The sequence below is a fragment of the Mannheimia sp. E30BD genome, assembly GCF_041807785.1.
In the GTDB taxonomy this organism is placed as follows: Bacteria; Pseudomonadota; Gammaproteobacteria; order Enterobacterales; family Pasteurellaceae; genus Mannheimia.
In genome coordinates, this window is the sequence record NZ_JBGTYX010000001.1 from 57,672 (window position 1) to 115,342 (window position 57,671).

Genomic DNA, 57,671 nt, shown 5'->3' on the forward strand with positions numbered 1-57,671 from the left:
GCAGAAGTATTTGGCTCAAAAGGAGCAATCCACATCACTAACGACACAGGTTCAACAGCGGTGTTCTCTGGCGAAAATGGCGTGATTGCAGAAAAACCAAAATACTTCTTCTTAGAACGCTATATGCAATCTTTCGCTGACGAAATCAGCTGCTTCGTGGATTCTGTCGTAAACGACAAACCAACACCGGTAAACGGCAATGACGGCTTACAACCGGTACTTATCGCCTTAGCTGCGAAAAAATCACTGGAAGAAAACCGACCAGTGAAATTGAGTGAAGTGGCGTAATTTATTACTAATACAAGCGGTCGGTTTTGTATAAAATTCTGCAAAATCGACCGCTTGGGTTTTTATTTATTATCACTTGAGAAATAAATATAATCGTTTTCAATTTTGATTGATTGTTCAAGCAAATAAAAAACAGGAACCATTAAAAGAATTAATACAAAATGAACAAAAGATCTAAAATCCTCTGGTTGAGTTTCTAGATATTCAAAAATAAATCTGAACATAAGAGGATAATTTTCCCACTCTTTTGCAAAGTATATATGAATAATTGTGAAAAAAATAATACCTAAAAAACGGCGAGATATTGATGTTCTCATTCTAATTTTTTCTTCTGCTTTTTCACAATAGTATCTTAGTTCTTTATTATTCTCTCTAACAGCTTGTATTTTTAAGTCTGAGATTCTCTTAAAATCTTTAGCTTCCTCTGATTTAGGTAATTCATAGGTTTTGCAGCCTATTTTATCCAATAAATTTGAAAGTAAAAAAATATGTAAGAAACGCATTAGTGTAAACAACGCCGTAAATGTTATTGAGAAGAAAGAAATTGCTGCAATATAATCAATGGCATTTGTGAGATATATTTCCCTTTGCTGTATTGCAATATAGATAGGCACTTGATGAACAAGTTGGAAGTAAGCATCCAAATAAACAACTATCAATATGAAGCCTAAAAACCATTCTGTTTGCATAAGAACATTGATAGGGCTGTTTTTTGTGCTAAAAATTTCTTTAATTGAACTCATAATTTTTCCTTAAATGTAAAAAACGTATCTCAACCAATTTGAGATAGGTTTCGATTTTAATGTAATTATTAAATCTCACTCACATCCACCCACCTTTTCTCCTCCGCCGATTTCGCAATCGCTTCCAATACACGGGAGATTTTATAGCCCTCTTCAAAATCGGGGTACATTGGGTCATCGGCGGCGATTCCGTTGATGAGATCACGGATTTCCACCGCTTTTTGGTCGTTAAAACCGATACCATGACCGGCACTCACGCAAAAAGCAGCGTAGTCAGGGTGCTCCGGGCCGACTAAAATGGTTTTAAATCCTTGGCGGGATTTGTCATCATCGTGCAGATAAAGTTTGAGTTCTGCCATTCGTTCTTGGGTGTAGCTGAGCGAGCCTTTGGTGCCGGTTACGACATAGGTCAGCCCCATTTTACGCCCGCAGGCAATGCGTGAGCTTTCGAGCGTGCCCATTACCCCATTAGCAAATCGCACAAGACTACTTGCCTGATCTTCGTTTTCTACTCTGATTTTTTCTGCCGGATTGTGCGGATTCGGGCGTTCTTCAATCACTGTTTGCATATCGCCGATAACACGCTCAATGTCTGAACCAACCAAATAGTGTGCGATACTGACAATATGTGCGGCTAAATCCCCCAACGTACCAAGCCCGGCTTTGGCTTTGTAGCAGTGCCAATCAATCGGGGTATTAGGGTTGGCGAGATAATCTTCGTTATGCGTGCCGTAGAAATGCACCACCTCGCCGATTTCGCCGTTTTGAATAATTTGGCGAGCCAGTTGGGTGGTTGGATTTTTGATATAGTTGAAACCGACCAAGGTTTTAACTCCTACTTGTTGAGCGGCAATCACCATTTCTTTGGCATCTTGGGCGGTGAGTGCAAGCGGTTTTTCTGAATAGACGTGTTTGCCGTGTTTAATCGCTTCTAAGGCAATTTCTTTGTGCAGAAAATTTGGTGTGCAAATGTCAACCACATCGACATTCGGATCAGCAACCAATTTTCGCCAATCGTCAGTAGCACGCTGAAAGCCAAATTCTTGGGCTTTTTGATCGGCTAATGCTTGGTTGATTTCGGCAAGGTATTCCAGTTGGATTTTGCCTTTAAGTGGAAAGAGGGTAGGGGCTTGAGCGTAGGCAATGGCGTGGCAGCGACCAATATAGCCGGTGCCAACTAAGCCGATTTTGATGGTTTTCATAAAGTATCCTTAATCTTTAAGAATATGTAATATCCTTTCTTTGAACGGCTCGAGGGTAAGAGAAATTTGGCAGTAGTGACGGATAGCGAAAGAGAATAATACATTGAATTTTTGGATTATTTTCTACGCTAATCTCTCCTGTCAAATCTCCCCCAACCCCTCTTTTCTAAAGAGGGGGGTAATAAACAAGCGGTCTGGTTTTGCAAAATTTTTACAAAATCAGACCGCTTGTGTTAGCTATCTATAACGCTCCTCGTCTGCTCTTCGCATAGGTATCGAAGGCAACGGCAAGGATGATGATTAAGCCCATAATGATTTGTTGGTAGTAAGCGGAAACGTCCATCAGCACTAAACCGTTTATCAATACGCCCATAATAATTGAGCCGATGATGGTGCCTGTGACTCGTCCGTATCCCCCCATTAGGGAAGTTCCGCCGATAACCACTGAGGCAATTACACGTAACTCAAAAGAAACACCAGCAACAGATTCGGCACTGCCTAAACGGGCGGAGAGAATGAAACCGGCAAGTCCCGCCAATGCTCCGATCACCACATAAACACTGACTAAGGTACGGTTAATATTAACACCCGCTAAACGGGCTGCTTCCGGGTTGCCGCCTACCGAGTACACATAGCGTCCCCAGCGGGTTTTATGCAATGCGAAGTAACCGATAATGGCGACTACGGCAAAAATCACTACCGGCACTGGTACACCTAAAATATCACCACGTCCCCACCAGCGGTAGCCTTCATCAAAACCAGCAATTGGTGAGCCGTTATTTAATACTAAAGTAACACCACGCCAAATAGTCATACCACCAAGAGTAACAATGAAAGGAGGTAATTTAAGTTTGGTAACACCTAGTCCGTGTAACCAGCCAATAAATGTACCAAGTGCTAAGCAGATACCTAAGCCCAGTAACCAGCTCATACCGCCCCAAGCCCCCGGCTCAACCGTAACTGTATTATCGCCTTTGATGACATAAGCAGCAAACATTGCTGTTACCGCTAAAATTGAGCCGACAGAAAGGTCAATCCCTGCGGTTAAAATCACAAAGGTCATACCCACTGCCATAATGCCGAAGATCGATACTTCGGTTAAAACATTATAAATATTGCGTTGAGATAGGAAGGCACTGTTTTGTGAAGTGAAGAAAATCACTAACAAAATTAAGAAAATCAGTACCCCAAAGCGTTCAAAGAAAGCGATAAAATCGATTTTGCCTTTGTCATCGACCATTCCCAGATTTTTTAAAAATTGTGTTGCCATACAAACCTCTCTTACGCTGCGTGCCCACGTTGAACACCAACAGCCATCATTGACATTAATTTTTCTTCGGTCGCATCATCGCCGTGAATTTCACCTGTTACCCTTCCCTCAGATAACGTAATAATACGGTCTGAAATTGCCATAATTTCAGGCAAGTCGGAGGAAATAACCAATACTGCTACACCTTGTTTTGCCATATCAAACAACACTTGGTGAACTTCCGATTTCGCCCCCACATCAATACCTCGTGTCGGTTCATCAACGATTAGCACCTTTGGATTTAACGCCATACAGCGTGCCAAAATCACTTTCTGCTGATTACCACCTGACAATTTACGAGCTTCTAACTCGCTACTTGCCATTTTAATTCGCAGTGCTTGGCGATAAGTTTCAATTAAAGCATCTTCTTTTTGATTATCGACAAACAGATTGCCTTTAAGCAATTTACTCAAAATCGGCAATGTCATATTAGTTTTAATCGGTAAGCCTAACACCAGACCTTCTTTTTTACGATCTTCTGGCACTAATGCCACCCCTTTTTCTAAAGCATCTAATGGGGAAGTTGCTGCATAAGGTTTGCCATCTAGGCTGATTTCATCAGCAGTATAGTTTTCCACTCCAAATAAACAGCGAGCAATTTCAGTTCGACCAGCACCGACTAAGCCTGCAATACCTAATACTTCGCCTTCGTGAATGTTGAAAGACACACCGTGTAATGCAATGCCGTGAGGATCAAGTGCCGGTTTTTCACGATGTAAATTTTTTACTGCTAAACGCACAGGACGATGAGTATGATGGGTTTCCTCAGGTGGACGACGTGTAAAGGCAACTTCACGACCTACCATCATTCGAATGATGCCATCAACCGTAACATTTTTTACCTCGCTTTCGCCGGAATAACGACCATCTTGGAAAACGGTAAAGCGATCGCATAAGGCAAACACTTCATTTAAGCGATGGGTAACATAGATAACACTCACACCACGACTTTTAAGATCTCTTACAATTTGATGAAGTTTCTCAACCTCTTTATCACTTAATGCCGCAGACGGCTCGTCCATAATGATCAATTTCGCGTTTAAGGTCATCGCTCTGGCAATCTCAACCATCTGTTGTTGAGCAACACTTAAACAGGAGACTTGGGTATCTGGTTTGATATTTAAGCCTAGATTATCTAGCACCATCTGTGCTTCATCATTAACGGCTTTTTCATTAACGAATAAACCTTTCACCGGTTCTCTGCCCAAAAAGAAATTTTCAGCAACCGTCATATTCGGTAGTAAGTTAAATTCTTGATAAATCGTTACGATGCCTTTGAGTTGGCGATCAAACGGTGAATCGCTCAAACTTAAGGTTTCACCGTTAAAGATAATTTCGCCACTTGTTTGTGGCTGAGCGCCTGAAAGTGCCTTTAATAAGGTCGATTTTCCTGCACCGTTTTCACCCAACAGTGCGTGAACCTCGCCTTTTCCCACAGTCAGTTTCACGCCATTGAGTGCCATCACTCCAGAGAAACTTTTTGTCAGATCTTTCACTTCAAGTAAGGGAGTAGACATACAACCTCCGTAAAAAACGCCCTCCGGCCTCAGCCGGAAGGCAGATAAATTATTCACTGATTTCTGCAAAACGTTCTGCTTCTTGCAGATTATCTTTCAGGATAATTTTTGGCGGATAGTCCGCACCGCTCACTTCTTTGCTCTCACGGATATTGCCAACCACTTGCTCTAATGCGGTGCTTACCGCAAAACTTGGGCGTTGGTCAGCCGTCAGATATAACCAACCATCTTTTACACGGGCAAGGGCTTCCGGCGTAGAGTCAAAGCCTGTAACTAAAATATCGCCCGCTTTTAAGCCTTGACTGCGTAATGCTTCGATTGCACCTAACGCCATATCATCGTTTGCAGAAATAATCACATCTGGTCTTTCTTTTAATGTTGGTAATACGCTTTCAATAATGCGTAAACCTTCTGAGCGTAACCAGTTACCGGTTTGATCAACCACGATTTTATATTTATCGCCACCGGCTGCTAATTCATCACGAATACCTTTAGTACGCTCAATATTCGACGTTGAACCCGGCTGACCAGTTAATAAAATAATTCTTGCACCCTCTGGATATTTCGCTTTCACTGCTTTTGCCACTTCTTGACCGCCAGTGTAGTTATTTGCACCAAAGTGTGGAACTGGTTTACTACTTTCAACTTTGCGGTCTAATGTTGCAGCAGGAATTTTCTCTTGAATAATTTCTTCCACCGCTCCTGAAATCGCATTCACATCATTTGGGGAAATAATGATACCTTTCGCTCCACGCGTAATCGCATTTTCTAAATCAGAAGCCTGCTTGGTTGATGAACTTTGCCCATCTAATACTTGCAATTTAATCTCTAACTTCTTACTGGTTTCTACTGCTACTTTTTGTAGCTGAACTTCAAACGGGCTAGATAGGTTTGGTAAACTAAATACAACAAGTTCATCTTTTGCAAAGCTATTCATTGCTAAGCCCAGTGTTAAAGCACTTAACGCAAATTTAATACGCATTTTCATACAAAATCCTCTTGTGAGATTGGAATTAACAGCATTACTGCCAGCCTTACTTCAAACTTCGAAGAAAAAATGAAGTCTTATTTCAAAAATAAAATTAAATGAAATAAATTTTTCAAAAAGAAATATAGCACTCTAAAAATTTCACTCCAAATACTTTGTTTCAAATTTGTTACGCAGATCACATTTTTAAGAGAAAAATAATAAGAATAAAAACAAGCGGTCAGAATTCGAGAATTTTTTGCAATCGTTGCTGAAATCAACATCTAAAAAAACAGTACCACTGCAATTATAAAAAAAGCGGTGATTACTCACCGCTAAACACTCAAAAAAGGAAGAATTATAATTATAACGTTGGGAAGTTAAATGCCGCTTGGCTACGCACAGAGCTGTCTGGCCAACGAGTTGTAATGGTTTTCATACGAGTATAGAAACGCACACCATCTGTACCATAGACATTTAATGGCCCGAAGATAGAGGCTTTCCAACCACCAAAGCAGTGGAATGCCATCGGCACTGGAATAGGAATATTCACCCCCACCATACCAACCTGAACATCTTGGGTAAATTGACGAGCAGAGTCGCCATCTGCCGTGAAGATCGCACTACCATTACCGTATTGATGGCTGTTAATCAAATCAATGCCTTCTGCATAATCTTTTACACGCACTACCGACAGTACCGGCCCAAAGATCTCATCTTGCCAGATCGTCATTTCAGGGGTGACATTATCAAATAGCGTTCCGCCAACAAAATAGCCATTCTCGTGTCCAGCCACTTTATAACCACGACCGTCCACACAGAGTTTCGCACCTTGTGCAACACCTTGGTCAATATAGCTTTCAATTTTCGCTTTATGCTCTTTGGAAATGACCGGCCCCATATCGTTTTCTGTTTCGCCTTCCGGCAATAAACCTGTACCGATTTTCAGTGCTTTCACTTTTGGAATTAACTCTTCTACGATTTTATCTGCCAGTTCATCACCAACCACCACTGCAACAGATAACGCCATACAACGCTCACCTGCTGCACCAAATGCAGCACCAAGCAGTGCATTTACTGTGTTTTGAACATCAGCATCTGGCATAATTAATGCGTGGTTTTTCGCACCACCTAAGGCTTGAACTCGTTTACCATTTGCAGAGCCTTTTTCATAAATATATTGGGCAATCGCTGTTGAGCCTACAAAACTTACTGCTTGAATACGTGGGTCGGTTAAAAGAATATCAACCGCTTCTTTATCACCTTGCACTACATTGAATACGCCATCAGGCAAGCCCGCTTCTTTTAATAATTCGGCTAAACGAATTGAGACACTCGGGTCTTTTTCAGAAGGTTTTAACACAAAGGTATTACCACAAGCCAGTGCAACAGGGAACATCCACATCGGCACCATTGCAGGGAAGTTAAAAGGCGTAATGCCTGCTACAACCCCTAGTGGCTGTTGGATAGAGTGGATATCAATACCACGTCCTGCATTGGCAGAAAATTCGCCTTTTTGTAAATGTGGAATACCCGTTGCAAACTCAACCACTTCTAAACCACGCGTTAATTCTCCAATTGCATCTGAATAAACTTTACCGTGTTCAGAGCTAATAAGACGAGCTAACTCATCAAAGTTTGCTTCTAGTAACTCTTTGAATTTAAATAAAATTCTAGCACGACGAAGTGGAGATTGCTGCGACCAGCTTTTAAATGCAGTATCAGCTGCAACAATCGCTGAATCTACTTCAGTAGCAGTACTTAACTTCACTTTTTTAGTTTCTTCGCCGGTTGCCGGGTTAAATACGGAGGTAAAGCGTTGGCTTTGGCTTTCAACCGCTACGCCATTAATAAAGTTTTGCACAAATTGGCTCATCGAAAACTCCTTATCAAATTATGAATTGAGGATAGACAAAAGACACTCCATAAACTACTCTTAAAAATAGAAAATATCAATACAAATAGAACAAGAATGAAAAATTTATTTCATTTTTGTGATCTTGATAACAACTTTGAAGATTGCTTATCCCCAAAAGAAATGATCTGCGTTATAGTAAGGTTGTCATTATTATGAATTTATACAGGAGATATTATGAGCTTCTTACTTTCTAAACCACAGACTCAGCCAAACGGTTTAATTCAAGACATTACCTCGCAAAATGCTAATTGGGAATATGTTGGCTTTGCTGCTTATCAGTTAGACAATCAATCTATTACCTTAGAGAGTGGCGAAGATGAACTTTGTCTTGTTTTCGTTGCAGGCAAAGGATCGGTGTTTGTTGATGAATATCGTTTTGAAAATATCGGCAACCGAGCCAGCCCATTTGAAAAAATCCCACCTTATTCCGTCTATATTCCGCCACACAAGCAAGTGAAAGTGGAAACAAGCAGTCAATTAGAACTAGCGGTTTGCAAAGCACCAAGTCAGGGGAATTATCCTGTACGACTGATTAGCCCAGAAGATGTCGGGGTTGAAAAACGAGGCTTCGGTAACAATCAACGCTTAGTGCATAATATTCTGCCAGAAACTGAACCTGCAGATAGCTTATTAGTTGTAGAAGTATTTACTGATGAAGGCAATACCAGCTCTTACCCAAGCCATAAACACGATGACAAAAATTCCGAACAAGAAACCTATTTAGAAGAGACTTATTACCACCGCTTCGATCCACCACAAGGTTTTGCTTTACAGCGAGTTTATACCGATGATCGTACCCTAGACGAATGTATGGCAGTTTATGATAAGAACGTGGTAAAAGTACCAAAAGGCTACCACCCCGTTGCCACTATTGCCGGTTATAACAACTATTATCTGAATGTAATGGCAGGCCCTGTTCGCAAGTGGAAATTCACTTGGGAGCAAGATCATTTATGGGTAAATAGTGAAGCCTATAAAACAAAATTTGAATAACACAAGCGGTCATATTTCTGAGAAATATTGCAAAAAAGGGACGCTTTGCGTCCCTTTCTACTAAATCTTCATACAAAGATATTTCATCTCTAAAAACTCATCTAAGCCATATTTTGAGCCTTCTCGCCCGATGCCAGACTCTTTCACACCGCCGAATGGGGCGAGTTCGTTGCTGATCAGCCCTTCATTTATACCAACAATGCCGTATTCCAACTGCTCAGATACTCGCCAAATGCGTGAAAGATTTTCACTAAAGAGATAAGAAGCTAAGCCAAACTCGGTGTCGTTTGCCCATTGGATAACTTCCTCTTCTGTTTCAAATTTGAAAATTGGAGCAAGTGGTGCAAAGGTTTCCTCACGGGCGACTTTCATCTCTTGGGTAACATTTTTTAAAATAGTGGGTTGGAAGAATGTGCCACCGAGTTCGTGGCGTTTACCACCTAACACCAATTCTGCTCCCAAAGAAAGAGCATTTTTGATGTGCTCTTCCACTTTTTCTACCGCTTTCGGGCTGATTAACGCCCCCATTGTAACATCTGGTTCTGTTGGTACTCCGAGTTTAATCTGTTCAACTTTTTGTTTGAATTTTGCAATAAATTGCTCATAAATGCCCGCTTGTACATAAATACGGTTAGCACAAACACAGGTCTGCCCTGCATTGCGGAATTTTGAGGCAAACACGCCTTCAACCGCTTTGTCTAAATCTGCATCATCAAACACGATTGCTGGAGCATTGCCGCCTAGTTCTAAGGCTAATTTTTTAACCGTGCTTGCTGATTGTCCCATCAAAATCTTACCAACACGAGTCGAACCCGTAAAGGTTACTTTTCTTACACTTGGATTAGTGGTTAATTCCTTGCCAATATCTTCTGATTGCTCCGCAGTAACAATGTTAAACACACCTGCTGGAATGCCCGCCTGCTCGGCTAATTTAGCTAACGCGATAGCAGAAAGTGGCGTTTCTGCCGCAGGTTTGAACACAATGGCACAACCGGCAGCTAAGGCAGGAGCTGCTTTGCGAGTAATCATCGCATTTGGGAAGTTCCACGGAGTAATTGCTGCGACCACGCCAATCGGCTGCTTGATAACCATTAAACGATGATCAGGTTTATCTTGTGGCAACACATCCCCATAAATCCGTTTGCACTCTTCCGCATAAAATTCAATAAAACTTGCTCCGTAGGTAATTTCAGTACAGCTTTCAGTAATGGGTTTACCTTGCTCTAAACTCAAAATTTGAGCCAGTTCCTCTTTGTTTTGATTAATGAGATCAAACCATTTGCGTAAAATTGTTGCTCTCTCTTTCGGTAACAATGTCTGCCATTTTTTCTGTGCGATAACCGCTTTTTCAATCGCTAAACGAGCGTCTTCTGCCTCTAAATCTGCAACCTTGCCGATTACCTCGCCAGTAGTTGGATTCGTAACCTCAAAGGTTTTGTTGCCTTCTATAAATTCGCCGTTGATATAAGCTCTAAAATCCAGTAAAGAAAATTGGGTGTTTGACATAATCACTCCTGTTAAATGATTAAAAATAGAACGGAATTCCTATAATCTACTCCAATTAAAGGGAAAATTTCAATAGTTATATAAAAAAACAAGCGGTCGATTTTCTTCAGAATTTGCAAAATTCTGAAGAAAATCGACCGCTTGTAAGAATGAGATTAAAGTAACCAGCTACCAATCAATGCACAAGCAAAGCCTGTTAAACCGATGGAGGTTTCTAACATTGTCCACGTTTTCAGCGTAGTTTTTTCGTCCATTTCAAGGAAACGGCTGATAAGCCAGAAGCCTGAATCGTTCACGTGAGATAGCACAGTTGCACCTGAAGCGATTGAGATCACAATAAAGCAAAGGTCAAACTGACTTAAATCTGTTGCAGCTGCCACCATTGGAGCAATTAACGCCGCCGTTGTGGTTAAAGCCACCGTTGCTGAACCCTGTGCAACACGGAAAACTGTTGCGATAATAAAGGCTGCAACGACAATCGGCATTCCCGTATCTGCCATCATTTCAGACAAGACATCGCCAATACCACTTGCACGCAACACACCACCAAACATACCGCCAGCACCCGTTACTAACACGATAGAACAAATTGGACCAAGTGCGTTGTTACAAATTTTTTCGATTTGGTCTAAGCTACGATTATCACGCAGAAGAATAATTGCCACAATCAGGGTAATCAATAATGCTACTGGCGTTTTTCCAATTAAACGTAGGCTTTGCACCCAAAGTTCGTTGCCGTCCACTACTTTCGCAACAGAGAGTGTGTTTAAACCTGTATCGAATAAAATTAAGATAATCGGTAGTAATAGCACCGTCAGCACTTTACCGAAACTTGGTGGATTTTGTACCGCCATTTCATTTGCAGATAAGCCGTTCAAAAATGCTTTTGGTATATCAACATGAATACGTTTGCTGATAAATTGGCTGAACATATAAGTACCGATGTACCAAGTTGGAATTGCACAAACCAAGCCAACTAACACCAATAAGCCCATATTTACGCCAAGTAAATCGCCCGAAGCAACCGGGCCAGGATGTGGAGGAAGGAAAGCGTGCATTACCGCAAATGCCCCTGCAGATGGGAATACATAACGCAATACTGAACCGCCAAACTGTTTCGCTACACTAAAAATAATCGGCAACATTACCACTAAACCAGCATCAAAGAAGATTGGGAAGCCGAATAACAATGATGCTACACCCAATGCAAATGGTGCTTTCTCTTTACCAAATTTGTTGATCAGTGTATCCGCTAACACTTTTGCTCCGCCTGTGATTTCAAGCAAACGACCAATCATCGCTCCCAAACCTACTAGCAATGCAACAGAAGCAAGCGTACCGCCAAAGCCGTTTAATAGAGTCGGCAATATTTTATCTACAGAAATACCTGCTGCTAATGCGGTGAGTAAACTCACAATAATTAAGGCAACAAAGGCGTGAACCTTAAATTTAATAATTAATACCAGCAATAATAAAATTGCGGCAAACATAATGAAAAGTAACATACTATTTTCTCCATAATAAATTGTTATCGGTAACATAACGATAAAAACTAAACTTGTAAATAATTCGTTATTTTTTATTTTAAATTTGTGATCTACTTCAAATTTTTCAGAAATAGCAGATGATTTTTCGTTTTAACCTGCTAAATTAAGCTCAAATAAAAGTTACCGATAACATAGGAGTAGACAAATGTCTCAAGGAAAAGCATTTATCTTAATGGGGGTATCTAGCACAGGGAAAACCTCTGTTGGCACGGCTATTGCACAAAAATTAGGTATGAAATTGATTGACGGGGACGACCTCCACCCCCGTGCAAATATCGTCAAAATGGCTGGTGGCACACCGCTAAACGATGACGATCGCCGCCCGTGGTTGGAACGCATTAACGATGCGGCATTTAGCCTTGAACAGAAAAGCGAAAAAGGGATTATTGTCTGCTCGGCATTAAAGAAAAAATACCGTGATCAAATCCGTGAAGGCAATACCGATGTCAAATTTCTGTTCCTAAACGGCTCATTTGAGCTGGTATTAGAGCGAATGCAACAACGCAAAGGGCATTTTATGAAGCCTGAAATGCTGCAAAGCCAGTTCAACACCCTCGAAATCCCCCAAGCAGACGAGCCTGATGTGATCTTTATTGATATTGACGGCAGTTTTGAAGAGGTGGTGGATAGATGTGTGGGGGTTGTGGAAGAGTTGATTTAAGATAAAACAGTTAATTTTTTAGATTATTTCAGCAAAAAAGCCGCATTTTTATTATGATTGCGGCATAATGTACAAAATTTTACACTAGGGTAAAAAAATGCACTTCACTTTATTTCAAATGATTAAAATACGTTGCGTTGCGTTGCGTTGCGTTGCGTTGCGTTGCGTTGCGTTGCGTTGCGTTGCGTTGCGTTGCGTTGCGTTGCGTTGCGTTGCGTTGCGTTGCGTTGCGTTGCGTTGCGTTGCGTTGCGTTGCGTTGCGTTGCGTTGCGTTGCGTTGCGTTGCGTTGCGTTGCGTTGCGTTGCGTTGCGTTGCGTTGCGTTGCGTTGCGTTGCGTTGCGTTGCGTTGCGTTGCGTTGCGTTGCGTTGCGTTGCGTTGCGTTGCGTTGCGTTGCGTTGCGTTGCGTTGCGTTGCGTTGCGTTGCGTTGCGTTGCGTTGCGTTGCGTTGCGTTGCGTTGCGTTGCGTTGCGTTGCGTTGCGTTGCGTTGCGTTGCGTTGCGTTGCGTTGCGTTGCGTTGCGTTGCGTTGCGTTGCGTTGCGTTGCGTTGCGTTGCGTTGCGTTGCGTTGCGTTGCGTTGCGTTGCGTTGCGTTGCGTTGCGTTGCGTTGCGTTGCGTTGCGTTGCGTTGCGTTGCGTTGCGTTGCGTTGCGTTGCGTTGCGTTGCGTTGCGTTGCGTTGCGTTGCGTTGCGTTGCGTTGCGTTGCGTTGCGTTGCGTTGCGTTGCGTTGCGTTGCGTTGCGTTGCGTTGCGTTGCGTTGCGTTGCGTTGCGTTGCGTTGCGTTGCGTTGCGTTGCGTTGCGTTGCGTTGCGTTGCGTTGCGTTGCGTTGCGTTGCGTTGCGTTGCGTTGCGTTGCGTTGCGTTGCGTTGCGTTGCGTTGCGTTGCGTTGCGTTGCGTTGCGTTGCGTTGCGTTGCGTTGCGTTGCGTTGCGTTGCGTTGCGTTGCGTTGCGTTGCGTTGCGTTGCGTTGCGTTGCGTTGCGTTGCGTTGCGTTGCGTTGCGTTGCGTTGCGTTGCGTTGCGTTGCGTTTTTAGAGCATACCTATCTCTTAAGCTCTATTCAAGAAATTTTTTCTACCTTTTGTATAGGAGATAGATCCTATGCAACCTAGCCAAATTTCTCTATTCGATACTCCATATAAACCTAAAATCCTATCGCTATTTTCTGGCTGTGGAGGATTAGACTTAGGTTTTCATTTTGCTGGCTATAAAACTATATGGGCAAATGATTTTTCCCATTGGGCATGTGAAAGTTTCCGCAAAAATATCGCTGATGTTATTGTTGAAGGTGATATCGAACAAATTGATCCAAATGACCCTAGTATTCCCGATTGTGACATTATTCTCGGAGGTTTCCCTTGCCAAGATTTCTCTATGATTTGGAAACAACCAGGTTTAGATGGGGAACGAGGGAATCTCTATAAGAGCTTTTTACGCTTTGTAAATGCTAAAAAGCCGAAAGCGTTTGTAGCAGAAAATGTAAAAGGATTACTTACAGCAAATAAGAAAAAAGCAATTCAGCAAATTATTACTGACTTCGAAAGCTGTGGTTACTATGTTCAGGCAAAACTCTACAACTTTGCTGAATTTGGTGTTCCTCAATTTCGTGAACGAGTACTAATTGTTGGAATTAGGCTAGATACTGGCTTTGATTTTCATCATCCTAAGCCAACGCATAGCGAAAATGGCAAAAATGGATTAAAGCCCTATGTTACAGCAGGACAAGCAGTATCAAATATACCTCTAAATGCAAAAAATAATGAGCTGATGAAAATCAGTAGTAAAACAAGGGAAATGCTCTCACTTATTCCTGAAGGTGGAAATTTTACAGATATACCGAAAGATCATCCTCTTTATGTAAAAGGAATGATTAGTCATGTTTATCGTCGAATGCATCGCAATGAACCATCGAAAACCATCATTGCTGCTGGTGGTGGAGGCACTTGGGGATATCACTATCCTGAACCTAGAGCTTTTACCAATAGAGAACGGGCAAGGATTCAAAGTTTTCCTGATGATTTTGAGTTTGTTGGCTCGACAACCGAAGTGCGTCGCCAGATTGGAAATGCAGTTCCACCACAAGGCGTAGTGGAATTAGCAAACTCAATATTACCACTATTTTTAGATAGCTATCCTAAAACTAATTTATATAAAAAATTAGAAGAAGAAAAATCTGTGATATTCCAAGATCGTTTGAATAGGATTCGAGGAGGGAAAAGATGAATACCGTTTTTTCCAATTTTTCTAATGCAAAAATCACTGAAAAATCACTTAATTCAGTTTGGTTTGATTTATTCAAGTCATCAGATGAAGTTTTAATGGCTACAGGGTATGTTTCTAACGATGCAGTTAAAGAATTGCACAGAATTTTAGAATTGAACAATCAAATACAGAAGATAGATTTACTAGTCGGTATGCATTATTTAGAAGGATTTAGTCTACCTCAATATAATAGTTTATGTGAATTACATAATTTCTTATGCAGTAGCCAACGAGGTAATGTATATGTTTCTCAATTCGTAAAATTCCACGGAAAAATGTATTCATTCAAAAACCAAAATAAATTTGATGGTTTAATTGGTTCAGCAAATTTAACCTGTTTTTGGGATAATTTAGAACGTACTTATGAAACAATGCTTCATTTGAACGAGCAAGAAAGTGCATTTAAATTAAGAAAAAATATTCAACAAACAATTCATAAATTAGGTACACCAATAAACCAAGCAAATGAACCTACTATTTTCATTCCGCATAATGTTCATTTAGAAAATTGTTTAGGTGTGGAGAAAGTTGATCTTAATAAGGTGAATATGCTTTTCAAACAGCCTGCCCAATATCAATTTTCAATCCCTATAAAAACAAAAGAAAGAAGTAATTTAAATTGTTTTTTTGGTAAAGGCAGGATTGACCAACGAGGTTTTATTAAACCTCGTTCTTGGTATGAGGTTGAATTAATTGTATCCAATAAAATCACACGACTAGATGGCTATCCTTATAATAAAGAATTCACAGTGATTACTGATGATGGCTGGAAATTCCAATGTAATACCAATGGTGATTTTGCGAAAAACTTCCGTTCAAAAGAAGATTTGAAAACATTAGGCAAATGGATTAAAGGTCGCTTAGAAGCCAATGATTGCCTGCAAACTGGCGAACCTGTCACAGAAGAAACTCTCAGAAAATATGGTAATGATCATTTTGAATTCCGCTCGACAGATAATCCCGATATTTGGTTGCTTTCTTTCAAGGGGAATAAATAATGCTACAAACCTATTTGAATAAACTAGCACCACCTGAATTATCAGAATCTGTTAAAAATACGGCAAGTGGTTTTATTGAAAAATTAGAAAACTCTATTCCTCAAAAAGTGCAAAATATACTGTTATTTGGAGAGGTTCAAAGTGGTAAAACAGCACAAGTACTAGGTGTATTAAGTGCATTAGCTAATACAGGTAATCATAAAGTCTTTCTTTATCTAACAACTGACAGTGTTGATTTACAACAACAAACTGTAAAACGAGCCGAACAAACTTTGGATAGTTTTATTGTTCTTTCAGAAAATAGTGATCATAACTTTATGCAAGTAATGAAAGCTGATAAACCTATTTTAGTTGTAATTAAAAAGAATTCACACATATTAAAAAGATGGCGGAATTTATTTAGTAGCCAAACTAATTTAAGGGGGTACCCATTAGTTATAGTTGATGATGAAGCCGACGCTGCAAGCCTAAACACAAATATCAATAAAACCAACAAGGAAGCAAGTACAATAAATCGTTATTTACAGGATATTAAAAATTCTTGTTGCCAAACTCTTTTTATTCAATTAACAGCTACTCCTCAATCATTATTATTACAGCATCAAGAATCTAACTGGAAACCAGAATTTATCCACTTTTTTTCAGCAGGAGAAAATTATATTGGTGGTAAATTTGTTTTTTCTGATCCGCCAAGTTATATCACGCGATTTATTGATAGTGAATTAGAGGATATGAAAGACGAAAGCGGTGAAATTTCTGATGGAGTTAAACAGGCATTACAAAGTTTTCTAATTACATGTGCTGAATTTGATTTATGCAATAAGAATAATTGCAACTTTGCTCTTCATCCAAGTCATAAAGTTCAGGATCATCAAGTCTTTGCTGATAAAATTCGTGGTTGTTTAAACGAATTGGTGCAAGCTATAAATAATGGGGAAGATCTTTCAGAAGTCTTTAGAGAAAACTATCAAGATCTACAAACAAGCAAGCCAGATATCCATCATTTTGAAGAAATTTATGAAAATCTCTCAATACTTTTACAGGATAAAAAAGTAAAAGTGCTCGTATTAAATTCTAAAACAGAGATAGAATTTAATCTAGAACAGGGATTCAACATAATCATTGGTGGTAATGTTATTGGGCGAGGATTAACTATCCCAAAATTGCAAACTGTATATTATAGCCGTATGTCTAAGAAACCAAATGCAGATACTTTCTGGCAGCATTGTCGTATTTTTGGTTACGATCGAGATAGAGCACTATTAAGAATGTATATTCCTTATGATGTTTATCGTTTCTTTGTAACTCTTAATCAAGCCAACAATCTATTGATTGAACAAATTTGTGGTAAACAGGAAGAAATTCAGATCATATATCCAAAGAGTATCAATCCAACTCGTAGAAATGTCTTAAAATTGGATAATATCAATCAACTTATTGGTGGGATAAATTATTTTCCTAGCCAACCAAATGAGAATAATCTAGCTACCATTACGGATATAGTTAAAAACATAAAAAATAGCTATGAAATCAAGAGTGATTTATATCAAATTGAAATTAATACATTATTTGTTCTATTAGAAAATCTAGGCCATTATGTTACAGAAGATTGGGATAAAGAAAGGTTTATTGATGCTATTCAAGCATTACAATCCCAGCGTCCTAGCTTCAAAATCTATGTACTAATTAAAACTGACCGTAAATTAACCAGAGCCACAGGCACAATGCTTTCAGAAGATGATCGAAGACTAGGAGATAAATATCCTGACGATTTAGTCTTAACACTTTATCGTGTAGTCGGAGATAAAACCAAAGGGTGGAAAGGGCAAGATTTCTGGTTGCCAAATATTAAATTACCGCATAAAGGAAGTATTTATTGGAGTGTAAAATAATTCTAAATACAGAAGCTAGGTGAATTTTATATTACTGATATCTAGTCATTTACTACACACTCTCCCCCAAATGGATCTGATACCCCAAATTGATAATCGGGCTTTGTTGCGGTATGCCGTGAATACGGTTGAGTAGTTCTTGGGCGGCGACTCTGCCCATTTGTAGGCGTGGGGTAATCACGCTGGCGAGTTGTGGGGTGAGGGATTGCCCGACGTCGTGGCCGTGAAAGCCGGCAATTTTGATCTGCTCAGGCACGTTAATCCCTAAGCGTTGGCACTCAAATAACGCCCCGATAGCGAGGTCGTCATTGGTGCAGAACACGCCGTCTAGCTGTGGCTGTTGGGCGAGGGCTTGGCGGAGTTGTTCTGCCCCGAGCGTAAAAGAGGAATGCTCTTCGGTCGTGATATTCAATGGTGTCAAACCATGTTTTCGCATCGCCTGTTCGTAGCCCTGCATTTTGAGTTGCGAGCGTTTGTCCATTCTCGCTCCGAAATAGGCAATGTGGCGGCTGCCACGTTGGATCATCGTTTCGACCATCGCTTGAGCTGCAGAAATATTGTCAAATCCGACCGCTTGTTGAATACCGCCTTCGCATTCCATTATCTCAATCACAGGAATGCGAGCCACTTCCAGCATTTTTAGGGTGCGGGCGGAGTGATGATTTTCCGAGAGAATAATTCCGTCAATGTTGTAAGAGAGCAGCGATTCAATCCGCTTCTCTTCCTTTTCTTCGCTATAACCGTAGTGAGCCAACATCGTTTGATAGCCTGCTTGATCGGTAATCTGTTCAATGCCTTTAATCACATCAGCAAAAACCTGGTTGGTAAGCGAGGGAACAAGCACGCCAATCGCTCTGCTTTTCGCATTCGAGAGAATATCGGGGGCTCGGTTCGGAATATAACCAAACTGCTCTATCGCTTGAGCAATGCGTTCTCCCGTCTCTTTCGCCACCGTGTTCGGGTCACGCAAAAAGCGGCTGACGGTCATTTTAGTAATGCCGAGATGGGAAGCAATATCTTGCAAAGTAGGGCGTTTGTGTTTGGTCATTGGAATGCGTTGAGTAATAAATCAAATATGGTTCATTATATGCAAAATTTTGCCTAAAAACGACCGCTTGTCACTACTCTTCCCGAAACTCTTTCGGGGTTTTGCCGAATTCTTTTTTAAACACCGCATAGAAATATTGCAATGAAGGATATCCACACACATTGGCAATCTCTTGGGTAGAAATATCGGTAAATTTGAGCATATATCTTGCTCGTGCCAGTTTTTCCTCGTGGATTGCTTGATGAATGGTTTTGTTCATCTCTTCTTTAAAACGCTGTTCGAGGTTGGAGCGAGAAATTTTAAGATGATCCAGCACCTGTTCTACCTTGATCCCTTGACAAGCCCGATGGCGAATATAGTGCATTGCCTGAATAACGAGCGGATCTTGCAAAGAGCGGTAATCGGTCGAACGGCGTTCTTCCACTTTTATTGGAGGGATCAAAATAGGCTTAAGCGAAACGGGCAGATCATTGAGTTTGCGATAAAGCAGCTTCGCTGCGTGATAGCCAATTTGTGTTGTGCCTTGTGTAACAGAGGAAAGAGAAACACGAGAGAGATATTGAATCAGCTCTTCGTTATCAATACCAATCACACAAAGCTGCTCCGGCACAGCAATTTTTAGATGCTCGCAAGTTTGTAGCAGATGTCTGGCTCTCGCATCTGTTACTGCAATAATGCCTGTATGGGGCGGCAAGGTTTGCAGCCATTCACCGAGTTTGGTTTGCAGTTCGAGCCAGTTATCGGAATGAGTTTGGTCGCCAATGTAAAAATTCGGTTGATGTTCATATTTTTCCATCAGCTGAATAAAAGCGTTTTGACGCTCTACCGCCCAATGTTTTTCCGTTTCTGCCGGGTAGCCATAAAAAGCAAACTGATTAATGCCTTTTTGCTTTAGGTGTAGAAATGCTGATTCCACTAACGCATAGTTATCGGTTGCGACATAAGGTACTTTCGGGTAAAAATCAGGATTTTGATAAGAACCGCCAACGCCGACAATCGGTACATTAATGCCTTTTAGCAACTCAACGGTTTCAGGATCGTCAAAATCGGCAATAATACCGTCAATGGAGAGGCTTTCAATGGTATTTTTATGATAGACAAAATCATCTTCAATAAAAATATCCCAAGAGCATTGAGAAGCCTGAATAAACTGCCCAATCCCTCGCATTACGCCACGATCGTAAATTTTATTTGCATTAAAAAGCAGGGCGATTTTGTGATACTGCTCGGTCATTGTTCCCTCCCACATCTCCTTTAAGTAGCACTATAAAATAAAATGATTTTTCGATCAAAGCAGATGAAAAGAAATTGACAAGCGAAGGTTTTAAACTTAATTTAATATATATTTTTTGTATATATTAAGGAGAAACTATGGCGGTTGCAAAACTTTTTTGGAGCGGAAATTCCCAAGCATTGCGCTTGCCTAAATCTTTTCGCTTTAATGCTGATAAAGTACGCATTGAAAAAGTGGGCAATAAGATGATTATTGAGCCAATTGTGGAAGATTGGGAATGGCTTGATTTATTAGATGCAGCCGATCCCACAATGGAAGAAGCTATCTTAGAAGCTCGCCAATCTGAAAATACACAAGAACGAGATTGGAGCTGCTTTGAATGACATTTTTATTAGATACCAACGCAGTCATTGCGATTTTAAACGGTAACAACCAATTTATTACCACAATGAAGCAATATAAACCAAGCGATTTTGCTGTTTCTTCGATTGTGATGTTTGAGCTATTTTATGGAGCTTATAAAAGCCAAAATATAGAGAAAAACTTGGCAAAAATTGCGTTATTACCCTTTGAAGTATTAGTCTTTAATGAACAAGATGCTCAACAAGCGGGTGAAATTCGGGCAAAACTTGCAAAACAAGGCACGCCTATTGGCACTTATGATGTGCAAATTGCAGGACAAGCCATCGCACAAAATCTCACATTAATTACCCATAATGTGAAAGAATTTCAACGTGTACCAAATTTGCGTTACGAAGATTGGCAGAGGTAAAAATCGGGCTAGATACTTAATTATCTAGCCCGATTTTAAAATTTACCACAAATGATGCACACTTGGGCGGATTAAGTGGTTGTAAATCTCTTCTACTTTTTGCATTTCAGCTTCAGTTAATGGTGGGAAGTTATCCACCGCTGCGTTAGTAATTACTTGTAAAACTTTACTTGCTCCCGGAATTACTGTGCTGACGGCTTCATTCATCAATACCCAACGTAGGGCGTGAGGAATTAAATCTTCCGTGCCGAATAGAGTTTTCAGTTCCTCCACTGCTTGTAAGCCGAGCTGATAATCCACACCCGAAAAGGTTTCGCCTTTATCGAAGGCTTCGCCTTGACGGTTAAATGTGCGGTGGTCATCTTTGCCAAATTGGGTGTTGGCGTTGTATCTACCTGTAAGTAAGCCGCTTGCAAGTGGCACTCGGGCGATAATACCCACATCTTTTTGTTGAGCCGTTGGGAAGAGTTGCTCCAATGGTTTGAGGCGGAACATATTGAAGATAACTTCCATTACCGCAATGTCATACTCCATTGCCAGCAAGCCTTCTTCTACAGTTTCGATACTCACACCGTAGTCAATGAGTTTTCCGCTGGCTTTGAGCTGTTCTAATTTAGCAAAAATCTCATCATTACGATAAACCGACGTTGGCGGACAATGAAGCAAAATCATATCCAGCTTTTCTGTGCCAAGACGGCTTAAGCTGGCATCAACAAATTTTTCGATTGCCTGTGGCGTGTACATTTCAGCGGTATGCGGATTTAACGCACGCCCACACTTGGTAACCACATAGAAAAAGTCTGGGTATTTTTTCAAGATTTCGCCAATCGCTTTCTCGCTTTGCCCGTTGTTATACACATCGGCGGTATCAATAAAATTGATGCCTTGCTCATAAGCGGTTTCTAAAATTGCCATCGCCTCTTGATGATTGAACGGGTCGCCCCATTTCGTTCCAAGTTGCCAAGTGCCTAACCCAATTTCTGACACCATTTTGTTGGTTTTACCAAATCTGCGTTGTTTCATCGCTGCCTCCCAAGATGTCAGCTATTCACTTCATTAACATAATCGCAAGCGGTCAGATTTGCAGAAAAATTTACAAATTCGACCGCTTGTAACTTCAATACTTAGGCTTTTTTCTTGCTGATGGTATCTACCCAAACCGCAAGGAGTAGAATTGCACCTTTTACGATATATTGCCAGAAAGTTGGAACATCAAGCATACTCATTCCGTTATCGAGTAAAGCGATGATAAATGCCCCGATAACCACACCGTAAATTGTACCGATACCACCTGCTAAACTTGCTCCACCAATTACACAGGCAGCGATTGCATCAAGTTCCGCATTTTGCCCTGCTGATGGAGCACCTGCCCCAAGTCGGGAGCTTAAAATTAAGCCAGCGATCGCGACTAATAATCCGTTTAGAGCAAAAATAGAAAGTTTAACTTTTTCAACTGCAATCCCTGAAAGACGTGCTGCGTCAATGTTGCCACCAATCGCATAAACGTGGCGACCAAAGGCAGTTTTGCGGGCTAAGAATGTGCCTGCAATGGCTAATACAACTAACACTAATACTGGGAATGGCACACCACGATAGTCATTGAGTAAGTAAATCGCCCCTAACACAGTGATTGCGACAATGCCGTATTTGATGGTGTCTTTCGGCATAGACGGCACGGTTAAATTGAGTTTTTGTCTTGCTTTGCGTTGATAACTTCCCCACGCAATAAAGCAAAGAATACCGATTGTGCCTAACATCATACCTACAATATCAGGCAAGTAGCCTTGACCGATAGTCGTCATCTCTTGGCTGATAGGCGAAACGGTTGTGCCGTTTGTAATCCCCACTAAAATACCACGAAATGCTAACATACCTGCAAGGGTTACAATAAAGGACGGCACTTTTTGATAAGCGACCCACCAACCATTCCAAGCACCAATCATCAAACCTAACACAACAGTAACTAGAATAGTTACAGGCAACGGCCAGCCCCACCACACATTACTGATTGCAGCAAATCCGCCAAGTAAACCCATTAGTGAGCCAACAGAGAGGTCAATTTCTGCCGAGATAATCACAAATACCATACCAATGGCGAGAATACCTGTAATGGAAGTTTGGCGTAGTAGGTTAGAAATGTTTCTGGCACTTAAATAAGCACCATCAGTTGCAATAGAGAAAAAGCTCATAATTACGATGATTGCAATCAGCATAATATAAACTTGTAAATTAATGGATTTTAACTTGTTCATAGATTACTCCTTGAGTGCCGCTTCCATCACTTTTTCTTGGGTTAAATTCTGGTTGATGAGATCTGCTTTAATTTTTCCTTCGTGCATAACTAATACACGGTCGCTAATCCCTAATACTTCTGGCAATTCAGACGAGATCACAATAATCGCCATTCCTTCTTGGGCTAATTGATTGATGAGTTTATAAATTTCATATTTTGCCCCCACATCAATGCCTCGTGTCGGCTCATCTAAAATTAAGATTTTTGGGTTGAGTAGCAAACATTTCGCTAAAATCGCCTTTTGCTGATTACCGCCACTTAACCGCCCAATCGCTAATTCAGGCGAAGATGTTTTTACTTTTAGCTTCGCAATAGACTGGTTGATAATGGTTTCTTCAAGCGGCTCATTAATCACTTTCTTGCCAAAACAAAATTGTGGCAATGAAGAAAGAGTAATGTTTTTACCTACACCCATAATCGGAATAATGCCGTGTTTTTTACGATCTTCCGGCACCATCACAATATGGTTTTCAATCGCTTGTACACAATTTTTGATTTTAATCGGTTGCTTATGCAGAAAAATATCACCTTGATATTTGCCTTGGTAAGAGCCAAAAATACATTGTGCCATCTCGGTTCGCCCTGAACCGACCAAACCGGCAATACCTAAAATTTCACCTTGGCGTAGCACAAAATTAGCATTATCAACCCGTTTGATATGTGTATTGGTTAGATGCCAAGCAGTTAAGTTTTCAACTCGAAGAACTTCTTCGCCAATATTATGTAGCTCGTGTGGGTAGAGCGAGGTAATTTCACGCCCAACCATCATCGTAATAATATCGTCTTCACTCATTCCCTCTGCACTGCGAGTACCGATATGTTCGCCGTCTCGAATGACACAGATTTTGTCGGAAATGGCTTTCACTTCATTTAATTTATGGGAAATATAGACACAAGCAATGTTATGAGCTTTTAAGTCTTTAATTAAATTAAGCAGAATATCGGTTTCTTTTTCAGTTAGTGAGGCGGTAGGCTCGTCTAAAATCAACAACCGTACCTGTTTATTCAATGCTTTGGCAATTTCAACCAACTGTTGTTGCCCTAAGCCTAGCTCTCCAACTTTGGTATTTGGGTCAATATCCAACTGCACTTGTTCAAGTAAGGTTTTGCAACGCAGATACATTTCATTGTCATCTGTAATGCCTGATTTGGTAATTTCATTACCTAAAAACATATTCTCCAAAATCGACATATTTTTTACTAAGGTCAATTCTTGGTGAATAATCGAAATGCCTTTTTCTTCTGTATCTTTGATATTTTTAGCAATCAGTTTTTCGCCGGAAAAATAGATTTCCCCTTCATACTCACCGGCAGGATAAATTCCACATAATACTTTCATCAGAGTTGATTTGCCTGAACCATTTTCACCACATAAAGAAAGTATTTCGCCGGTTTCAAGGGAAATTGAAATATTATTTAATGCCACAACCTCACCGAATTTTTTAGTGATGTTCTTCATTTCTAATAATTTCGCCATACTTAGTTAGCCCCTTATTTTCAAAAATGGCGAGGAAGCCTCGCCATCTAGAAAAATTAAAGTGATTTATTTATATACTGCATCTTTGGTATGGAAGCCGTCTTTAATTACGGTGTCATCAATATTCTCTTTAGTTACCACCACAGGCTCTAATAAGTAAGCCTCAACCTCTTTGCTGCCGTTGTTTAATTTCGCATTGCTTTCCACTTTTTCTTCTTTACCTAAAGCAACAGCAATTTCAGCGGCTTTATCTGCAAGGTTAGTAATTGGTTTATACACTGTCATTGTTTGCGTTCCTGCAATAATGCGTTTAATTGCGGCTAAATCTGCATCTTGTCCGGAAATTGCAACCTTGCCGGATAACCCTTGAGCACTTAACGCTTGAATTGCACCGCCTGCGGTTGCATCGTTTGAAGCTACAACTGCATCAATGTTGTTTTTATTCGCTGTTAGTGCATTTTCCATAATTTGCAATGCTTTTTCCGCTAACCAAGAATCAACCCATTGGTCGCCCACCACTTTAATTTTTCCACTGTCAATTAACGGTTGTAGCACCTTCATTTGACCTTTACGGAACAGCTTCGCGTTATTATCTACAGGTGAACCACCCATTAGGAAATAATTCCCCTCCGGCTTTTTCTCAATAATACTTTTAGCCTGCAGTTCACCTACTTTTTCATTATCGAATGAAACATAGAAATCAATATCTGCATTGTTAATTAAGCGGTCATAAGCAAGTACTTTAACGCCATCTTTTTTTGCCTCAGCAATCACATTGGATAACACTTCACCGTTAAACGGAATAATCACTAACACATCAATATCTTTGTTTAACATATTCTCAATTTGAGAAATTTGAGCGGTTGCATCGCCATTTGCGGATTGAACGAAGACTTTTGCCCCTAAGCTTTCCGCTTTATTCACAAAAATGTCTCGGTCTTTTTGCCAACGCTCTAAGCGTAAATCATCAATTGATATACCGATTTTTAGATCTTTAGCAACAGAAGCATTGCTGAATGCCATTAAAGTCGCCGCAGCAACGGCTAATAATTTAGACTTAAGTTTCATAGTTCACCTCATTGGTTATGAAAATGTGTGAGCATCTGTTTCGCCCGTAAGCAGTCTGGGCTGATTTCAAATGAAGTTCAATTATCATATTTATTAATATCATTATGATTTTTCACTTTTGTGATCTACGCCACATTAACCAATAATCTAAATCAAAAAACGAAATATCGTAATTGAAGGTTTTGCGTAATTTTCCGATGATGTCGCCGAAAGATTATTTTCCAATTCAGAGGAGCATTATTATGTCTAACTATTTTGACAAAATCTCGAAAGTCCAATTTGAAGGAGCAAACTCAACCAATCCGTTTGCATTCAAACATTACAACCCAAATGAAGTAATTTTAGGAAAAACAATGGCAGAACATCTGCGTTTAGCGGTTTGCTATTGGCACACATTCTGCTGGACAGGTAATGATATGTTTGGTGTGGGTTCACTTGACAGAAGCTGGCAAAAAACAGGCGATTTATTGCAAGGTGCGAAGCAAAAAGCGGAAATTGCCTTTGAATTTTTCCAAAAATTAGGCATTCCTTACTACTGTTTCCACGATGTGGATATTGCCCCAGAAGGCAATAACTTCAAAGAATATCAACACAATTTCAACACTATTGTGGATATTTTAGAGCAAAAACAAGCTGAAACAGGCGTGAAATTATTATGGGGTACGGCGAACTGCTTTACCAATCCTCGCTATATGTCGGGTGCTTCAACCAATCCGAATCCGGAAGTCTTTGCTTGGGCGGCAGCACAAGTCTTTACCGCAATGAACGCAACCAAACGCTTAGGCGGCGAAAATTATGTATTATGGGGCGGACGTGAAGGTTATGAAACCCTACTCAACACTGACTTAAAACGTGAGCGTGAACAAATCGGTCGCTTTATGCAGTTAGTGGTGGAACATAAACACAAAATCGGTTTTAACGGCACTTTATTAATTGAGCCAAAACCACAAGAACCAACCAAACATCAATATGACTACGATGTTGCCACCGTTTACGGTTTCTTAAAACAGTTTGGTCTAGAAAAAGAGATCAAAGTCAACATTGAAGCAAACCACGCCACTCTTGCAGGGCATACTTTCCAACACGAAATTGCGACTGCCACCGCATTAGATATTTTTGGCTCGATTGATGCCAACCGAGGTGATCCGCAATTAGGTTGGGATACCGACCAATTCCCGAACAGCGTGGAAGAAAACACCCTTGTGATGTATGAAATCTTAAAAGCAGGCGGTTTCACTACAGGTGGCTTCAACTTTGATGCAAAAATCCGCCGCCAAAGTACCGACCCTTATGATCTATTCCACGCACACATTGGAGCGATTGATGTGTTAGCCCTTTCACTCAAACGTGCAGCGAAAATGATTGAAGATCAAGCATTACAAAAAGTGGTGGATAATCGCTACGCAGGCTGGGATAAAGATTTAGGTCAGCAAATTCTAAACGGCAAAGCAAGTTTAGAAGATTTGGCGAAAATCGTGGAAAACCAAGCGTTAGATCCGAAACCTGTTTCAGGTCAGCAAGAATACTTGGAAAACTTGGTAAATAGCTATATTTATCGTTAATCTACAAGCGGTTGTTTTTTATCAATTTTTTGCAAAGTTAAGCTCGATCTGATCCCTCTCTTTAGCAAAGAGGGGTGATAGATCTCCAAAACTTAAAATTGCAAATGTTCCGAATAAAATGACCGCTTGTATTCAATAACAAAGGAATATTTATGTACATTGGAATCGATCTCGGCACATCGGGTGTGAAAGTCGTGTTACTCGATGAAAATCAACACATTATTGCCATTACCCAAAAATCACTCCCGATTTCTCGCTCGAAGTCATTGTGGTCTGAACAAAATCCGCAAGATTGGTGGAATGCCACCAATGAAGCAATGCTTGAATTAGCTCATCAACAAGATTTAAGCGGTGTAGAAGCCATCGGCTTAACAGGGCAAATGCACGGAGCAACCTTGTTAGACAATGCGGACAATGTGCTTTCCCCTGCCATTTTATGGAACGATGGTCGCAGTTTTGCGGAATGTGAAGAGTTAGAACAACTTGTGCCAAACAGCCGTGAAATTACAGGTAATCTGATGATGCCAGGCTTTACCGCTCCGAAATTGCGTTGGGTTGATAAGCACCAGCCAGACATTGCCGAAAAAGTCAGCAAAGTATTGTTGCCAAAAGATTATCTCCGCTTAGTAATGAGTGGTGAATACGCCTCCGATATGTCTGATGCCTCTGGCACAATGTGGCTTGATGTAGGTAAACGAGATTGGAACAAATCGCTACTGAACGCTTGCGGATTAGATATTGAAAATATGCCTAAATTATTTGAAGGTAATCAAATCACAGGCTATTTACGCCCAACCCTTGCCGAGCAATGGAAAATGAAATCCGTGCCGATTGTAGCAGGCGGTGGCGATAATGCCGCTGGGGCAATCGGTATTGGCTTATACCAAACAGGGCAAGCAATGCTCTCGCTCGGCACATCAGGCGTTTATTTTGTCGTGAGCGATAAATTCCACGCAAATCCGCAAAAGGCAGTGCATAGTTTCTGCCACGCTTTACCCGATAGATGGCATTTGATGTCGGTGATTTTAAGTGCGGCTTCTTCGGTGGATTGGGCAGTAAAATCGCTAGGTGTTAAAGATGTGCCAACCTTGTTCCAACAAGTTGAGGCGAATCAAACTGCCTCTGATGCAATTTTCTTACCTTATTTATCAGGCGAACGCACACCACATAATGACCCGTACGCCAAAGGCGTATTCTGGGGCTTAAGCCATAACGACAACCAAGCGACAATGGCAAAAGCGGTGATTGAGGGCGTAAGTTTCGCCTTAGCTGAAGGTATTGATGTGTTACACGAAACAGGCGTGAAAGCGGAAAACATAGCCCTCATCGGTGGTGGGGCAAAAAGTGCCTACTGGCGACAACTGCTTGCCGATATTAGCGGCAAAACCTTTGAATACCGCACAGGTGGCGATGTTGGTCCGGCATTAGGGGCTGCGAAACTAGCTCAAATTGCGTTAAATCCAAATCAGGATATCGCCACGTTCTGCCAGCCGTTGCCGTTAGAACAGGTTTATCAACCAAACCCTGTACGCTATGCCGAATATCAAGAAAAACGCCAGAAATTTGCTGAAATTTATCAGCGGTTGAAAGGGTTATAATTTATCTTTCTAATCATCACAAGCTAAAATCAACGTAATGCCAATCAAACCTGCCAAGTCGATTTTCTGTCCAAATGCAAAATAAGCCACAATGGCGGTAAGCACAATGCCTACGCCAGACCAAACCGCATACACAATACCGACAGGGAGCGTGCGGAAAATAATCGAGAGAAAGTAAAATGATAAACCATACAGAGCGAGTGAGCTGATGGTTGGTACGGCTTTGGTAAATCCGTTACTTAATTTTAATAAGTTGGTGGCGGCAATTTCCAAACAAATTGAAATCGCTAATAAAATCCAAACGTTCATTGAGTTCCTTGTAAGTGGTATTTGTAGCTATTACTACATTTTTTGCTACAATCACTTTAATCAAATTAGGAGGAAAAAATGGCACAGGTTTATATTGTACACGGTTATACGGCAAATGCCGATAAACATTGGTTTCCTTGGCTAGAGCAAGAGCTTGAAAAATGTGGCGTAAGTTGCGAGCGGCTGAATATGCCAAATTCGGAAAATCCATCATTAGACGGCTGGTTAAATCATCTTGCACAAAATGTGGAACTTACTGATCAAACCATTTTTGTGGGGCATAGTTTAGGCTGTATCGCTATTTTGAATTTTTTAGCGAAAAATTTCGCCAAAATTAAAGGAGCGGTGTTTGTGTCAGGCTTCTATCAACCCGTAGAGAATTTACCCGAACTTTCTGCCTTTACAAATTATTATGCGATTTTGCCGAGCGTATCGCATTTTCCAAGCTATGTGGTCAGCGCGTTAGACGATAAAGTGGTAAACCATAAATATAGCGATGCTCTCGCTCAACATTTGCAAGCGGACTACATTCGCTTTAATCAAGGCGGGCATTTCTTAGATAGAGAAGGGGTAACGGAATTGCCTGTGGTGTTGGAGTTGGTGAAGAAATTGGTTTAGTCAAAATCTGTTTAATGGTAATCTGTATAGAATTGTTGGGACGAATGTGATTCGCCCCTACGTTTTGTAATTACAGCTTAATAAACCCATCATAAATATGGGTTGCATCGCCAGTCATATAAAGTGGGTGTCCGATGCCTTGCCATTCAATAATTAGCGAACCGCCAGGTAAATCAACCTGTACTTTATTATCGAGCAGACCTTGCATAATCCCCACCGCTACTGTGCCACACGCACCACTGCCGCAGGCTTGGGTTTCCCCTGCTCCACGCTCATACACACGCAGTTTAACGTGATTGCGATCAACCACTTGCATAAAGCTAATGTTCGCTCGTTCAGGGAAACGCTCGTGGCTTTCAAGCAGAGGCCCGAGTTCATTCACAGGAGCGTTTTTTACATCATCAACTTGTAACACACAGTGCGGATTACCCATTGAAACCACACCGCATAATACGGTTTGTAAATCAGTTCTCAGAATGTAATTTTTCTCAAACTTATTCGCTGTAAATGGGATTTGTGCAGGTTCCCAAATTGGCTCTCCCATATTCACTCGCACTTTGCCGTCCTCTTGCAAACTTAACACCATTTTTCCTTTGGCGGTACTAACGTGAATATCTTTTTTATTAGTAAGCCCTTTGAGCGTAACAAAGCGAGCAAAACATCTCGCTCCATTGCCACATTGTGAAACCTCACTGCCGTCTGCATTAAAAATGCGGTAGTGGAAATCTAAGTCAGGATCGTAAGGCGGCTCAACCAATAAAAGTTGGTCAAAACCAATACCACGATGACGGTCAGAAAGTGTGCGAATCATCTCCTTCGTTAAATAAACATTTTGAGTTACACCGTCTACTACCATAAAATCGTTGCCCAATCCGTGCATTTTTGAGAATTGCATATTTTTTCCTAATTATCGAACCATTTATTGATTTAGATTATAGAGATTAAAAATAGTTATTGATATAGTAAATCTCAATGAATTTGAGGAATTTAATTTCTTCAAAAATGTATTTTTACAATCTTACTAGGAGCAAAATTATGTCTGCTATGTTTTTTATCCAATTTGCCATAGTGTTACTATGTATCTTGGTCGGTGCCCGTGTTGGTGGTATCGGTTTAGGGGTATTTGGTGGTTTAGGTTTAGCTATTTTGTCATTTGGCTTTGGCTTAAAACCGGCAGGATTACCTATTGATGTAATGTTTATGATTATGGCTGTCGTTGCAGCTGCCGCCGCAATGCAAGCCGCTGGTGGTTTAGATTATATGATCAAAATCGCAACTCGCATTTTGCGTAAAAATCCAAAACACATTACCTTTATTGCACCACTTGTAACTTGGACATTTACCTTGCTGGCAGGTACAGGGCACGTTGCGTATTCTGTATTGCCTGTAATTGCAGAGGTAAGCCGTCATAACGGTATTCGCCCTGAGCGTCCGCTCTCAATGGCGGTAATTGCTTCACAATTTGCTATTGTAGCAAGCCCGATTGCCGCAGCGGTGGTTGCGGTAGTTGCATTCCTTGAGCCACAAGGCATTCATTTAGGCGATGTATTAAGTGTAACCATTCCTTCAACATTATTAGGTTTAGGTTTAGCTTGCGTATTCGTAAACAAAATGGGCAAAGAGTTAAAAGATGACCCGAATTACCAACGTTTATTACAAGATCCTGAATATGTGAAAGCGAACAATCCGGTTACCAATCCAACTGAATTACCGTTAAAACCAACTGCAAAATTATCCGTTGGCTTATTCCTATTCGGTGCATTGTTAGTAGTATTAATGGGTGCAATGCCGGCACTTCGCCCTGTGTTTGATGGTAAACCAATGGGTATGGCTCACACCATTGAAATCGTAATGTTAAGCGTAGGTGCATTAATTATTTTACTTTGCAAACCAGATAGCAATGAAATTACCAAAGGCTCAGTTTTCCACGCTGGTATGCGTGCAGTAATTGCAATCTTCGGTATTGCGTGGTTAGGTGATACACTAATGCAAGGTCATATGGATGAAGTGAAATCAATGGTATCAGGCTTAGTTGAAACTGCACCTTGGGCGTTCGCTTTCGCATTATTCGTGCTTTCTATATTGGTAAACAGTCAAGGTGCAACCGTTGCTACACTATTCCCTGTGGCAATTGCTATCGGTATTCCAGCACCTGTTCTAATCGGGGTGTTTGTGGCGGTAAACGGTTACTTCTTCATTCCAAACTACGGTCCAATTATTGCTTCAATCGACTTTGATACAACAGGCACAACTCGCATTGGTAAATATATTTTCAACCATAGCTTTATGTTGCCAGGTTTACTCAGTATGATTTTCAGCATTGGATTTGGTTTATTACTCTCAAATATCCTGCTTTAAGTTCAATAAAGCCTCCCAAATGGGAGGTTTTTATTTGCAAAATTTCTAAGAAAAATAACCGCTTGTAATGTAGCGAACAATGAGAATACCTAGCAATGTAAGCAAAATCCCGCCGACTAAATGTAAACTTAGCACTATCCCGAATTGCGATAATTTACCTGCCAGCAATTTTTCGCTCAGCTCAAGCGAAAAACTTGAAAAGGTGGTGAAACTACCAAGAAAGCCTGTGATAAAAAGCAATCTTTGGCTATCACCTAAATTAAAGCCCATCGCAATGCCAATCAGAAAGCAACCTATCCAATTCGCTAATAATGTGCCTAATGCAAACTGATTCAGTAATGGATTAAGCCACACCCCTAATTGCCAGCGAGACAATGCCCCAAGTACTGCACCAAGTGAAAGTATAAAAACCGAGTACATATTTTGTCCTAAAAAATAGTTTATAAAATTATACCTAGAAATAGTTGATTTAAAAAAATAATGTGATGGATTTCACAAATTTAACATTTCCTATTTGCTTAAAAAATGGCGTTTTGGCAATATCAGCTCGAAAATATTTTCATTTTCAAACATTTTTTCATTGGTTTTCAATCATTTCTTCTTAAGGGGAACGTTATGGACAGAACCTTACGCAATGCTTGTATCGGTGAATTTATCGGTACAGCTTTCATTCTTTTCTTTGGTGCAGGCTGTGTAGCTGCGGCACAAGTGGCTGGAGCTAGTTTTGGTTTATGGGAAATTGCGATTGTTTGGGGGCTTGGTGTTTCAATGGCAATTTATATTTCTGCCGGTATTTCTGGTGCACACTTGAACCCCGCTGTAACGATTGCTCTTGCTACATTTTACGGTTTTGAAAAACACAAAATTTTACCTTACATCATCGCTCAAGTAGCAGGGGCTTTCTGCTCAGTTGCACTTATCTACTTTATGTATAGCGATCTCTTTATTGCAACCGAAGCCGCTCAAGGTCTGGTTCGAGGAGAAACAGTTGGTCTTGCAGGCGTATTCTCAACTTATCCAAATCCAAGTATCACGTTAGTTACTGCCTTTATTGTTGAATTTGTGATTACAGCCGTGTTGATGTCCACCATTTTAGCCATTGGTGATGATAAAAACGGCTTGCCGAATAAAGCCTTAGCGGCATTACTCGTCGGTTTATTGATTGCGGTAATTGGTGGGGCAACAGGCCCATTAACCGGCTTTGCGATGAACCCTGCCCGTGATTTCGGCCCGAAACTCTTTGCTTTCCTTGCCGGTTGGGGTGAAGTTGCACTCACAGGTGGTAAAGAAATCCCTTATTTCATTATTCCAATTGTTGCTCCAATCTGCGGTGCGTTATTCGGTGCTTGGGGCTATAAAAATCTTATTCATAAAAATCTTCCAGCAAATAATCAGGAGTAATCTATGGACAAACAATACATCATCGCCCTTGATCAAGGTACAACCAGCTCCCGTGCGGTATTATTAGATAAAAATGCCAATGTTGTTGAAGTGGCACAACGTGAATTTACCCAGATTTATCCACAAGCAGGTTGGGTAGAACATAATCCGATGGAGATTTGGTCTAGCCAAAGCTCTACTTTAAATGAAGTGGTGGCAAAAGCAGGCATTAGCCCTGATAGCATTGCTGCAATAGGGATTACCAACCAGCGTGAAACCACGATTGTGTGGGAAAAGGAAAGCGGTAAACCTGTTTATAATGCGATTGTGTGGCAATGTCGTCGCACATCGGATATTACCGATAAATTAAAAGCAGACGGACACGAGGAATATATCCGTAAAACCACAGGTTTGGTGGTTGATCCCTACTTCTCTGGCACAAAAGTAAAATGGATTTTAGATAACGTGGAAGGTGCAAGAGAAAAAGCGGAACGTGGTGAGTTATTATTCGGTACGGTCGATACTTGGCTTGTGTGGAAATTAACACAAGGGCGTGTGCATATTACCGATTATACCAACGCTTCTCGTACAATGTTATTTAACATTCACACCAAACAATGGGACGACAAAATGTTGGAATTGCTCAACATTCCACGCTCAATGCTACCTGAAGTGAAAAACTCCTCCGAAATTTACGGCAAAACCAATATCGGCGGACAAGGCGGTGTGCGTATTCCAATTGCAGGTATCGCAGGCGACCAGCAAGCGGCTCTTTACGGCCATTTATGCGTGAAAGAGGGACAAGCGAAAAATACCTACGGCACGGGCTGTTTTATGCTAATGCACACAGGGAACACCGCTATTCAGTCCGAAAACGGCTTATTAACCACCATTGCTTGTAACGCAAAAGGCGAACCTGAATATGCGTTAGAAGGCTCTGTCTTTATTGCAGGGGCTTCAATTCAATGGTTGCGTGATGAGCTGAAAATTGTTCACGACAGTTTCGATAGCGAATATTTTGCAACGAAAGAAGATAGCTCAAATGGTGTTTACGTTGTGCCAGCATTCACTGGCTTAGGAGCACCATATTGGGATCCGTATGCACGAGGTGCAATCTTCGGCTTAACTCGTGGCTCAAACCGAAATCATATTGTGCGTGCAACCTTAGAATCTATCGCTTACCAAACCCGTGATGTGTTAGAAGCAATGCAGTCTGATTCAAAAGCAAAACTTCAAGCATTGCGTGTTGATGGTGGTGCAACAGCGAATAACTTCTTAATGCAATTCCAAGCCGATATTTTAGATACCAAAGTTGAACGCCCGAAAGTCAAAGAAGTAACAGCGTTAGGTGCGGCTTATCTTGCAGGTATTGCAGTTGGCTTCTGGAAAGATTTGGAAGAGCTGAAAGACAAAGCCGAAGTTGAAAAAACCTTCACACCAGATGGCGATCAAGAAAAACGAGCGAAACGCTATAAAGGCTGGAAAAAAGCGGTTCGCCGTTCATTAGAATGGGCGAAAGAAGACGCTGAAGAGTAATTTCTAGCTGATACAGGAAGGGAGTATAGGCAACTATACTCCCTTTTAAGATCTTTTAGTTATATCAAATAGTGATTTTGATTTGTTCTGAATTAGCCTTTTATTTATGATGGACTACATCAATAAACAACCTGATAAGGAATATTTATGTCTCAATTTCAAATTCATACTATTGAATCTGCCCCTGAAGCTGCACAAGAAGCCTTAAAAGCGGTACAACAAGCAAATGGTTTTATCCCAAATCTTATCGGTGTATTAGCCAATGCTCCAACAGCATTAGAAACTTACCGCACAGTAGGTGGCATTAACGGTCGCAACAGCTTAACTGCCGAAGAGCGTGAAGTAGTGCAAATTACAGCTGCAGTAGTAAATGGCTGTGGCTTCTGCGTGGCTGGTCATACTAAAATCGCCTTAAAAGCATTAAAAATGCCTGAAGAAGTGGTAAATGCTTTGCGTGCTACTGCTCGCATTGATTCTGATGATAAATTAGACACACTGGCTCGTTTCACCCTTGCAGTAATGCTACAAAAAGCCAAATTAAGCGAAGCACAATTAAACGAATTTTTTGCCACAGGTTACAACCAACAAAATGCGATTGATGTGATTTTAGGCGTGAGCCTCGCAACCTTATGTAACTATGTGAACAACATTGCCGAAACGCCAATCAACCCTGAATTGCAGCCTTTTGCGTAATCGAAAATAATAAAAGTTAGGGCGCTTAATGCGTCCTTTTTTATATTTACAAGCGGTTATTTTTATTCAATTTTTTGCAAATAAAAAAGAGGCAATAGTTGCCTCTCTATTTCTTAACAATTTGCCAGCACCGTTCTTAACTGCACCGCACTTGGGGTAACAATAGGTAAGAATGCGGCTTCTTTCCAACGCCGGCTGAAGCCTGATGTATCACTTTTGAGATAACCACGCCCACCGCTGGCTTGGAGTTCTAACAGAATAGTTAGTGCGACTACATCGACAATATCAATTCTAACCTGAAATAGTTCTTTCGGATTGCGAATAAAATAACCTTCCTCATTTAAACCGCTGAATAAACGGTTTTTGATGTCATTTAACGCATTAACTTGGTTTTGCCATTCAGACGTTAAAATGGGACGGAATGGGAGTGATTTTTCCGTTTCGGCTAAGCTATGTTCAACTAATCCAAACGGCATACCAAATTGAAAACCTAAGAATGCCGGGCGGGTTGCCGCTAAAAACTCTGGGGCATTATCGGCAAGGATCCATTCATCTTGTAACTCCACATCTTCAAACATAAGGGCGGTGGTATTTGTGCCTTGTAACGAGATAAATTCCAGCTCTTTAGTGCGGGTTAAGCCTTCGGCAGTTGAGGGAACGGCAATCACCAGCGGTTTGCGTTCATCTTGGAAGCCGGCAACAAAACTGGCAACAAAGCGGTCTGAACGTAAATTTGTTACCCAAGGCAGGCGGCCATTTAAATAGCGTTTACCGTTTTCTTCACGAATATTCACATTCAACTCTTCAATGCCAGAGAGAAATTTCATTGCATTCGATAAACCTGTTCCTGCGGTTAAATTGCCATTTAGCAGATCCGCCAAATAGCTTTGGCGGGGAATAGGATTTTTTGAGGCGATAATATGCTCGATAAAGGTACGATGCCCCCACGAAACAAAAGCAGCCGCCATTGAATATTTGCCTAATTCCGTAATCGCTTTAATCGCATCAACTATAGTGCCACCAATGCCACCTAATTCAGTCGGCACGCCAATTTTGAATATATTTTCCTCCGCAATCTTACGGATTAATAAATCTGCGTGATCGTTAGACTGATCTAAGTCTCTCAGCGTGTGCTTGCAACCACTCAACAAAAGATGCGGAAAGAACAGACATTATATTTACCTCATATTATTGTTTAACTGAGGCTATCTTAAAATTCTTTTTTATTGCGATAAAATAAAAGAAAGGAAAGTGATATGCTTTTTTGGAATAAGCAAAAGGTTATATTTTATGAAATTGTTAATTTTCTCCCTAATTGCTTTTTAATAAAACGACCGCTTGTAAATAGGTGCAAACAACCGTACCTACAACGGGCTTTCCACATTCAGCTGTTCATCAATTTCAGTTACCGCCAAAATAAGGCTGGAACGCACCATTTTTTCTAACCGCATTTGCTGCATTTGGAACAGCATTGAATCTTTATCGCCCTTTGTAGCCTTTACATTCAGCAATTCATTAATCGGCAAAAAATCCACGTGGTTTAAATCTTTGGCAAATTGTACCACCGCAGGGTGAGAGAAAGGGAAATCATCGTCCTCATCGCTTAAATGGGATTTTACCTCAAGAAAAAGCGAAATATCTTCAAACACTTTCGGCGAAATTACCCCTAAACCGAGTAAAACTTTTAAGCGAACAGAGAGATCGGCTAGTGGACCTTGATGTTCAAACAAGGAATCCACCACCGATTTTAATGCAAAATCCGTTTTGCGAAACACACGCTCAATCAGCTGTTCCACTCCATTGGCAAACAGTTGATTTACGGTAGTGAGAAAGCCTCGTAACGTGGCTTCCTCACTGAGTTGGTCTATGTAGTCCACGATGTTTGCCAGATTTACTGATACAGTTCAACAATCTTCTCAATCACCGCTTGGTTGGTTAAACCCGTGTATTTCTCAACTGCAGCAGCTACACCGTGATTTGCAATAAATTGGCTCAATTCGACCGCTTGTGGGTCTTCTTCATTACGATATTGCAACGCCATTACCACACCATTAACTAAATGAGTGTGCGGTAATCCATACTCCAATGTGCCTGAAAGCGGCTTGATTAAACGATCATTCGGGCTGAGCTTGCGAATTGGCTCACGGCCAACACGGTTTACATCATCGTTTAAATACGGGTTGGCAAAGCGTTTGAGGATTTTCTCGATATAAGCGGCGTGAGCTTGTTCGTCAAAGCCATAACGTTGAATTAACACAGCACCGCTTTCTTCCATTGTCGCTTTTACGGCTGATTTTATTTCGTCAATCGCAATCGCTTCTTTAATCCACTGCACGCCTGCTTGTTTGCCTAAGTAGGCACAGATTAAATGACCGGTGTTCAGGGTGAATAGTTTGCGTTCCACAAACGCCATCAAGTTATCGGTTAATTCCATTCCTTTGATGTCAGGAATTGAGCCTTTGAACTGGGTTTTATCCACAATCCATTCACTAAATTCTTCAACCGTTACTTCAAGCGGATCGTTCTCGTTTAGCTCTGCAGGTGGCACAATTCTATCTACAGCAGAGTCCACAAAGCCGACCGTTTTTTCAATTTCAGCTTGTTGCTCGGCAGTCAGGTTTTCAAAAATTTTGCCTTTAAAGAAGGTTGTGCCACGCACCATATTTTCACAGGCGATGATATTTAACGGCTGAGTATTGCCACTTTCGACACGAGCCACTAAGGCTTTAGCGAATAACGGGGCGATAAAGCCTAGCACATTCGGTCCAACGGCAGTCGTGATAAGGTCGGTGGTTTTCACCTGCTCGATCACCGCATTTTCGTCTTTTGAGTTGATGGCGGCGATATTTTTCACAATCTCAACACGGCTAGCATCGCCGACAATTTTCACGCCGTATTGTTTGTTTTGGTTGATTTGGTCAATTTGAGTTTGGTTAATGTCGGCAAAAGTCACGAACACGCCACTATCTGCCAATAATTTGCCGATAAAACCACGTCCGATATTGCCTGCACCGAAATGGAGTGCGTTCATAATTACTTTCCTTTATAGAAAATCGTAGGGGCGGGTCCTGTGCCCGCCCGTTTGTTTAATGAAAATTCAGGGCGGGCACAGGACCCGCCCCTACAAATAAGGAGACTATTTGCTCAACAACGCCAACACTTCTTCCACATTGGTGGTTTGTGTTAAGGTCTTCATCGCCTCTTCATCATCCAGTGCATTGGTAATCGCACTTAAAATCTGAATGTGGTCGTTACCTTTGGCTGCAATACCTACGACTAATTTCGCTACGCCGTCTTCTTCATCGGTGAAACGAACGCCGTTCGGATATTGGCAGACTACGATACCGGTTTTCAGCACGCTGTCTTTCGCATCACTTGTGCCGTGCGGAACCGCCAAGCCTTCGCCTAAGTAAGTGGAAACTAACTCTTCACGGGCGAACATTGCATCAACATAGCTTGGTTGTACAAAGCCAGCTTTCACTAATTGTTCACCCGCAAAACGGATAGCTTCTTCTTTGCTATTTGCTGTTAAACCTAAGAACACTTGCGAAGCCTGTAATTTTAAGCCTTCTTCTTGTGCCTCTTCAACTACAACCGAATTTGCAACATTTTGTGCATTTTGAACCGCTTGCGGAGCAACGTCATTTCCTAATTTTGCTACTAAGCTGTCATAGAATGCGCTGTCTAAGAAGTTCGTTAATGATAAGTGCTGAGCCGTTGCCACACGCTGTTGAGCACGAGGCGTTAAGTCTTTGTGGGTAATCACTAACTGTGCATCTTGTGGTAAATCGTTAATCGCTAAGTTTTGCACTTCAATATTTAAACCTGCCGATTGGACTGTTTTACGCAGCATACTTGCACCCATCGCACTTGAACCCATACCTGCATCACAAGCAACATAGATTTTATTGATGTTACCATTCACCGCCGTTGTTGCCACACCTTTGCTTTCCGCTTTCATCGCTTGCGTTTGTGCTTGTGCATCTTCCAATGATGCTTCACCTTTTTGGGTTTTGAGTAAGATTGACGCAATCGCAAAAGTCACGGCACAAGAAAGAATCACGGAGGCAACGACTGCAAAGTGAGCACCCGGTGCGGTCATTGCTAAAATCGCAAAAATAGAACCCGGAGAAGCCGGTGCGATCAAACCGCCACCTAATAATGAGTTGGTTAAAACGCCGGTTGCACCACCTGCAATCACTGCAAGGATTAAGCGTGGGCTCATTAACACATACGGGAAGTAGATTTCGTGAATACCACCTAAGAAGTGAATGATTGACGCACTACCAGCGGTTTGTTTTGCGGTGCCACGACCAAAGAACATATAGGCAAGCAAGATACCAAAGCCCGGGCCCGGGTTCGCTTCAATTAAGAATAGGATAGATTTACCTACTTCTTGTGCTTGAGCTGTACCCAGTGGCGTGAATACCCCGTGATTGATTGCGTTATTTAAGAATAAGATTTTCGCCGGCTCAACAATAATTGAAGTTAATGGCAGAAGACCTGCTTCAACTAATGCACCAACACCTGCACCGAGTAAATTAGAAAGTTGCGTAACAATACCACCGATAAATGCAAAAGATAGCATCGCTAAAATCATACCGATGATACCTACAGAGAAGTTGTTTACCAACATCTCAAAGCCACTTTTTACTTTACCGTCAATCGCTTTATCAAAAGTTTTGATCGCCCAGCCACCAAGAGGGCCTACAATCATCGCACCTAAGAACATCGGGATTTCAGAACCCACGATGATACCCATTGTGGTAATTGCCCCCACAACTGCACCACGCTCGCCACCGACTAATTTACCACCGCTGTAACCGATTAACAGTGGCAGCAAGTAAGTAATCATCGGGCCGACCAGCTTGGCAAAAGTCTCGTTCGGCAACCAACCGGTTGGAATAAACAGAGCCGTAATAAAGCCCCACGCAATGAAGGCACCAATATTCGGCATCACCATATTTGATAAGAAACGCCCAAAACCTTGGACTTTCACTTTTAAATTAGACATAAGAACCTCGAAAAGGAGAGAAAATAAGGGTTGAATAAAATCCTGTGCAAAATAGCACCATTTTTGAAAGTTACAAAAATGTTTCTCTCAAAAATGTGAACTAGATCACATTAATTTTTTTTGGTGTTATTTTAAAATGTGATCTATGTCACATTTCAAAAACTAATATAAAAAATTGCCTAAAATTAAGTTGATTTTCATTGTAGTAACATAGTTGCAATTGTTAACGAATTTCTCTCTTTTTGATCTTCTCAGCTTTTTTATTTCCCTAAAGCGGTGTAATCTATCTCTAACTATTTTGGAGGATATGACTATGCAATCGCTTCTTGCTTTTGTGCTTGATTTTCTACAGCAGCCGCTCTTTTGGGTAATGGCGTTATTGGTGTTTGCTATTTGGCAATTTATTCAAAACAAGCTGCGTATGGACGTTGTCGCCCTAATCGTGATGCTCTTTTTTAGCTTAACGGGTATTTTATCGGTAAAAGAAGTGCTGGCAGGGTTAAGCGATCCAAACGTGGTGCTGATTGCTCTGCTTTTTATTGTGGGCGAAGGTTTAGTGCGGACAGGGGTAGCAAATCAAGTCAGTGATTGGCTAATGCGTGTATCAGGAGCGAGTGAAACCAAAGTCTTAGTGCTATTAATGCTTTCGATTACAGGGCTTGGCTCTTTTATGAGTTCCACCGGCATTGTGGCGATTTTTATTCCTGTGGTATTAGCCATTTGCTCCGGAATGGGCATTTCCCCCCGTCGTTTAATGATGCCATTGAGCGTTGCAGGCTTGATCAGCGGTATGATGACCTTAATTGCCACACCTCCAAACCTTGTAGCTCATTCCGAATTAGTAAAAGCAGGTTTTGAAGGCTTTAATTTCTTTAGCTTTACGCCGATTGGTTTGATTATTCTTGTGATGGGAATCGGTTATATGCTAGTTGCTCGCCGTTGGCTAGATAATAGCGAGCAAAATAATGGCGAGCAAAATACTTCCCAAATTTCGCCCCAAAAGTTTTCAATGACACACTTAATAGAAGAATATCAGCTACAGGGCAGAGCAAAAATGCTTTTGGTTGAGCCTGATTCTATCTGCGTGGGTAAAACTATTGGTCAGCTTAACTTGCGGGTTGAACACGGTTTAAATATTGTTGCAATTCAGCGTAATAAACATTTCAGAAAAATTACCGTAAGTGCTTCCGTAAATGAGGTGTTTCAAGCAAAAGATATTTTATTGTTGGATACGGCTTTAGATAATGAATTTTACCAACAACGCTGTGAAGAACTTGGACTTCGCCCGATTACCTTAAAAGGTGAATATTTTTCTTCTCATTCTAAATCAGTGGGAATGGCGGAAATCTCGGTAATGCCTGAGGCGGAGTGTATTGGTAAAACGATTAAAGAGCTAAAATTCCGCTCAAAATATCATTTAAGTATCGTGGGGCTAAAGCGAGGCGATGAGATTATTCAACAAGATTTGATTGATACTCCATTAAAATTTGGGGATATTCTGCTCGTGATGGGCGTTTGGCAGCAAATTCGCCAAATGGATAACGATAACCGAGATTTCTTCCTGTTACGTTCGCCAGAAGAAAGCAAAAAAGCACCGCCTGCGTTAAGCCAAGCACCTCACGCTCTCTTTTCTGTATTCACAATGGTGGTGCTGATGATTACAGGCATTGTGCCGAATGTAATGGCGGCATTGATTGCTTGTTTGATGTTAGGAAAATTCCGCTGTGTGGATATGAAGAGTGCCTATGATTCCATTCATATGCCAAGCATTATTTTAATTGTCGGTATGATGCCGTTTTCTATCGCCCTACAAAAAACAGGCGGGGTGGATTTAACTGTTCGCCTTTTACTTGATGTGATGCAAGGCTTAGACGTGCATTTTGTCTTGATCGTATTATTTGTATTTACGGCAATTCTAAGTGCTTTTATTTCTAACACCGCTACAGCAATTTTGGTGATGCCTATTGCGATTGCTATCGCCAACCAATTAGGCTACTCAGCCGCACCATTTGCGATGATTGTGGCAGTTTCTGCCTCAGCCGCCTTTATAACCCCTGTTTCCTCGCCAGTAAACACAATGGTGCTTGCCCCAGCAGGCTATAAATTTGTGGATTTCGTCAAAGTCGGCGTGCCATTTACGGTATTAGTAATGCTAGTTTCGGTGTTTGTGATTCCGATGCTTTTCCCTCTATAAATTACAAGGGTTATTAAGTTCATTGAGATACAAGCGGTTATTTTTTAGTAAAAATTTACAAAAAAATAGCCTCTTGTTTACCTCCTTAAAAGTGTGATCTACCTCTCAAATTTACAAAATTTTTTATAACTTGTTGATTTTTAATGATTTTTATCTTTTTGCTTTCATTGACTTTGAAGTGTCTTAGGAGTACCTTATGAAACGTAATTTTACTATTTGAAATTTTAAATCTTGAGGTATTCAAAATGACTATTCGAGTTTCCTATGATGACTTAAAAGCCCAATTTAAACGTGTATTACTTGCTCGCAATGTGCGTGAAGAGATCGCAGAAGAGTGTGCAACGGTGTTTGCAGATACAACCCAAGCAGGTGCTTATTCACACGGGGTAAACCGCTTCCCTCGCTTTATTCAACAATTAGAGAATGGCGACATTGTGCCAGAAGCCGTGCCAACCAAAGTGCTTTCATTAGGGGCGATTGAACAGTGGGACGCTCATCAGGCCATCGGTAACTTAACGGCGAAAAAAATGATGGATAGAGCAATGGAGCTAGCTTCCCAAAACGGTATCGGTGTGGTGGCTCTGCGTAATGCAAACCACTGGATGCGTGGCGGTTCTTACGGCTGGCAAGCGGCGGAGAAAGGCTATATCGGTATCTGCTGGACAAACGCCTTAGCGGTTATGCCACCTTGGGGGGCGAAAGAGTGCCGTATCGGGACGAACCCGTTAATTATTGCCGTGCCAACTAACCCAATCACAATGGTGGATATGTCTTGCTCAATGTACTCTTACGGTATGTTGGAAGTTCACCGCTTAGCTGGTCGCCAAACCTTTGTTGATGCGGGTTTTGATGATGACGGCAACCCAACTCGTGATCCAGCAACTGTGGAGAAAAACCGCCGCTTAATGCCAATGGGCTTCTGGAAAGGTTCAGGTTTATCTATCGTGTTAGATATGATTGCAACCCTGCTTTCTAACGGTGAATCAACCGCAGCAGTAACCGAAGATAAAGATGATGAATACTGTGTATCGCAAGTTTATATTGCGATTGAAGTGGATCGCTTAATTGATGGCAAAACTAAAGACGAAAAACTGAACCGTATCATTGATTATGTGAAAACCGCAGAGCGTGCAGACCCAGATGTGGCGGTGCGTTTACCGGGACACGAGTTCACACAAATTCTTGCTGACAATAAAGCTAACGGCATTCCTGTGGACGACACAGTTTGGGCGAAATTGCAGGCGTTATAGGTATTGTTGATAGCGCCAGCGTCCACGCTGATGCTAAGAATTTGGCACAAGCGAAGACGCTTGCGCCATCATTTTAAAACAATACAAGCGGTTAAATTTCCCCAAATTTTTGCAAAAACGGAGCAAAAAATGTTTTTCGGTCATATTTCAAATTACAACCCTAAGCAGTATCCAAAAGCCATTCAGTTTGCTTTGGAGTATTTAAAAAATACCGATTTTGATGCGATGGAAGCAGGTGTGTACGAGCTAAAAGAGCGTGATATTTATGTTCAAGTGCTTGATCTTGATACCAAAGAGAAATCTGCGTTTCAGCCGGAAGTTCACGAAAATTATTTAGATGTGCAGTATTTGCATAAAGGTGTGGAGTTGATGGCAGCATCTATTGATACCGGCAATAACCCTGTGGCGATGGAATATAACCCTAAACGAGATATTAAATTCTACTCAGCTGTGCAAAACGAAAATGAGTTCCGCTGTGAAGCAGGAAATTTTGCCGTATTCTTCCCCGAAGATACCCACCGTACGGCGATTTTTGCAGGCGAAGCGAAAATCCGCAAAGTGGTAGTAAAAATTAAAATGAGTGAAATTTGAGGTAGTGTATGAAAGCCTTTGCTCAATTAGTTGGAAAAGCCTTAGAGGCATTAGTGGTCATTATTTTATCCGCAATGTCGATTTTGGTTTTCCTCAATGTGGTGTTGCGTTACGGTTTTAACAGCAGTATTAATGTAACCGAAGAAGTTTCTCGTTATATGTTTGTTTGGCTGGCGTTCTTAGGAGCGGTGTTGGCGTTTAGCGAAAACCAACATGTTAGAGTCACAATGCTGACAGACAAATTATCGCCCGTTGGCAGAAACATTTTAAGTGTATTCACAGATTTGGCGATGTTGTTCTGCTGCTACTTAATTGTAGATGGCAGCTGGATTCAATTTAATCTTAACCTCAATAACCTTGCCCCAATTTCAGGCTTACCGCAAGGCATTACTTTCCTTGCCAGCACGGTGGCAGGCGTATTGATCAGTATCTTAATTATTGCACGCATTATTGCAACCATTGGTGTAATTGCGAAAGGAGAAAGTAAATGACAGTTGTAATCTTTCTTTCCGTATTACTAGGCTCGATTTTATTAGGCATTCCTGTTGCATTCGCCCTGTTGGTGTGTGGTGTAGCGTTAATGCTCCACTTAGATCTGTTTGATGCTCAAATTTTGGCTCAACAAATTGTCAGCGGTGCAGACAGTTTCTCGCTAATGGCAATTCCGTTCTTCATTCTTGCAGGTGAAATAATGAATGAGGGTGGATTATCTAAACGCATTATCGACTTACCGATGAAATTAGTCGGTCATAAACGAGGCGGTTTAGGTTTTGTGGCGATTCTTGCAGCAATGATTATGGCAAGCCTTTCAGGTTCAGCGGTGGCAGATACCGCAGCAGTTGCCGCAATGTTATTGCCAATGATGAAAACCACAGGCTATCCGATTGATAAATCCGCAGGTTTGATTGGTACAGCAGGGATTATTGCCCCAATTATTCCACCGAGCATTCCATTTATCGTGTTTGGTGTGGCAAGTGGTGTATCGATAACCAAGCTCTTCTTAGCAGGGATTTTCCCGGGCATTATGATGGGTATTTGTTTAGCAGCACTTTGGTGGTGGCAGGCAAAACGCTTAGATTTAATGACCTTCTCAAAAGCAACCAAAGAAGAACTTTGTATTTCATTTAAAAACAGTATTTGGGCGTTGTTATTGCCTGTAATCATTATCGGCGGATTCCGCTCTGGTATGTTTACCCCAACCGAAGCAGGTGCGGTGGCAACAGCTTATGCGTTAATTGTTTCACTCTTTGTTTATCGTGAAATGAAATTCAAAGATTTATACAAAGTGGTATTAGCAGCCGCCAAAACCACCGCAGTAGTAATGTTCTTAGTGGCAGCCGCAAATGTAACAGGCTGGTTAATTACGGTGGCAGAGTTACCAATGATGCTGACCGAGCTGTTAGAGCCGTTAATTGAAAGCCCAACCACCCTGTTATTGGTGATTATACTTGCGGTATTTATTATCGGTATGGTGATGGACTTAACCCCAACCGTATTGATCTTAACACCGGTATTGATGCCGTTAGTGGAAGAAGCCGGTATCGACCCGGTTTACTTCGGTGTGTTGTTCATCTTAAATACGTCAATCGGCTTAATTACCCCACCGGTGGGCAACGTGTTAAACGTGATTACTGGCGTGTCAAAATTACCGTTTGACCAAGCCGCTAAGGGTGTATTCCCTTACTTGGTAATGATGATTTTCTTGTTACTCTTATTTGTATTCTTCCCGTCACTGATTTTAGTGCCGTTGGAATGGATGCAGTAATTAAATTTAACCTTGCAAGCGGTTAAAAATGGCAAAAAAGTTGCAAAGCTGACCGCCTGCACCTCACTATTTGTTTATCACAGGAGAACCCTATGAAACTTTTTAACTTAAAAACTTTGGCAGCGTTAGTAGCAGGTGTGGCGGTAATGAGCTCATCAGCAATCGCGGAAGTCTCATTACGTTTCGGTTATGAAGCCCCACGCTCCGACAGCCAACATATCGCAGCGAAAAAATTTGATGATCTCCTTAAAGAAAAAACCAAAGGCGAAATCAAATTAAAATTATTCCCGGACAGCACCTTAGGTAACGCACAAACGATGATCAGCAGTGTGCGTGGCGGTACCATTGATATCGAAATGTCAGGTTCGCCAAACTTCACCGGTTTAGAGCCAAAATTAAACGTGATCGATATTCCGTTTATCTTCAAAGATCGTGAGCACGTTTACAAAGTGTTAGACGGTGAAATCGGTCAAGGTTTATTAAAAGATTTAGAAGCACAAGGCTTAAAAGGCTTGGCATTCTGGGACGTTGGTTTCCGTGCATTCTCTAACTCTAAACACGCTGTAAACAAACCTGAAGATATCAAAGGGTTAAAAGTGCGTACCAACCAAAACCCAATGTACATTCAAGCGTTTAACTTATTAGGCGGTAACCCGGTGCCAATGCCATTATCTGAGCTTTACACTGCATTAGAAACCAAAGCGGTTGATGCTCAAGAACACCCAATCGGTATTTTCTGGTCAGCAAAATTATTTGAAGTACAAAAACACCTAAGTTTAACCAATCACGGCTACACCCCGTTAATCGTGGTAATGAACAAAGCGAAATTCGATGGCTTAAGCCCGGAACTTCAAACTGCATTAGTTGAAGCTGCGAGAGAAGCGGGTCAATTCCAACGTGATCTCAATGTGAAAAACGAAAAAGAGATCATCGAAAAATTACGCAAAAAAGGCATTGAAGTGATCGAACAAGTGGATAACGCACCGTTTAAAGCGGCGATTGAAGCCGAAGTGCGTAAAGCATTCATCGAAAAACACGGCGATGAATTATTGAAAAAAGTGGATGCGTTAGCGAACTAATTTGACTTAATTTAATAAGTCTAAAACTCCCTCCTAACGGGGGGAGTTGTTGTATAGACTCTACATTTTGTAGGAGAAAAACAATGAAACTTTTCAATCTCAAAACTCTTGCAGCCCTTGTTGCAGGATTATCTATGTTCTCAACCGCACAAGCTGAAACTTCTTTCCGCTTTGCTTATGAAGCCCCTCGTTCCGACACACAACACATTGCAGCAAAGAAATTTAACGATTTGCTCCAAGAAAAATCGAAAAAAGAGCTGAAATTAACGCTTTTCCCAGATAGCACACTAGGCAATGCACAAACCGCAATCAGCGGAGTGCGTGGCGGAACTATTGATATTGCGATGTCTAGCTCGTCCAACTTCACAGGCTTAGTGCCACAGCTAAATGTGATTGATATTCCGTTCATCTTTAAAGATCGTGAACACGCTTATAAGGCGTTAGACGGCGAAATCGGGCAAGGCTTATTGAAATCCCTTGAAGCACAAGGCTTAAAAGGCTTAGCGTTTTGGGAAGTGGGTTTCCGTGCTTTCTCTAACTCTAAACACCCAATTAACAAACCGGAAGACATCAAAGGGTTAAAAATCCGCACCAACCAAAACCCGATGTATATTCAAGCCTTCTCTATTTTAGGAGCGAACCCTGTACCAATGCCGCTTTCTGAGCTTTACACCGCATTAGAAACCAAAGCGGTAGATGCTCAAGAACACCCGATCGGCATTTTCTGGTCTGCAAAATTATATGAAGTACAAAAATATTTCAGCTTCACTAATCACGGCTACACACCACTGATTGTTGCCATTAACAAAGCGAAATTTGAGGCACTCCCTGCTGAACAACAAACTGCGTTAATTGAAGCCGCACAAGAAGCAGGAAAATATCAACGCCAACTTAACCTTGAAAATGAGGAGAAAATTATCGACTCACTCAAGAAAGAAGGCATTGAATTTGTGGATAACCTAGATACTACGCCATTTAAAGAAGCAGTATCGGCAGAAACACGCAAAGCGTTTATCGAGAAAAACGGCGATGAGCTGGTGAAAGCGATTGATGAATTAGCGAAGTAATTACCCCCCCAGCCCCCTCGTAAGCTCAGGTACTTCCCCCTTTGGGGAAAGTACCTTGCAAAGCAAGGGTAAGGGGTACAAGCGGTTCAAAACACAAAAAATTTTACGAACAACTTCCTCATAGGAGGAACAATGGCACAACCCATTTTAAGTATGCAACACATCATCAAACGCTTTGGTAGCCATACCGCCGTTAATGATGTTAGCCTTGATATTCATTCGGGCGAAATTGTTGCCCTGCTCGGTGAAAACGGTGCAGGCAAATCGACCTTAATTAAAATCCTTGCCGGTATTTACGACCGTGACGAAGGTGATATTCTTTTCCATAACCAAAAAATCCAATCCGCCAATGCGATTGAAAAAGGCAATAAAAAGCCGATTGCGTTTATCCACCAAGATCTCGGTTTAATTGAGTGGATGACGATTTCCGAAAATATGGCTTTTGTAATGGGTTTCCCTCGCCGTTTTGGCCTCATTGATTGGGCAAAAGTGCGTGAGCAATCCCAAAAAGCCCTCGATTTTGTTGGCATCAAACTGTCTGCCGATACCCGTGTTTTCGATTTAAGCCGTACCGAAAAAGCCCTGTTAGCGATTGCCCGTGCGATTGCGGTAAATGCAGAAATTTTGGTGCTTGATGAACCAACCGCCTCTCTTCCTGCTTCAGATGTAGAACATCTTTTCACCGTGCTTAACCGCCTGCGTGATCAAGGCGTGGGTATGATTTATGTAACCCACCGTTTAGATGAAGTCATTGCCATTTCTGACCGTATTTTAGTAATGCGTGATGGCTTCCCTGTCGCTGAAGGGCAAACCAAACTCTATGATGTGAAAGGGTTAGTAAAAGCGATTGTTGGCGAAGAAAGTCGTGGCAGACAGCGAGTGGCTCTGCCAACGGATACGCCAGAAATTCTTAATCTTGACAATGTCGTAGTAGGCGATACTGGGCCTGTAAACTTCCGCTTACACAAAGGCGAGATGATTGCTCTTGCTGGCTTGCGTGGTGCAGGGCAAGAGGAAATCGGTCGATTACTATTTGGAGAACGCACGCTGGATCAAGGTGCAATTCAGTTAGACAAGCGGTCATATTCCGCTAAAGATCCGCAAGATGCGATTGCCAAAGGTGTCGCATTGGTGGCAGGTGACCGTACTCGTGAAAGTGTATTTATGTCGATGACGACAAGCGAAAACTTGTTTATCAATCCTGTACTAAGTGGACATTCTCCACTCAAACGCTACTCTCGTCGTGAGGAGTGGGGCGAAAGCTGGTTCAAATTCCAACTGTTCGATATTCGCCCGAAAAATCTGTTTATTGATGCGAGTGCCTTATCGGGCGGTAATCAGCAGAAAATCGTGCTTGCCCGTTGGATGCATTTAAATACCCCAATCCTGATTTTGGAAGACCCAACTGCAGGGGTAGATGTGGGAGCAAGAGCAGAAATTTACGATCTACTGAATAAAGCGTTGGCAGAGGGCGTAGCAATTATTGTGATTTCCACCGATTTTGAAGAAATCGCTCATTTATGTAACCGAGCGTTAGTATTCAATCGTGGCGAAATTGCAGGCGAGTTGCTTAACGAAGAAGTCACCTTTGCGAACTTGTTGGCGTTGGCGTCGGATAGTAAGTCAAAACAACAATAACTTACTCTCACCCGCTTGCGGGAGAGGGGAAAATACAGAATATCAATGGAGTAATTTATGGCTCAAACAAACATCAAATCAACTGCGTTAGAACAACCTGTTTCTATCTCCCGTGATGGCTTTATGGCGTGGTTCTCACAAATGTCCACTCGTTATGGTTTATTAGGACTTTGTGTGTTGTTAGTGATTATTTTCTCACTCACCACAGACTCATTCGCCTCAATGCTCACACTTAATGCAATTTTAGAAAGCAAATCGAAAATTGCTCTGCTTGCATTAGCAGCAACGACCACAATGATAGTCGGTAAAATCGACTTAAATGTCGGTTTCGGTATCGTTTTGTGGCACATTTTGGTGATTACCTTGCAAGTTCAATACGGCTTCTCTTGGTATATGGCAATTCTTATCGTGCTAATTATTGCGGCACTTTATGGCTTATTAAACGGGATTTTAGTTGCCCTTGCAGATATTGATAGCTTCGTTGCTACGCTGGGTTCAGGTACGGTGCTTTATGCAGTAGCATTGTGGCACTCAGGCGGTCGTCAAATTGTGGGCGATTTACCCGATGAGTTTATCGCACTGAATAGCACAGAAATTTTCGGTATTCCGATTTCAGCATTTTATGTATTAGCAGTTGCTATCGCATTATGGTTGGTAACTGAACATACTCCAACAGGTCGTGCAATGTATGCAGTGGGGGCAAACCCGGCAGCCGCTCGCTTAAATGGTATCAATATCAAAAAATACACTATTGTGCCGTTTGTGGTTTCAAGTGTGATTACCGCTTTCACAGGTGTGCTGATTTCTGCTCAACAAGGCGTCGGTCAAGCCAGTGTAGGTATGGACTACTTACTTCCTGCATTAGTAGGGGCATTCTTAGGTAGTACCACAATTCGACCGGGGCGTATCAATGTCTGGGGAACGGTGGTCGGTATTGCCATTCTCGCTATCGGTATTTCAGGTATTCAACAATTCGGTGGAGCGTTCTGGGTTGAGCCGCTATTTAATGGTGCAACATTGCTACTTTCCATCACAATCGCAGGCTACGCTCAACGCAAACGCTTGTTAAATCAAAAAGCTGTACAGAAAAAATCAACCAACTAACCCTAAGAGGATTTGATTATGAAACGCACTTTTCGTACAACCTTAACCGCACTTGCCACTTTAACGGCGGTTGCATTTGGCAGCAACGCTTTTGCGAATGAAGATCCATTCGTGCAAGAAGCAAAACAACTTGTGGCAGCAGCTACAGCAAAACAAGAAAAATGGGACGGCCCAACCACAGGTCCACAATTACAAAAAGACAAAACTGTTATTTTTATCGCCTCTGATATGAAAAACGGCGGTGTTCTCGGCGTGATTGATGGTATGAAAGAAGCGGTAGGAGTAACTGGTTGGAAATTAGATGTATTAGACGGTGCAGGCACAGTAAACAACCAATTAGCCGCACTTAACCAAGCGATTGCTCGCAAACCAGATGCGATTGTCATCGGTGGCTGGAACCCAAATGTGGCGAAAATTCCACTGCAAAAAGCAACGAAAAACGGCATTACACTTACTGCGTGGCACGCAACGCCAGAACCGGGTGCGATTGAGAAATACGGTATTTTCTACAATGTAACCTCTGATTCTGATGAAATTGCTCGTCTTTCTGCGATGCTGGCAGTGGCAGAATCAAACGGTAAAGCAAAAGCGATTATCTTAACCGACTCACTTTATGAAATTGCATTACGCAAAGCAAATGTAATGAAAGAAGTGATTGAAAAATGTAAAGAGTGCAAGGTATTAGAGTTTATCGACACTCCACTTGCAGATACTTCAAGCCGTATGCCAAACCTGACTTTCAACTTGCTACAAAAGTACGGCGATGATTTAGAATACGCCCTTGCGATTAATGACCTCTACTTTGACTTTATGGCTCCATCTTTACGCACTGCGGGTAAAGACAAACCATTAAGTATTTCAGCAGGTGATGGCTCGGTAACTGCTTATCAACGTATTCGCAACGGCGACAAACAATTCGCAACCGTGCCAGAGCCACTCAATTTACACGGCTGGCAGTTAGTTGATGAGTTAAACCGCTCATTTGCGGGCGAAAAAGCCTCAGGTTATGTAACGCCTGCTCACTTAGTTACCAAAGAAAATGTGGCATATGACGGTGGTGAAAATAACCTTTACGACCCACAAAACGGCTACAAAGAGGCTTATAAAGCCATTTGGGGTGTGAAGTAATGGTAACAAGCGGTTGATTTTTACTCGCTTCGCTCGTACTTCGTGCCATCGGCAAAGCCGATGTTCAAACGCAAGCGTTTGTGCAAAAAATTTACAAATTTAGACCGCTTGTACGGGCGGGTCCTGTGCCCGCCCGTAAAACATCATTGATATTCGGGCGGGCACAGGACCCGCCCCTACGATATAATTATGGCAGAATTTATTCCCCAAATCGCTGATCCTCGTTTTAATGAGTTAGTCGGCAATACATTTGAAATCGAAGAACTGTTTGACGGAGCAATCTGGGCGGAAGGCCCTGCTTGGAGCAAGCCACAGCAGGCTCTTTATTTTAGCGATGTAAAAGGTTGCACACTCTATCGCTGGACAGAAAAAGACGGTACACAAATTTTCCGTAAACCGTCTCATTTTTCCAACGGCAATGCATTTGATGCGAACGATAACCTCATTACTTGCGAACACGGTAATCGTGGTATTAGTTTAACCACACCGAATGGCGAATACCGCTTCTTAGTTAGTACATTAGACGGTAAGAAACTCAACTCCCCGAATGATGTCGTGGTAAAATCAGACGGTACAATTTGGTTTACTGATCCGCCTTACGGTATCTTATCTGATAATGAAGGCAAACAGTCTCCAAGTGAGATTATCGGGTGTTATATTTATTGCTATGACCCGAAAACGGATAAACTCAATATCGCTACATTCAACACGATGCGACCAAATGGCTTAGCCTTCTCGCCAGATGAAAAACAGCTGTTTGTGGCGGATATGTCTAGCGTGGAATTTAATGAGGACGGGTTACACCACTTAATCGTATTTGATGTGGACGGCAATAAATTGAAAAATCGCCGAGATTTGGCGGAAATCAACCCGGGCATTCCAGATGGTTTCAGCATTAAACAAAACGGCGTGATTTTCTGCTCTTGTGAAGAGGGCATTATCGCTCTTTTACCTGACGGCACGGAGCTTGGGCGATTTATTCTCGGTAAACTAACCTCAAATTGCAGTTTTGGTAACGATGAACAAACACTGTTTATCACTTGCTCGAATAGCGTTTATAAACTCACAATGAAATAATCTATCCCCCTACCCCCAAAGGGGGAAGAAAGGTTTATTAACTGATAAAATTAATTTGCTGTTTTCTTCCCTGATATGAGGGAAGTAGCTTGCGTAGCAAGGGGTAGAGGGCAATATAACAAATGGAAAATAAACAAAATGAACTACACTCTCGGCATTGATTGCGGCGGTACTTTTATCAAAGCCGCACTTTTTGACAACCACGGCAATATTCAAGCACTTCATCGAGAAAGTGTCTCGGTCATTAGCGAAACAGCAGGTTATGCGGAAAGAGATATGCCACAGTTGTGGGCAGTCTGTGCGGAAGTGGTGCGTTTAACAGTTGAAAAAAGTGGCGTAAATCCAACAAATATTAAATGTGTTGGTATTTCCGCTCAAGGCAAAGGCGCATTTTTCTTAGATAAACAAAATCAGCCGTTAGGGCGAGCAATTTTATCTTCAGACCAACGTTCGCTGGAAATTGTCAAACAGTGGCAAGCAGAGGGTATTCCGCAAAAACTTTACCCGATTACTCGTCAAACACTTTGGACAGGTCACCCTGTTTCGATTTTGAAATGGGTACAGCAAAATGAGCCTGAGCGTTATGCACAAATCGGAGCAGTGTTGATGTCGCACGATTATCTACGTTTTTGCTTAACTGGAGAGCTGTATTGTGAAGAAACGAATATCTCCGAAAGCAATCTCTACAATATGGCGAAGGGAGAGTACGATCAAGATTTAGCGGATTTGCTCGGTATGCCTGATGTATTGGAAAAGTTACCGCCTGTGATTGAGCCTAATAAAGTAGCAGGTTATGTTACTGAGGATGCGGCAAAATTAACCGGTTTAGCTGTAGGTACGCCTGTTGTTGGCGGCTTGTTTGATGTGGTTTCAACCGCTCGCTGTGCAGGTTTAGATGATGAAACCAAACTCAATGTCGTGTTAGGCACTTGGTCGGTGGTAAGTGGCATTACGGATTATCTTGATCCGAACCAAGAACTCCCCTTTGTTTACGGGCGTTATGCGGAGGCAGGTAAATTTATTGTCCACGAAGCAAGCCCGACTTCGGCAGGTAATTTAGAGTGGTTTGTGAAGCAGTGGAGTAATTTAAGCTACCAAGAGATCAACGAAGGTATTGCGGCATTGCCACCAGCTCAAAGTTCGGTACTGTTTGTGCCGTTCCTCTATGGTTCAAATGCAGGTTTAGGAATGCAGGCGAGCTTCTACGGAATGCAGTCTTACCACACCCAAATGCACTTGCTACAGGCGATTTATGAAGGGGTGTTGTTTAGCTTAATGACACACTTAAACCGTATGTTTATTCGCTTCCCACAAACGAATGTGTTACGAGTGACAGGTGGGCCTGTGAAATCGAAAGTCTGGATGCAAATGTTGGCAGATCTAACAGGAATGAGGCTAGAAGTACCACAAGTGGAAGAAACAGGCTGCTTAGGTGCTGCATTAATGGCAATGCAAGGTGTTGGGGTAGATATTAGCCAAGTACAAGCCCTCAACGCAGAAATGCAAGTATTCGAGCCAAATGCAGAAAACTATGCAGCATATCAGGCGAAATATCAGCGTTATCAAAAGCTGACAGAGGCTCTGAAGACAATGATTTAACAGCATTAACTGATTTTACAAGCGGTCATATCTGGTAAAAAATTTGCAAAATATCATTCACAATCCTTGCAAAGATTGTTCACAGCTTCGTTGTCACTGGCAAGACCAATGCATAAAAAGCAATGCTTTTTGTGATTACTTGTTGTTTATTTAATTTCCAAATTAAATTAAATAAAGTTGAAAAATAAAGATTGACATATGTGTATAGGGTCTGTATTTTATTAAGTGAAGCATAAATGAATTATGTTTTATGTCATATTCACTAAATATAAGGAGAGTAATTATGGCTAAGAGCTTAGATGCAAAACGTGAAGAATTAACGAATGAAATTCGTGAAATTTTAAAAAATGCAGAAGAATTATTTAACGAAACATCAGATTCATCTACAGAAGAATATAAAAAACTAAAACACAGATTATCTGAACAGTTTGATGATGTAAAATACCGTTTTGCTAATTTAAAAGATGATACTATTGATAGTGCTAAACAAGTTGCAAAACAAACAGATACCCTAGTACACGATAACCCATATAAAGCAATTACTGTAGCTGGTGTGGTTGGATTATTATTAGGTGTTTTAGTTGCTAGAAGATAATAATTTCTTTAAATTAATTAAAATATTTTAATTAGATAATTAAGCCACGCCTATTAGGTGTGGCTTATTGTTTAATACAAGGAATGTGGTATGTTAGATAATATTAAATCTGGATTTAGAAATAGCCTTGTTACTTTATTAGAAATAATACAAGTTCGTGGTGAAATGGCAAGGCTGGAGATTAACGAACAAAAAAATCAATTGGTTTCTGTTTTAGTTTTAGCATTATTAGCCTTTATATTTTTATTATTTTCATTTATGAGCTTATTATTTGCTCTAGATAATTATTTATTACCTGAATATAGAGTGGTTGTATTTTTTGCTATTTCAGGAATAAGCTTAATATTAGTATTACTCTTTGTTTGGGGTATTTTAGCTTCATTGAAGAAACAAACGACTTTTATGCAAAGTACCTTAGATGAGCTGAAATTAGATATTGCTGCATTTAAAAATGCATTAACCTTTAAAGATAATTTTAAGGATAATAGTGGGGAGTAATAAATGGAAGATTTAAAACTATCAGAAAAAGAGCTTTTGATTATGAAAGGCAACGCCCTGAGAATGCGTTTTAAAGCGGAAACGAATAAAACCAGAAATGATATTATTCAACCCTTTAAACAAGCGAGAAACACGGGTTTATCACTTATTTCATCTCCCGTTGCAACAACAGCTGTGTTAGAGTTTATGCTGAAAAAATTCTTGAAAACCAAAGGAGTGGGTTATTCTGCATTAGGGTTGCTTGCATTATTTCTATTAAAGCAGAAGCAAAATAGACGATAATCAAGCTAGCTGCAAGCGGTTGAAATTAGTAAATTTTTTGCTATTTTTGACCGCTTGTATCGTAAAAAAGCCACCTTTTAAAGGTGGCTTTGCTCATTAAGCGATGAATTGGGGTTGGTAATCTACCAGTAAATAGTGTTTCGCAACATTAAGGAATTGAGCGACTTGTTGTTGTTGCCAAATTTCATCTTTACCCATCTCTTTTGCCATAATGGCGGCGACTTTTGCCGCACTGTCAATAGCGGCTCTCGCATCGGTAAAGAGCAAGCGAACACGGCGTGCCAATACATCTTCCACCGTTTGAGCCATCTCATTACGAACCGCCCAAATCACTTCAGCTACGGTGTAATCTAATCTTGGGTGGATTTTCTCTGCATATTCAGGATAAGCAGTCATTAAACCACGTAGTTCTGGAATTTCTGAACCATAAACGTAGAGATGATCTTGTAAATTTACTAATTCCGCTGGAATATTGCCGTGAATAGATAAATCTACTGTTCGACAAGGTTTATTGCCTAATTGTGGGTGGACTTTTAATGCTTCTTCTACCGTATCTTCAGCCATTTGGCGATAAGTTGTCCATTTACCACCTGTAATCGTTACTAAACCGCTGGTTGGATCGGTTAAAACTTTATGGCTACGGGAAACCTCTTTTGTACTTTGCCCTTCTTTTTCCGGGGCAGCAAGTGGACGTTGCCCTGCAAATACAGCTTTCACATCATCACGGGTTGGTTTTCTTGTGAGGTATTGCGCCGCGGTGGTTAAAATAAAGTTTACTTCTTGCTCAAGCGGAATTGGTTCGTAAGATGGGTGTTCAATTAAGGTATCCGTCGTTCCTACCACTAATACATCGTGCCAAGGCACAGCGAATAATACACGTCCGTCTGAGGTTTTTGGAATCATCAACGCATCATTACTTGGCAAGAATGATTTATCTAACACTAAGTGGATGCCTTGACTCGGCACCACGAATTTTTTCGGGCTACCGTGATCCATACTTAAAATATCATTCATAAACACGCCCGTTGCGTTAATGACTGCC

51 protein-coding genes and 1 pseudogene (2 of these 52 cut by a window edge) are annotated in these 57,671 nt (G+C 41.3%); 30 read left to right on the forward strand and 22 right to left on the reverse strand.

What is annotated here, in order from left to right; genetic code table 11:
• Positions 1–288: the 3' end of an inositol 2-dehydrogenase gene (gene iolG / locus ACERCG_RS00290; RefSeq protein WP_373610106.1), read on the forward strand. 723 nt of this gene lie to the left of the window's left edge; the window shows 288 of its 1,011 coding nt (coding positions 724–1,011); its start codon lies beyond the left edge, outside the window; its stop codon occupies positions 286–288.
• Between the two features lie 62 nt (positions 289–350).
• On the opposite strand, the gene ACERCG_RS00295 is transcribed toward iolG, so the two are convergent.
• The 6 genes from ACERCG_RS00295 to ACERCG_RS00320 all read right to left on the reverse strand — a co-directional run bounded on the left by ACERCG_RS00295 (position 351) and on the right by ACERCG_RS00320 (position 7,902).
• The gene (locus ACERCG_RS00295) at positions 351–1,031 is read right to left on the reverse strand and encodes a hypothetical protein (RefSeq protein WP_373610107.1); all 681 of its coding nucleotides are present in this window, start codon (positions 1,029–1,031) and stop codon (positions 351–353) included.
• A 68-nt stretch (positions 1,032–1,099) separates the two neighbouring features.
• Positions 1,100–2,233 carry a Gfo/Idh/MocA family protein gene (locus tag ACERCG_RS00300; RefSeq protein WP_373610108.1) on the reverse strand — a complete coding sequence of 378 codons (1,134 nt, stop codon included), beginning with the start codon at positions 2,231–2,233 and terminating at the stop codon, positions 1,100–1,102.
• Positions 2,234–2,474: 241 nt separating this feature from the next.
• Entirely contained in the window at positions 2,475–3,503 is a 1,029-nt protein-coding gene (locus ACERCG_RS00305; protein ID WP_373610109.1) for an ABC transporter permease, read from the reverse strand.
• Between the two features lie 11 nt (positions 3,504–3,514).
• Positions 3,515–5,059 carry a sugar ABC transporter ATP-binding protein gene (locus tag ACERCG_RS00310; RefSeq protein ID WP_373610110.1) on the reverse strand — a complete coding sequence of 515 codons (1,545 nt, stop codon included), beginning with the start codon at positions 5,057–5,059 and terminating at the stop codon, positions 3,515–3,517.
• 49 nt (positions 5,060–5,108) lie between these two features.
• Positions 5,109–6,047 (reverse strand): sugar ABC transporter substrate-binding protein, encoded by a 939-nt coding sequence (locus tag ACERCG_RS00315; RefSeq protein WP_373610111.1) that lies wholly within the window; start codon positions 6,045–6,047, stop codon positions 5,109–5,111.
• Positions 6,048–6,390: 343 nt separating this feature from the next.
• Positions 6,391–7,902: a CoA-acylating methylmalonate-semialdehyde dehydrogenase gene (locus ACERCG_RS00320; protein WP_373610112.1), complete on the reverse strand. Its 1,512-nt coding sequence runs from the start codon at positions 7,900–7,902 to the stop codon at positions 6,391–6,393.
• A gap of 216 nt (positions 7,903–8,118) precedes the next feature.
• Here ACERCG_RS00320 and iolB point away from each other — a divergent pair, with 216 nt between their 5' ends.
• A complete protein-coding gene (iolB, locus tag ACERCG_RS00325; protein WP_373610113.1) occupies positions 8,119–8,937 on the forward strand; it encodes a 5-deoxy-glucuronate isomerase in 819 nt (272 codons plus the stop codon).
• 60 nt (positions 8,938–8,997) lie between these two features.
• On the opposite strand, the gene ACERCG_RS00330 is transcribed toward iolB, so the two are convergent.
• Entirely contained in the window at positions 8,998–10,443 is a 1,446-nt protein-coding gene (locus ACERCG_RS00330; protein WP_373610114.1) for an NAD-dependent succinate-semialdehyde dehydrogenase, read from the reverse strand.
• Between the two features lie 155 nt (positions 10,444–10,598).
• Entirely contained in the window at positions 10,599–11,948 is a 1,350-nt protein-coding gene (locus ACERCG_RS00335) for a GntP family permease (protein ID WP_373610115.1), read from the reverse strand.
• A 187-nt stretch (positions 11,949–12,135) separates the two neighbouring features.
• Here ACERCG_RS00335 and ACERCG_RS00340 point away from each other — a divergent pair, with 187 nt between their 5' ends.
• The 4 genes from ACERCG_RS00340 to ACERCG_RS00355 all read left to right on the forward strand — a co-directional run bounded on the left by ACERCG_RS00340 (position 12,136) and on the right by ACERCG_RS00355 (position 17,802).
• Entirely contained in the window at positions 12,136–12,651 is a 516-nt protein-coding gene (locus ACERCG_RS00340) for a gluconokinase (protein WP_373610116.1), read from the forward strand.
• A 1,100-nt stretch (positions 12,652–13,751) separates the two neighbouring features.
• Positions 13,752–14,873: a DNA cytosine methyltransferase gene (locus tag ACERCG_RS00345; RefSeq protein ID WP_373610117.1), complete on the forward strand. Its 1,122-nt coding sequence runs from the start codon at positions 13,752–13,754 to the stop codon at positions 14,871–14,873.
• Positions 14,870–15,910, forward strand: a complete 1,041-nt coding sequence (locus ACERCG_RS00350) for a restriction endonuclease PLD domain-containing protein (RefSeq protein ID WP_373610118.1) — start codon at positions 14,870–14,872, stop codon at positions 15,908–15,910. Before ACERCG_RS00345 ends, ACERCG_RS00350 begins: the two co-directional genes overlap by 4 nt.
• Positions 15,910–17,802 carry a Z1 domain-containing protein gene (locus tag ACERCG_RS00355; RefSeq protein WP_373610119.1) on the forward strand — a complete coding sequence of 631 codons (1,893 nt, stop codon included), beginning with the start codon at positions 15,910–15,912 and terminating at the stop codon, positions 17,800–17,802. The genes ACERCG_RS00350 and ACERCG_RS00355 overlap by 1 nt, the downstream gene beginning before the upstream one ends.
• Positions 17,803–17,854: 52 nt before the next feature.
• Here ACERCG_RS00355 and gntR read toward each other — a convergent pair whose 3' ends face one another.
• Positions 17,855–18,850, reverse strand: coding sequence for a gluconate operon transcriptional repressor GntR (gene gntR, locus ACERCG_RS00360; RefSeq protein ID WP_373610120.1), 996 nt, complete (start codon positions 18,848–18,850; stop codon positions 17,855–17,857).
• Positions 18,851–18,923: 73 nt separating this feature from the next.
• Positions 18,924–20,084, reverse strand: a complete 1,161-nt coding sequence (locus tag ACERCG_RS00365; protein WP_373610282.1) for a XylR family transcriptional regulator — start codon at positions 20,082–20,084, stop codon at positions 18,924–18,926.
• A gap of 137 nt (positions 20,085–20,221) precedes the next feature.
• Between ACERCG_RS00365 and ACERCG_RS00370 the strand changes: the two genes are divergently transcribed.
• Together ACERCG_RS00370 and ACERCG_RS00375 are read left to right on the forward strand one after the other, a co-directional pair.
• Entirely contained in the window at positions 20,222–20,467 is a 246-nt protein-coding gene (locus tag ACERCG_RS00370) for an antitoxin (RefSeq protein WP_373610121.1), read from the forward strand.
• On the forward strand, positions 20,464–20,856 hold the full coding sequence (locus ACERCG_RS00375; RefSeq protein WP_373610122.1) for a type II toxin-antitoxin system VapC family toxin: 393 nt from the start codon (positions 20,464–20,466) through the stop codon (positions 20,854–20,856). Before ACERCG_RS00370 ends, ACERCG_RS00375 begins: the two co-directional genes overlap by 4 nt.
• Positions 20,857–20,898: 42 nt before the next feature.
• On the opposite strand, the gene ACERCG_RS00380 is transcribed toward ACERCG_RS00375, so the two are convergent.
• From ACERCG_RS00380 to xylF, 4 genes are all read right to left on the reverse strand, one after another.
• The gene (locus ACERCG_RS00380; protein WP_373610123.1) at positions 20,899–21,879 is read right to left on the reverse strand and encodes an aldo/keto reductase; all 981 of its coding nucleotides are present in this window, start codon (positions 21,877–21,879) and stop codon (positions 20,899–20,901) included.
• A 101-nt stretch (positions 21,880–21,980) separates the two neighbouring features.
• Complete coding sequence (locus tag ACERCG_RS00385) at positions 21,981–23,108, reverse strand: sugar ABC transporter permease (RefSeq protein WP_373610124.1); 1,128 nt, start codon at positions 23,106–23,108, stop codon at positions 21,981–21,983.
• 3 nt (positions 23,109–23,111) lie between these two features.
• A complete protein-coding gene (xylG, locus tag ACERCG_RS00390; protein ID WP_373610125.1) occupies positions 23,112–24,626 on the reverse strand; it encodes a D-xylose ABC transporter ATP-binding protein in 1,515 nt (504 codons plus the stop codon).
• A 66-nt stretch (positions 24,627–24,692) separates the two neighbouring features.
• On the reverse strand, positions 24,693–25,694 hold the full coding sequence (gene xylF, locus ACERCG_RS00395; RefSeq protein ID WP_373610126.1) for a D-xylose ABC transporter substrate-binding protein: 1,002 nt from the start codon (positions 25,692–25,694) through the stop codon (positions 24,693–24,695).
• Between the two features lie 242 nt (positions 25,695–25,936).
• Between xylF and xylA the strand changes: the two genes are divergently transcribed.
• Positions 25,937–27,256, forward strand: coding sequence for a xylose isomerase (gene xylA, locus ACERCG_RS00400; protein WP_373610127.1), 1,320 nt, complete (start codon positions 25,937–25,939; stop codon positions 27,254–27,256).
• 152 nt (positions 27,257–27,408) lie between these two features.
• Positions 27,409–28,854 carry a xylulokinase gene (gene xylB / locus ACERCG_RS00405; protein WP_373610128.1) on the forward strand — a complete coding sequence of 482 codons (1,446 nt, stop codon included), beginning with the start codon at positions 27,409–27,411 and terminating at the stop codon, positions 28,852–28,854.
• Between the two features lie 9 nt (positions 28,855–28,863).
• On the opposite strand, the gene ACERCG_RS00410 is transcribed toward xylB, so the two are convergent.
• The gene (locus ACERCG_RS00410; RefSeq protein ID WP_373610129.1) at positions 28,864–29,163 is read right to left on the reverse strand and encodes a multidrug efflux SMR transporter; all 300 of its coding nucleotides are present in this window, start codon (positions 29,161–29,163) and stop codon (positions 28,864–28,866) included.
• A gap of 78 nt (positions 29,164–29,241) precedes the next feature.
• Here ACERCG_RS00410 and ACERCG_RS00415 point away from each other — a divergent pair, with 78 nt between their 5' ends.
• Positions 29,242–29,781, forward strand: coding sequence for an RBBP9/YdeN family alpha/beta hydrolase (locus ACERCG_RS00415; RefSeq protein ID WP_373610130.1), 540 nt, complete (start codon positions 29,242–29,244; stop codon positions 29,779–29,781).
• Positions 29,782–29,851: 70 nt separating this feature from the next.
• Here ACERCG_RS00415 and dapF read toward each other — a convergent pair whose 3' ends face one another.
• Positions 29,852–30,676, reverse strand: a complete 825-nt coding sequence (dapF, locus tag ACERCG_RS00420; RefSeq protein WP_373610131.1) for a diaminopimelate epimerase — start codon at positions 30,674–30,676, stop codon at positions 29,852–29,854.
• A gap of 140 nt (positions 30,677–30,816) precedes the next feature.
• Between dapF and ACERCG_RS00425 the strand changes: the two genes are divergently transcribed.
• Positions 30,817–32,139, forward strand: a complete 1,323-nt coding sequence (locus tag ACERCG_RS00425; RefSeq protein WP_373610132.1) for an anaerobic C4-dicarboxylate transporter — start codon at positions 30,817–30,819, stop codon at positions 32,137–32,139.
• A gap of 45 nt (positions 32,140–32,184) precedes the next feature.
• On the opposite strand, the gene ACERCG_RS00430 is transcribed toward ACERCG_RS00425, so the two are convergent.
• Positions 32,185–32,559: a CrcB family protein gene (locus ACERCG_RS00430; RefSeq protein WP_373610133.1), complete on the reverse strand. Its 375-nt coding sequence runs from the start codon at positions 32,557–32,559 to the stop codon at positions 32,185–32,187.
• Between the two features lie 195 nt (positions 32,560–32,754).
• Between ACERCG_RS00430 and ACERCG_RS00435 the strand changes: the two genes are divergently transcribed.
• The 3 genes from ACERCG_RS00435 (at position 32,755) to ACERCG_RS00445 (ending at position 35,748) form a co-directional block, all read left to right on the forward strand.
• The gene (locus ACERCG_RS00435) at positions 32,755–33,540 is read left to right on the forward strand and encodes an MIP/aquaporin family protein (protein WP_373610134.1); all 786 of its coding nucleotides are present in this window, start codon (positions 32,755–32,757) and stop codon (positions 33,538–33,540) included.
• Between the two features lie 3 nt (positions 33,541–33,543).
• Positions 33,544–35,055, forward strand: a complete 1,512-nt coding sequence (gene glpK, locus ACERCG_RS00440) for a glycerol kinase GlpK (RefSeq protein WP_373610135.1) — start codon at positions 33,544–33,546, stop codon at positions 35,053–35,055.
• A 147-nt stretch (positions 35,056–35,202) separates the two neighbouring features.
• On the forward strand, positions 35,203–35,748 hold the full coding sequence (locus ACERCG_RS00445) for a carboxymuconolactone decarboxylase family protein (protein ID WP_373610136.1): 546 nt from the start codon (positions 35,203–35,205) through the stop codon (positions 35,746–35,748).
• A gap of 113 nt (positions 35,749–35,861) precedes the next feature.
• On the opposite strand, the pseudogene ACERCG_RS00450 reads toward ACERCG_RS00445, so the two are convergent.
• The 4 genes and pseudogenes from ACERCG_RS00450 to ACERCG_RS00465 all read right to left on the reverse strand — a co-directional run bounded on the left by ACERCG_RS00450 (position 35,862) and on the right by ACERCG_RS00465 (position 40,762).
• Positions 35,862–36,921, reverse strand: a pseudogene (locus ACERCG_RS00450) (acyl-CoA dehydrogenase family protein).
• A gap of 191 nt (positions 36,922–37,112) precedes the next feature.
• Positions 37,113–37,628 carry an MltR family transcriptional regulator gene (locus tag ACERCG_RS00455; protein ID WP_373610283.1) on the reverse strand — a complete coding sequence of 172 codons (516 nt, stop codon included), beginning with the start codon at positions 37,626–37,628 and terminating at the stop codon, positions 37,113–37,115.
• An 11-nt stretch (positions 37,629–37,639) separates the two neighbouring features.
• Positions 37,640–38,779 carry a mannitol-1-phosphate 5-dehydrogenase gene (locus ACERCG_RS00460; RefSeq protein ID WP_373610137.1) on the reverse strand — a complete coding sequence of 380 codons (1,140 nt, stop codon included), beginning with the start codon at positions 38,777–38,779 and terminating at the stop codon, positions 37,640–37,642.
• Positions 38,780–38,884: 105 nt separating this feature from the next.
• Entirely contained in the window at positions 38,885–40,762 is a 1,878-nt protein-coding gene (locus tag ACERCG_RS00465; protein WP_373610138.1) for a PTS mannitol transporter subunit IICBA, read from the reverse strand.
• 313 nt (positions 40,763–41,075) lie between these two features.
• On the opposite strand from ACERCG_RS00465, the gene ACERCG_RS00470 reads away from it, so the two are divergent.
• The 15 genes from ACERCG_RS00470 to ACERCG_RS00540 all read left to right on the forward strand — a co-directional run bounded on the left by ACERCG_RS00470 (position 41,076) and on the right by ACERCG_RS00540 (position 56,629).
• Positions 41,076–42,956 (forward strand): SLC13 family permease, encoded by a 1,881-nt coding sequence (locus tag ACERCG_RS00470; protein WP_373610139.1) that lies wholly within the window; start codon positions 41,076–41,078, stop codon positions 42,954–42,956.
• A 251-nt stretch (positions 42,957–43,207) separates the two neighbouring features.
• Positions 43,208–44,206 carry a 3-dehydro-L-gulonate 2-dehydrogenase gene (gene yiaK / locus ACERCG_RS00475; RefSeq protein WP_373610284.1) on the forward strand — a complete coding sequence of 333 codons (999 nt, stop codon included), beginning with the start codon at positions 43,208–43,210 and terminating at the stop codon, positions 44,204–44,206.
• A 129-nt stretch (positions 44,207–44,335) separates the two neighbouring features.
• A complete protein-coding gene (locus tag ACERCG_RS00480) occupies positions 44,336–44,797 on the forward strand; it encodes a YhcH/YjgK/YiaL family protein (RefSeq protein ID WP_373610140.1) in 462 nt (153 codons plus the stop codon).
• 8 nt (positions 44,798–44,805) lie between these two features.
• On the forward strand, positions 44,806–45,288 hold the full coding sequence (locus ACERCG_RS00485) for a TRAP transporter small permease (RefSeq protein WP_373610141.1): 483 nt from the start codon (positions 44,806–44,808) through the stop codon (positions 45,286–45,288).
• On the forward strand, positions 45,285–46,562 hold the full coding sequence (locus ACERCG_RS00490; RefSeq protein WP_373610142.1) for a TRAP transporter large permease subunit: 1,278 nt from the start codon (positions 45,285–45,287) through the stop codon (positions 46,560–46,562). Before ACERCG_RS00485 ends, ACERCG_RS00490 begins: the two co-directional genes overlap by 4 nt.
• Before the next feature lie 92 nt (positions 46,563–46,654).
• Positions 46,655–47,641 carry a TRAP transporter substrate-binding protein gene (locus tag ACERCG_RS00495; RefSeq protein WP_373610143.1) on the forward strand — a complete coding sequence of 329 codons (987 nt, stop codon included), beginning with the start codon at positions 46,655–46,657 and terminating at the stop codon, positions 47,639–47,641.
• Positions 47,642–47,724: 83 nt separating this feature from the next.
• Positions 47,725–48,708 carry a TRAP transporter substrate-binding protein gene (locus ACERCG_RS00500; RefSeq protein ID WP_373610144.1) on the forward strand — a complete coding sequence of 328 codons (984 nt, stop codon included), beginning with the start codon at positions 47,725–47,727 and terminating at the stop codon, positions 48,706–48,708.
• A gap of 153 nt (positions 48,709–48,861) precedes the next feature.
• Positions 48,862–50,346, forward strand: a complete 1,485-nt coding sequence (locus ACERCG_RS00505) for a sugar ABC transporter ATP-binding protein (protein ID WP_373610285.1) — start codon at positions 48,862–48,864, stop codon at positions 50,344–50,346.
• Between the two features lie 57 nt (positions 50,347–50,403).
• Positions 50,404–51,450 carry an ABC transporter permease gene (locus ACERCG_RS00510; RefSeq protein ID WP_373610145.1) on the forward strand — a complete coding sequence of 349 codons (1,047 nt, stop codon included), beginning with the start codon at positions 50,404–50,406 and terminating at the stop codon, positions 51,448–51,450.
• 18 nt (positions 51,451–51,468) lie between these two features.
• On the forward strand, positions 51,469–52,578 hold the full coding sequence (locus ACERCG_RS00515) for a substrate-binding domain-containing protein (protein WP_373610146.1): 1,110 nt from the start codon (positions 51,469–51,471) through the stop codon (positions 52,576–52,578).
• Positions 52,579–52,767: 189 nt separating this feature from the next.
• Positions 52,768–53,655: an SMP-30/gluconolactonase/LRE family protein gene (locus ACERCG_RS00520; RefSeq protein ID WP_373610147.1), complete on the forward strand. Its 888-nt coding sequence runs from the start codon at positions 52,768–52,770 to the stop codon at positions 53,653–53,655.
• Between the two features lie 138 nt (positions 53,656–53,793).
• Positions 53,794–55,254, forward strand: a complete 1,461-nt coding sequence (locus tag ACERCG_RS00525; RefSeq protein ID WP_373610148.1) for an FGGY-family carbohydrate kinase — start codon at positions 53,794–53,796, stop codon at positions 55,252–55,254.
• Positions 55,255–55,537: 283 nt separating this feature from the next.
• Entirely contained in the window at positions 55,538–55,849 is a 312-nt protein-coding gene (locus ACERCG_RS00530; protein WP_373610149.1) for a YqjD family protein, read from the forward strand.
• Positions 55,850–55,939: 90 nt separating this feature from the next.
• Entirely contained in the window at positions 55,940–56,347 is a 408-nt protein-coding gene (locus tag ACERCG_RS00535; protein WP_373610150.1) for a phage holin family protein, read from the forward strand.
• A 3-nt stretch (positions 56,348–56,350) separates the two neighbouring features.
• Positions 56,351–56,629, forward strand: a complete 279-nt coding sequence (locus ACERCG_RS00540; protein ID WP_373610151.1) for a hypothetical protein — start codon at positions 56,351–56,353, stop codon at positions 56,627–56,629.
• Positions 56,630–56,725: 96 nt separating this feature from the next.
• Here ACERCG_RS00540 and ACERCG_RS00545 read toward each other — a convergent pair whose 3' ends face one another.
• Positions 56,726–57,671, reverse strand: the 3' portion of a protein-coding gene (locus ACERCG_RS00545) for an FAD-dependent oxidoreductase (protein WP_373610152.1). Its footprint extends 653 nt past the window's final position; only the last 946 of its 1,599 coding nucleotides appear in the window; its start codon lies off the right edge, out of view — the gene reads right to left on this strand; the stop codon is at positions 56,726–56,728.

Excerpts from the sequence above, each read along its gene's own strand:
- ACERCG_RS00380 (WP_373610123.1), bottom strand. The coding sequence starts at position 21,879 with ATGAAACAACGCAGATTTGGTAAAACCAACAAAATGGTGTCAGAAATT.
- ACERCG_RS00535 (WP_373610150.1), top strand. The coding sequence starts at position 55,940 with ATGTTAGATAATATTAAATCTGGATTTAGAAATAGCCTTGTTACTTTA.
- ACERCG_RS00375 (WP_373610122.1), top strand. The coding sequence starts at position 20,464 with ATGACATTTTTATTAGATACCAACGCAGTCATTGCGATTTTAAACGGT.
- ACERCG_RS00300 (WP_373610108.1), bottom strand. The coding sequence starts at position 2,233 with ATGAAAACCATCAAAATCGGCTTAGTTGGCACCGGCTATATTGGTCGC.
- ACERCG_RS00350 (WP_373610118.1), top strand. The coding sequence starts at position 14,870 with ATGAATACCGTTTTTTCCAATTTTTCTAATGCAAAAATCACTGAAAAA.
- xylA (WP_373610127.1), top strand. The coding sequence starts at position 25,937 with ATGTCTAACTATTTTGACAAAATCTCGAAAGTCCAATTTGAAGGAGCA.
- ACERCG_RS00530 (WP_373610149.1), top strand. The coding sequence starts at position 55,538 with ATGGCTAAGAGCTTAGATGCAAAACGTGAAGAATTAACGAATGAAATT.
- ACERCG_RS00460 (WP_373610137.1), bottom strand. The coding sequence starts at position 38,779 with ATGAACGCACTCCATTTCGGTGCAGGCAATATCGGACGTGGTTTTATC.
- ACERCG_RS00345 (WP_373610117.1), top strand. The coding sequence starts at position 13,752 with ATGCAACCTAGCCAAATTTCTCTATTCGATACTCCATATAAACCTAAA.
- xylF (WP_373610126.1), bottom strand. The coding sequence starts at position 25,694 with ATGAAACTTAAGTCTAAATTATTAGCCGTTGCTGCGGCGACTTTAATG.
- ACERCG_RS00500 (WP_373610144.1), top strand. The coding sequence starts at position 47,725 with ATGAAACTTTTCAATCTCAAAACTCTTGCAGCCCTTGTTGCAGGATTA.
- xylB (WP_373610128.1), top strand. The coding sequence starts at position 27,409 with ATGTACATTGGAATCGATCTCGGCACATCGGGTGTGAAAGTCGTGTTA.
- ACERCG_RS00515 (WP_373610146.1), top strand. The coding sequence starts at position 51,469 with ATGAAACGCACTTTTCGTACAACCTTAACCGCACTTGCCACTTTAACG.
- ACERCG_RS00335 (WP_373610115.1), bottom strand. The coding sequence starts at position 11,948 with ATGTTACTTTTCATTATGTTTGCCGCAATTTTATTATTGCTGGTATTA.
- ACERCG_RS00295 (WP_373610107.1), bottom strand. The coding sequence starts at position 1,031 with ATGAGTTCAATTAAAGAAATTTTTAGCACAAAAAACAGCCCTATCAAT.
- ACERCG_RS00365 (WP_373610282.1), bottom strand. The coding sequence starts at position 20,084 with ATGACCGAGCAGTATCACAAAATCGCCCTGCTTTTTAATGCAAATAAA.
- ACERCG_RS00385 (WP_373610124.1), bottom strand. The coding sequence starts at position 23,108 with ATGAACAAGTTAAAATCCATTAATTTACAAGTTTATATTATGCTGATT.
- ACERCG_RS00470 (WP_373610139.1), top strand. The coding sequence starts at position 41,076 with ATGCAATCGCTTCTTGCTTTTGTGCTTGATTTTCTACAGCAGCCGCTC.
- ACERCG_RS00495 (WP_373610143.1), top strand. The coding sequence starts at position 46,655 with ATGAAACTTTTTAACTTAAAAACTTTGGCAGCGTTAGTAGCAGGTGTG.
- ACERCG_RS00425 (WP_373610132.1), top strand. The coding sequence starts at position 30,817 with ATGTCTGCTATGTTTTTTATCCAATTTGCCATAGTGTTACTATGTATC.
- ACERCG_RS00430 (WP_373610133.1), bottom strand. The coding sequence starts at position 32,559 with ATGTACTCGGTTTTTATACTTTCACTTGGTGCAGTACTTGGGGCATTG.
- ACERCG_RS00320 (WP_373610112.1), bottom strand. The coding sequence starts at position 7,902 with ATGAGCCAATTTGTGCAAAACTTTATTAATGGCGTAGCGGTTGAAAGC.
- ACERCG_RS00445 (WP_373610136.1), top strand. The coding sequence starts at position 35,203 with ATGTCTCAATTTCAAATTCATACTATTGAATCTGCCCCTGAAGCTGCA.
- ACERCG_RS00485 (WP_373610141.1), top strand. The coding sequence starts at position 44,806 with ATGAAAGCCTTTGCTCAATTAGTTGGAAAAGCCTTAGAGGCATTAGTG.
- ACERCG_RS00340 (WP_373610116.1), top strand. The coding sequence starts at position 12,136 with ATGTCTCAAGGAAAAGCATTTATCTTAATGGGGGTATCTAGCACAGGG.
- ACERCG_RS00415 (WP_373610130.1), top strand. The coding sequence starts at position 29,242 with ATGGCACAGGTTTATATTGTACACGGTTATACGGCAAATGCCGATAAA.
- ACERCG_RS00330 (WP_373610114.1), bottom strand. The coding sequence starts at position 10,443 with ATGTCAAACACCCAATTTTCTTTACTGGATTTTAGAGCTTATATCAAC.
- ACERCG_RS00465 (WP_373610138.1), bottom strand. The coding sequence starts at position 40,762 with ATGTCTAATTTAAAAGTGAAAGTCCAAGGTTTTGGGCGTTTCTTATCA.
- ACERCG_RS00355 (WP_373610119.1), top strand. The coding sequence starts at position 15,910 with ATGCTACAAACCTATTTGAATAAACTAGCACCACCTGAATTATCAGAA.
- xylG (WP_373610125.1), bottom strand. The coding sequence starts at position 24,626 with ATGGCGAAATTATTAGAAATGAAGAACATCACTAAAAAATTCGGTGAG.
- ACERCG_RS00520 (WP_373610147.1), top strand. The coding sequence starts at position 52,768 with ATGGCAGAATTTATTCCCCAAATCGCTGATCCTCGTTTTAATGAGTTA.
- ACERCG_RS00410 (WP_373610129.1), bottom strand. The coding sequence starts at position 29,163 with ATGAACGTTTGGATTTTATTAGCGATTTCAATTTGTTTGGAAATTGCC.
- ACERCG_RS00315 (WP_373610111.1), bottom strand. The coding sequence starts at position 6,047 with ATGAAAATGCGTATTAAATTTGCGTTAAGTGCTTTAACACTGGGCTTA.
- ACERCG_RS00525 (WP_373610148.1), top strand. The coding sequence starts at position 53,794 with ATGAACTACACTCTCGGCATTGATTGCGGCGGTACTTTTATCAAAGCC.
- ACERCG_RS00510 (WP_373610145.1), top strand. The coding sequence starts at position 50,404 with ATGGCTCAAACAAACATCAAATCAACTGCGTTAGAACAACCTGTTTCT.
- gntR (WP_373610120.1), bottom strand. The coding sequence starts at position 18,850 with ATGACCAAACACAAACGCCCTACTTTGCAAGATATTGCTTCCCATCTC.
- dapF (WP_373610131.1), bottom strand. The coding sequence starts at position 30,676 with ATGCAATTCTCAAAAATGCACGGATTGGGCAACGATTTTATGGTAGTA.
- ACERCG_RS00435 (WP_373610134.1), top strand. The coding sequence starts at position 32,755 with ATGGACAGAACCTTACGCAATGCTTGTATCGGTGAATTTATCGGTACA.
- ACERCG_RS00540 (WP_373610151.1), top strand. The coding sequence starts at position 56,351 with ATGGAAGATTTAAAACTATCAGAAAAAGAGCTTTTGATTATGAAAGGC.
- ACERCG_RS00305 (WP_373610109.1), bottom strand. The coding sequence starts at position 3,503 with ATGGCAACACAATTTTTAAAAAATCTGGGAATGGTCGATGACAAAGGC.
- iolB (WP_373610113.1), top strand. The coding sequence starts at position 8,119 with ATGAGCTTCTTACTTTCTAAACCACAGACTCAGCCAAACGGTTTAATT.
- ACERCG_RS00310 (WP_373610110.1), bottom strand. The coding sequence starts at position 5,059 with ATGTCTACTCCCTTACTTGAAGTGAAAGATCTGACAAAAAGTTTCTCT.
- ACERCG_RS00505 (WP_373610285.1), top strand. The coding sequence starts at position 48,862 with ATGCAACACATCATCAAACGCTTTGGTAGCCATACCGCCGTTAATGAT.
- ACERCG_RS00480 (WP_373610140.1), top strand. The coding sequence starts at position 44,336 with ATGTTTTTCGGTCATATTTCAAATTACAACCCTAAGCAGTATCCAAAA.
- ACERCG_RS00370 (WP_373610121.1), top strand. The coding sequence starts at position 20,222 with ATGGCGGTTGCAAAACTTTTTTGGAGCGGAAATTCCCAAGCATTGCGC.
- glpK (WP_373610135.1), top strand. The coding sequence starts at position 33,544 with ATGGACAAACAATACATCATCGCCCTTGATCAAGGTACAACCAGCTCC.
- ACERCG_RS00490 (WP_373610142.1), top strand. The coding sequence starts at position 45,285 with ATGACAGTTGTAATCTTTCTTTCCGTATTACTAGGCTCGATTTTATTA.